Source organism: Mobilibacterium timonense, assembly GCF_900155555.1.
Classification (GTDB): domain Bacteria; phylum Bacillota; class Clostridia; order Peptostreptococcales; family Anaerovoracaceae; genus Allobaileyella; species Allobaileyella timonense.
The window spans coordinates 1-57,671 of sequence record NZ_FUHN01000008.1; the positions used below are offsets into that span (position 1 = coordinate 1).

Annotated in this window: 45 protein-coding genes, 1 tRNA gene, 1 pseudogene, 1 riboswitch and 1 other annotated feature (1 of these 49 running past the window's edge); of the genes and pseudogenes, 4 read left to right on the plus strand and 43 right to left on the minus strand. The window is 53.4% G+C overall.

Translation table 11 applies throughout. The features are described 5' to 3' along the window. Positions 1–316: 316 nt before the first annotated feature. The 4 genes from BQ7382_RS06155 to BQ7382_RS06170 all read right to left on the minus strand — a co-directional run bounded on the left by BQ7382_RS06155 (position 317) and on the right by BQ7382_RS06170 (position 3,882). A complete protein-coding gene (locus BQ7382_RS06155; protein ID WP_077391249.1) occupies positions 317–1,030 on the minus strand; it encodes a DUF308 domain-containing protein in 714 nt (237 codons plus the stop codon). 84 nt (positions 1,031–1,114) lie between these two features. Then, the gene (gene pgeF / locus BQ7382_RS06160; RefSeq protein ID WP_077391250.1) at positions 1,115–1,891 is read right to left on the minus strand and encodes a peptidoglycan editing factor PgeF; all 777 of its coding nucleotides are present in this window, start codon (positions 1,889–1,891) and stop codon (positions 1,115–1,117) included. A gap of 180 nt (positions 1,892–2,071) precedes the next feature. After that, positions 2,072–2,980, minus strand: coding sequence for a phosphate acyltransferase (locus BQ7382_RS06165; protein WP_077391251.1), 909 nt, complete (start codon positions 2,978–2,980; stop codon positions 2,072–2,074). A gap of 167 nt (positions 2,981–3,147) precedes the next feature. Next, positions 3,148–3,882, minus strand: a complete 735-nt coding sequence (locus BQ7382_RS06170; protein ID WP_159437244.1) for a pentapeptide repeat-containing protein — start codon at positions 3,880–3,882, stop codon at positions 3,148–3,150. A 128-nt stretch (positions 3,883–4,010) separates the two neighbouring features. Between BQ7382_RS06170 and BQ7382_RS06175 the strand changes: the two genes are divergently transcribed. Continuing rightward, positions 4,011–4,997 (plus strand): L,D-transpeptidase family protein, encoded by a 987-nt coding sequence (locus tag BQ7382_RS06175; protein WP_159437245.1) that lies wholly within the window; start codon positions 4,011–4,013, stop codon positions 4,995–4,997. 161 nt (positions 4,998–5,158) lie between these two features. Here BQ7382_RS06175 and BQ7382_RS06180 read toward each other — a convergent pair whose 3' ends face one another. Then, positions 5,159–6,811 (minus strand): Na+/H+ antiporter NhaC family protein, encoded by a 1,653-nt coding sequence (locus tag BQ7382_RS06180; RefSeq protein WP_077391254.1) that lies wholly within the window; start codon positions 6,809–6,811, stop codon positions 5,159–5,161. Between the two features lie 164 nt (positions 6,812–6,975). Continuing rightward, positions 6,976–7,170: riboswitch (Lysine riboswitch) on the minus strand. 253 nt (positions 7,171–7,423) lie between these two features. On the opposite strand from BQ7382_RS06180, the gene BQ7382_RS06190 reads away from it, so the two are divergent. Then, positions 7,424–7,999 carry a manganese efflux pump MntP gene (locus BQ7382_RS06190; RefSeq protein ID WP_077391256.1) on the plus strand — a complete coding sequence of 192 codons (576 nt, stop codon included), beginning with the start codon at positions 7,424–7,426 and terminating at the stop codon, positions 7,997–7,999. 77 nt (positions 8,000–8,076) lie between these two features. Here BQ7382_RS06190 and BQ7382_RS06195 read toward each other — a convergent pair whose 3' ends face one another. The 7 genes from BQ7382_RS06195 to BQ7382_RS06225 form a co-directional block, all read right to left on the minus strand. After that, positions 8,077–9,417 carry a penicillin-binding transpeptidase domain-containing protein gene (locus tag BQ7382_RS06195; RefSeq protein ID WP_077391257.1) on the minus strand — a complete coding sequence of 447 codons (1,341 nt, stop codon included), beginning with the start codon at positions 9,415–9,417 and terminating at the stop codon, positions 8,077–8,079. A 1-nt stretch (position 9,418) separates the two neighbouring features. Further along, positions 9,419–11,077, minus strand: coding sequence for an FtsW/RodA/SpoVE family cell cycle protein (locus tag BQ7382_RS06200; protein WP_235847969.1), 1,659 nt, complete (start codon positions 11,075–11,077; stop codon positions 9,419–9,421). A gap of 109 nt (positions 11,078–11,186) precedes the next feature. Further along, positions 11,187–12,839 (minus strand): glutamine--tRNA ligase/YqeY domain fusion protein, encoded by a 1,653-nt coding sequence (locus BQ7382_RS06205; protein ID WP_077391259.1) that lies wholly within the window; start codon positions 12,837–12,839, stop codon positions 11,187–11,189. Between the two features lie 93 nt (positions 12,840–12,932). Next, positions 12,933–14,453 (minus strand): UDP-N-acetylmuramoyl-L-alanyl-D-glutamate--2,6-diaminopimelate ligase, encoded by a 1,521-nt coding sequence (locus tag BQ7382_RS06210; protein ID WP_077391260.1) that lies wholly within the window; start codon positions 14,451–14,453, stop codon positions 12,933–12,935. A 187-nt stretch (positions 14,454–14,640) separates the two neighbouring features. After that, on the minus strand, positions 14,641–17,124 hold the full coding sequence (locus tag BQ7382_RS06215; RefSeq protein ID WP_077391261.1) for an ABC transporter ATP-binding protein/permease: 2,484 nt from the start codon (positions 17,122–17,124) through the stop codon (positions 14,641–14,643). A 2-nt stretch (positions 17,125–17,126) separates the two neighbouring features. Further along, complete coding sequence (locus BQ7382_RS06220; protein WP_077391262.1) at positions 17,127–19,511, minus strand: ABC transporter ATP-binding protein/permease; 2,385 nt, start codon at positions 19,509–19,511, stop codon at positions 17,127–17,129. 45 nt (positions 19,512–19,556) lie between these two features. Next, a complete protein-coding gene (locus BQ7382_RS06225) occupies positions 19,557–21,104 on the minus strand; it encodes a hypothetical protein (protein ID WP_144082100.1) in 1,548 nt (515 codons plus the stop codon). Between the two features lie 78 nt (positions 21,105–21,182). Between BQ7382_RS06225 and BQ7382_RS06230 the strand changes: the two genes are divergently transcribed. Then, positions 21,183–21,256: transfer RNA gene (locus BQ7382_RS06230), tRNA-Gly, on the plus strand. A gap of 1,461 nt (positions 21,257–22,717) precedes the next feature. On the opposite strand, the gene trmB is transcribed toward BQ7382_RS06230, so the two are convergent. The 5 genes from trmB to BQ7382_RS06255 form a co-directional block, all read right to left on the minus strand. Next, entirely contained in the window at positions 22,718–24,640 is a 1,923-nt protein-coding gene (gene trmB / locus BQ7382_RS06235; RefSeq protein WP_077391264.1) for a tRNA (guanosine(46)-N7)-methyltransferase TrmB, read from the minus strand. 61 nt (positions 24,641–24,701) lie between these two features. Beyond that, positions 24,702–25,502 (minus strand): energy-coupling factor transporter transmembrane component T family protein, encoded by an 801-nt coding sequence (locus BQ7382_RS06240; RefSeq protein ID WP_077391265.1) that lies wholly within the window; start codon positions 25,500–25,502, stop codon positions 24,702–24,704. A 12-nt stretch (positions 25,503–25,514) separates the two neighbouring features. Continuing rightward, entirely contained in the window at positions 25,515–27,374 is a 1,860-nt protein-coding gene (locus BQ7382_RS09725; protein ID WP_077391266.1) for an energy-coupling factor transporter ATPase, read from the minus strand. Between the two features lie 234 nt (positions 27,375–27,608). Further along, the gene (locus tag BQ7382_RS06250; RefSeq protein WP_077391267.1) at positions 27,609–27,833 is read right to left on the minus strand and encodes a tautomerase family protein; all 225 of its coding nucleotides are present in this window, start codon (positions 27,831–27,833) and stop codon (positions 27,609–27,611) included. A 77-nt stretch (positions 27,834–27,910) separates the two neighbouring features. After that, the gene (locus BQ7382_RS06255) at positions 27,911–28,900 is read right to left on the minus strand and encodes an ornithine cyclodeaminase family protein (RefSeq protein ID WP_077391268.1); all 990 of its coding nucleotides are present in this window, start codon (positions 28,898–28,900) and stop codon (positions 27,911–27,913) included. A 148-nt stretch (positions 28,901–29,048) separates the two neighbouring features. On the opposite strand from BQ7382_RS06255, the gene trxA reads away from it, so the two are divergent. Then, positions 29,049–29,354, plus strand: coding sequence for a thioredoxin (gene trxA / locus BQ7382_RS06260; protein WP_077391269.1), 306 nt, complete (start codon positions 29,049–29,051; stop codon positions 29,352–29,354). A 231-nt stretch (positions 29,355–29,585) separates the two neighbouring features. On the opposite strand, the gene tuf is transcribed toward trxA, so the two are convergent. From tuf to BQ7382_RS06385, 26 genes and pseudogenes are all read right to left on the minus strand, one after another. After that, positions 29,586–30,779, minus strand: a complete 1,194-nt coding sequence (gene tuf, locus BQ7382_RS06265; protein ID WP_077391270.1) for an elongation factor Tu — start codon at positions 30,777–30,779, stop codon at positions 29,586–29,588. A gap of 78 nt (positions 30,780–30,857) precedes the next feature. Further along, positions 30,858–32,921, minus strand: coding sequence for an elongation factor G (gene fusA / locus BQ7382_RS06270; RefSeq protein ID WP_077391271.1), 2,064 nt, complete (start codon positions 32,919–32,921; stop codon positions 30,858–30,860). Between the two features lie 43 nt (positions 32,922–32,964). Continuing rightward, positions 32,965–33,435 (minus strand): 30S ribosomal protein S7, encoded by a 471-nt coding sequence (rpsG, locus tag BQ7382_RS06275; protein ID WP_077391272.1) that lies wholly within the window; start codon positions 33,433–33,435, stop codon positions 32,965–32,967. Positions 33,436–33,540: 105 nt separating this feature from the next. Further along, entirely contained in the window at positions 33,541–33,954 is a 414-nt protein-coding gene (rpsL, locus tag BQ7382_RS06280) for a 30S ribosomal protein S12 (protein WP_077391273.1), read from the minus strand. A gap of 222 nt (positions 33,955–34,176) precedes the next feature. Further along, positions 34,177–38,211 (minus strand): DNA-directed RNA polymerase subunit beta', encoded by a 4,035-nt coding sequence (locus BQ7382_RS09675; RefSeq protein WP_077391274.1) that lies wholly within the window; start codon positions 38,209–38,211, stop codon positions 34,177–34,179. Positions 38,212–38,226: 15 nt separating this feature from the next. Further along, a complete protein-coding gene (gene rpoB / locus BQ7382_RS06290; RefSeq protein ID WP_077391275.1) occupies positions 38,227–42,078 on the minus strand; it encodes a DNA-directed RNA polymerase subunit beta in 3,852 nt (1,283 codons plus the stop codon). Positions 42,079–42,359: 281 nt separating this feature from the next. Continuing rightward, on the minus strand, positions 42,360–42,728 hold the full coding sequence (gene rplL / locus BQ7382_RS06295) for a 50S ribosomal protein L7/L12 (protein WP_077391276.1): 369 nt from the start codon (positions 42,726–42,728) through the stop codon (positions 42,360–42,362). Positions 42,729–42,820: 92 nt separating this feature from the next. After that, positions 42,821–43,357, minus strand: a complete 537-nt coding sequence (rplJ, locus tag BQ7382_RS06300; RefSeq protein WP_077391277.1) for a 50S ribosomal protein L10 — start codon at positions 43,355–43,357, stop codon at positions 42,821–42,823. Positions 43,358–43,424: 67 nt separating this feature from the next. Beyond that, positions 43,425–43,534, minus strand: a sequence feature (ribosomal protein L10 leader region). A 6-nt stretch (positions 43,535–43,540) separates the two neighbouring features. Further along, positions 43,541–44,236 (minus strand): 50S ribosomal protein L1, encoded by a 696-nt coding sequence (rplA, locus tag BQ7382_RS06305; RefSeq protein WP_077391278.1) that lies wholly within the window; start codon positions 44,234–44,236, stop codon positions 43,541–43,543. Between the two features lie 51 nt (positions 44,237–44,287). Next, positions 44,288–44,716 (minus strand): 50S ribosomal protein L11, encoded by a 429-nt coding sequence (rplK, locus tag BQ7382_RS06310; RefSeq protein ID WP_077391279.1) that lies wholly within the window; start codon positions 44,714–44,716, stop codon positions 44,288–44,290. 16 nt (positions 44,717–44,732) lie between these two features. Continuing rightward, on the minus strand, positions 44,733–45,323 hold the full coding sequence (nusG, locus tag BQ7382_RS06315; protein WP_077391280.1) for a transcription termination/antitermination protein NusG: 591 nt from the start codon (positions 45,321–45,323) through the stop codon (positions 44,733–44,735). 24 nt (positions 45,324–45,347) lie between these two features. Further along, on the minus strand, positions 45,348–45,656 hold the full coding sequence (gene secE / locus BQ7382_RS06320; protein ID WP_077391281.1) for a preprotein translocase subunit SecE: 309 nt from the start codon (positions 45,654–45,656) through the stop codon (positions 45,348–45,350). Positions 45,657–45,680: 24 nt separating this feature from the next. Beyond that, positions 45,681–45,830 carry a 50S ribosomal protein L33 gene (gene rpmG / locus BQ7382_RS06325; RefSeq protein ID WP_077391282.1) on the minus strand — a complete coding sequence of 50 codons (150 nt, stop codon included), beginning with the start codon at positions 45,828–45,830 and terminating at the stop codon, positions 45,681–45,683. Positions 45,831–46,016: 186 nt separating this feature from the next. Next, on the minus strand, positions 46,017–46,982 hold the full coding sequence (gene rlmB / locus BQ7382_RS06330; RefSeq protein WP_077391283.1) for a 23S rRNA (guanosine(2251)-2'-O)-methyltransferase RlmB: 966 nt from the start codon (positions 46,980–46,982) through the stop codon (positions 46,017–46,019). A gap of 72 nt (positions 46,983–47,054) precedes the next feature. Next, positions 47,055–47,549 carry a dihydrofolate reductase gene (locus BQ7382_RS06335; RefSeq protein WP_077391284.1) on the minus strand — a complete coding sequence of 165 codons (495 nt, stop codon included), beginning with the start codon at positions 47,547–47,549 and terminating at the stop codon, positions 47,055–47,057. A gap of 12 nt (positions 47,550–47,561) precedes the next feature. Next, entirely contained in the window at positions 47,562–48,392 is an 831-nt protein-coding gene (thyA, locus tag BQ7382_RS06340; protein ID WP_077391285.1) for a thymidylate synthase, read from the minus strand. After that, complete coding sequence (locus BQ7382_RS06345) at positions 48,389–48,862, minus strand: Mini-ribonuclease 3 (protein ID WP_159437246.1); 474 nt, start codon at positions 48,860–48,862, stop codon at positions 48,389–48,391. The genes thyA and BQ7382_RS06345 overlap by 4 nt, the downstream gene beginning before the upstream one ends. Before the next feature lie 33 nt (positions 48,863–48,895). After that, a complete protein-coding gene (gene cysS / locus BQ7382_RS06350) occupies positions 48,896–50,296 on the minus strand; it encodes a cysteine--tRNA ligase (protein ID WP_077391287.1) in 1,401 nt (466 codons plus the stop codon). A 111-nt stretch (positions 50,297–50,407) separates the two neighbouring features. Beyond that, positions 50,408–50,986, minus strand: a complete 579-nt coding sequence (locus BQ7382_RS06355) for a chromate transporter (protein WP_077391288.1) — start codon at positions 50,984–50,986, stop codon at positions 50,408–50,410. Next, positions 50,983–51,594 (minus strand): chromate transporter, encoded by a 612-nt coding sequence (locus tag BQ7382_RS06360; RefSeq protein ID WP_077391289.1) that lies wholly within the window; start codon positions 51,592–51,594, stop codon positions 50,983–50,985. Before BQ7382_RS06360 ends, BQ7382_RS06355 begins: the two co-directional genes overlap by 4 nt. Positions 51,595–51,739: 145 nt before the next feature. Then, a complete protein-coding gene (locus tag BQ7382_RS06365; RefSeq protein ID WP_077391290.1) occupies positions 51,740–53,527 on the minus strand; it encodes a proline--tRNA ligase in 1,788 nt (595 codons plus the stop codon). 2 nt (positions 53,528–53,529) lie between these two features. Further along, complete coding sequence (ispF, locus tag BQ7382_RS09835; RefSeq protein ID WP_334292957.1) at positions 53,530–54,006, minus strand: 2-C-methyl-D-erythritol 2,4-cyclodiphosphate synthase; 477 nt, start codon at positions 54,004–54,006, stop codon at positions 53,530–53,532. A gap of 15 nt (positions 54,007–54,021) precedes the next feature. After that, positions 54,022–54,753: pseudogene (locus tag BQ7382_RS09840) on the minus strand (IspD/TarI family cytidylyltransferase); the annotation flags it as partial. Positions 54,754–54,771: 18 nt separating this feature from the next. Continuing rightward, entirely contained in the window at positions 54,772–55,884 is a 1,113-nt protein-coding gene (locus BQ7382_RS06375; RefSeq protein ID WP_144082101.1) for a PIN/TRAM domain-containing protein, read from the minus strand. A gap of 140 nt (positions 55,885–56,024) precedes the next feature. Then, on the minus strand, positions 56,025–56,498 hold the full coding sequence (locus BQ7382_RS06380; protein ID WP_077391293.1) for a CarD family transcriptional regulator: 474 nt from the start codon (positions 56,496–56,498) through the stop codon (positions 56,025–56,027). Positions 56,499–56,729: 231 nt separating this feature from the next. Continuing rightward, positions 56,730–57,671: the 3' portion of a sensor histidine kinase gene (locus BQ7382_RS06385; RefSeq protein ID WP_077391294.1), read on the minus strand. The gene runs 531 nt beyond the window's last position; only the last 942 of its 1,473 coding nucleotides appear in the window; the start codon falls outside the window, past its right edge — the gene reads right to left on this strand; it ends in the stop codon at positions 56,730–56,732.

Below are 57,671 nucleotides of genomic sequence, written 5' to 3' on the forward strand. Positions count from 1 at the left end.
ATCGTATTGCTACAAGTTCCTTTGACTGGTATTCTTTGTACTATTTAGTTTTCAAGGTGCTGCGCCGCTTTCGTGCGACAGCTTGTTTATTATACGGCGCTGAACCAGGCTTGTCAAGAACTTTTTTTATTTCTTTCTGAGCTTTCGCTCGGCTCCGCATAAGTGCCGCTCAAGGCGACTTCAATAATTTAACACATCGTTAACTTCTCTGCAAGGATTTTTTTCAATTCGTCAAAAAGAATAATGTATTTATTAACGACGTGTTGGTTTGCAACAAAAACAGGACAGATACATGACTGTTTTCCCTCTGTCGGATCTACTGACGTGTCCTGCGGGATCTCCGCCTTTCACTATCGTCTACAGTGAGTTCTTTTGCCTTTTCTGCTTCCTTCGTGAGGCGGGCTATCTTTCTCCTCGCCACATTGGTCTCTCTGATCGCTTCCTTTGCCTTGGCCATAGCCCTTTTTTCCTCGGCCTTCGCCTCCTCCAGACGCTCGTGAGACCCCGTGAGGAACTCCGGCTTGTTGTACTGGATGTTTATCGCAAATATGAACCGGTTCATACCGATCAGGAATACGACGATGCCCACCATCATGAGGACAGGATAGTTGAGCAGTGCGATATTGAAGAACATGTATATACCGAATGCGGTGGTGACCACTCCGAGGAGCTGCGTGGCGTTTTCTGCCCTGGAGTTGTCTCTGAGGTTGAACCTGTTTCCGGACATGGTCCTCAGCCCCTCTACTACAGACCAGAGAGCGAACACTCCGCTCACTGCCACGTCTTCTGTCAGCATTCCCGTGAGGATCACGATACCAAGGACCACATACGTGAATCCCTCCACGTCCAGCTCGTTGCTGTTGTGCCGGATCGCATAGAGCCTGTCCACCACCAGCTCGCAGGCCCCCAGGAAAAGGAGTACTATCCCCACCACGAAGGCCGCTCCGGTGAACGGTACTGTGGAGTTGGCTATGCAAAACGTGCCTGCACCTACCGTGGCGATGCTGGCGAATATCATCAATGTTCTCATTGATCATTCCTTTCTGTTAACACAGTTTTGCGAAAAAACTGGTGTAATGATACCATCAGCCGATTTTCCTTTCAACTTGACCGATCACTTCATCATGAGAAGTGCCGCCTGGCCCCCTCTTTCCTTTCCCATTCTCCGGTGGGAAAAGTAGAGCTCATCGTTGTCGTATGTGCAGGCGTCGTTCATGTCGATGTTCTCCACAGGTATGCCGGCGCTCACCAGGACCTTGCGGTTCAACCCTGCCAGGGACACGTGAAACTTCCCTTCAGCTTCATCGAAATAATACTGGTCACTGCCATCGATGCTCATCTGATCCACGCGATCCACAACATCTCTGTCGCATTGGAAGCGCTTCTGGGAGATGCATGGGCCGATCATGGCGATTATGTCCTCCGGCCTTGATCCGTACTTTTCCTTCATCAGTTCTATTGCGTGTGCGGGGATCTCTCCAACAGTGCCCTTCCAGCCGGCGTGTACCATGGCTATGGCATGCGACACTGGATCGTAGATGTAAACAGGCGTGCAATCGGCGTGAGAGGTCACGAGAGCCACGCCCTTTTCATCGGTAACCATGCCGTCAAAATCGCTGCGGGCCGGTCTGTATAATCCCTCTCCACAGAAGCTGTGATCCACCGCTAGTACATTTGCCGTGTGCGTCTGCTTCAGCAGCACCATCTGGCTTGTGTCCACCCCCAGTGCTTCACCCCAGAGCCTGTAGTTCTCTCTCACCTTTTCCGGGTCATCTCCCGTGGAAAAGCTGAGGTTCATGGATGCGTACTTTCCGCTGCTCACCCCGCCGTGCCGCGTGCTGTAGCTCCAGACGATGTCTTCTTTATATTTGTCGAAATTATCTGTGCTCATTTTGTTATTTCCTCTGTTGCGAATTCGAGTCTCTCTCGGCCCTGCCCTGCATTATATCACGGTGCCGGGACTTTCCACACACCTCACGACCCGTTCCACGAAAAATGCCGGGCGCGATGGCCCGGCTGCATCCCGCTCCCTTCGCGGGACGAAAGTTCTTTTTTCCAGGAAAAAAGGTTTTTACATTGTCGCTGCTGCAGCGAATGCGATGGAATAGTACTTCTCGTCAGCGCCCGCGCCTCTGGATACCAGAACGACAGGAGCCTTTGCTCCAACGATGATGCCTGCCATCCTGCCGTTTCCTGTCACGGTCCATGCCTTTCCTACCATGTTTCCGCACGCCATGTTAGGTACGAGCAGCACGTCTGCATCTCCTGCTACAGGGGACTCAAAGCCCTTGAAGTCGGCGATTTCCTTGTTCAGAGCGATGTCGAAGGAGATAGGTCCCTCAACGATGCAGTTCTTGATCTCGCCTCTCTCGTTCATCGCCTTGAGCTCGGCAGCGTCAACGGACTCAGGAGCCTTTTTGTTCAGCTTCTCAGCAGCGCAGAGGCAGGCTACCTTAGGCTGGTCATAGCCCATTGCTCTCAGTGTGTCTACAGCGTTGTCGATCACGTCTACCTTCTGCTCCAGTGTAGGGTGAAGGAGCATTCCACCGTCCGTGAGGACTGCTACCTTATGGTATGTAGGTACCTCGAAGAGACCAACGTGGGACATAGTCTTGCCCATGTTCAGTCCTGTCTCCTTGTTTACCACCTGCTTCAGCAGGTCGGCTGTCTGCATGCGGCCCTTCATGAGGAAGTCTCCCTCTCCCTCTCTGATCAGGCTTACAGCCTTCTTTGCTGCCTCTACGTCGTCCTCCTCGTTGTAGATCTTAGCATCGGCGATGGCGTCGTATCCGCCCTCTGCGATGAGCTTCTTGATCTCGTCTTCTTTTCCAACGAGAACGGCCTTGATCATGCCATCCTTAACTGCTGCGTTTACAGCCTCCAGTGAGTGAGGATCGTGTGCGCAGCACAGTACCAGCCTCTTTGTTACTGGATGAGCCTTTACAGCAGCTGCCATTTCTTCGAAGTTTTTGAAAGCCATGTTGTCATTCTCCTTTTACCATGATAATTTGAGGATTTCGGAGACAGGACCAGAGGCACAGAAAGCACCGTCCTGCAGGCCAGAGTCCCCGAGCTTGTTTGATTATATCATATTTATATTATTGGGTTAACAGCAGTGTATGTATAATTCGGAGCACCTGCGGCGATTCACCTGGTCTGGTAATCCACGCACTCCTGTCTCTCCATGAAAAAGTGTATCCCCGGGGAAGAATCCATCCACCGGTCCTCCTGGAAGCCGCTCGGGATCGCCCATTTGCCCACTTCGTAGTAAAAATCCGAGTCCACCGTCGACTGTGCCCAGGTGTAGGACACGGTCTCATCGATGCTCTTTATGGAAAGGACCTTCGCCTTGCTGCAGCGGCAGGTGTTTGCGGTGGCCGAGACCCTCTTGGCGTCGGCCGGTATGAGCAGCTGCACAACGCGCCACTCGGTGCAGCACTTCCAGCCTATAAAAGGTCCGGTCTCCGGACACCGCAGCTTGTAGTACTGCGTCCGGTCATCGTATTTGAGCCCGTCCAGTTTCGCATATTCAAGCAGTGAGCAGAAGATGTTCGTACCTGAAATGTCTCCGTCGGTCAGGTCGATCCATCTGAAAGTGGCCTCTGTGGCATCACAGTTGGTCAGTTTTACCGCATGCATCGGACAATCCTTGAACCACACCTTGTGGACGTTGTCCCCGTCCATGTCCGCACCTGTGAGATCCACTTTTTCAAGAGTAGAACCGGCAAAATCGATATTGCGAAGGTCATATCCCGACAGGTCGGCATCCTTGATGTAGCGCTCCCTGAGATCCAGCCGCTCACCCGGTTTCCTGGACTGAAGGATCTTTTTCATTTTTTTGTCATCGATGACCTCAATACCCTCTGTTTCTCTTCCGTCCATCTTCATCACCTCTTATTCAGCTTTCCAATACATATAATGTATTATATAATCATCTGACCTCAGGTGCGACCTGAATTTGAACGTACACGGGAACTGAAAGGAAAAACATGACCGACCGGAAGAGAACTATGAAACGCAGGCTGCTGAAGCTGACCGTGATCGGAACAGCTGCTGCGATGATGATGGCGGCCTGCACGTCCTGCAGCCCTGCCCTGAAGCTCAAGGCGAAATACGCGTATACAGATCTGAGCGTGGAATACGGAACTCCTGTGTCCACCGACGTGGATGAGTACGCGGATCTGTCCGGCCTGAGCAAGGAAGACAGGGAATACGTCAGAAGGAACACGGCCATCGAATACAACGGTGTAAAGGAACCCGGCAGCGATCACGACGCCCCTGGTGAATACAAGCTCACCATCAGCTACAAGGGGCAGCACTACCGGACTTACAACGTAAAAGTCACGGACAGCAAGCCTCCTGTTTTTACAAAGGCAAACGACATGACCATAATAGCCGGGATGTCGAAGAGCACGCTGGCGCGCTTCAGCAACAGTCCTGACTATATGTCCATGTTCGCGGCAGAGGACAATTCACCTGGCATGAAGCTGGATGTGGATCACAGCCAGGTCAACGAAGCCCATCCCGGAACGTATACGGTGACGGCCACGGCGACCGATATTTCCGGGAATGCCACCCACGCAAAGGCAAAGGTCCACGTCCTTAAACCGGGATACGGGCTGAATACCACCTACGTATACGTATCAATAGGCGACCAGTACCTGACCTATTTCAAGGATGGAAAGGTGGCACTTTCCTGCCCTGTGGTCACCGGGAACGTGGCGGAGGGCCACAGCACACCGGTTGGGGTGTTCATGGTCAACTGGAAGTGCATGAACATCACCCTTAAGGGCGAGGACTACGAGAGCCCTGTGACATACTGGATGCCTTTTATCGGCGGGCAGATCGGGTTCCACGACGCTCCGTGGAGAGGCGCCTTCGGCGGGAGCATCTACAGATACAGCGGATCCCACGGATGTATCAACATGCCGGTCTCCTATGCCGCGCGGCTGTACAGCATGCTGGAGGTGCGTACGCCGGTGGTGATAGAAGCGTAACGTGAATGTGTCGAAGGAAATGTGTCAATGAGAAACGTTCCCGGTGACACCGATTACACGCGGGCTGACGACATGCCCGGAATATTAGGAAAAAGGCCTCTCGCGATGTGCGGGAGGCCTTTTTCACAGGGTTTTGGTTATTGGTTGCTGTCTTGTTTCTGTTACGCCTGTGCGTTCTCTGCTTCCATCGTGCTCTTGTCCACGAGGTAAGCTGTCTGTGTTCTTCTCTTGATCACGAAGAGCGTTCCGATCAACAGAATGATGCCTACCGGCAGAGATATGAGAGCGCTTCTCGTGAATCCTGCCACGAGATATGTGACCGCGGATACGCACATCACTGTCATTGCGTATGGCATCTGAGTCTCTACGTGGCTGATGTGGTTGCACCCAGCTCCGGCTGAAGACATGATCGTTGTATCAGAGATCGGTGAGCAGTGGTCTCCGCAGACACCGCCTGCCAGGCAGGCTGAGATAACGATGATGGTCATGTCAGGATATGCCTCTGTTATGGCCAGGGCGATCGGGATCAGGATGCCGAATGTGCCCCAGGATGTTCCGGAGGCTATGCCCAGTCCGCAGGCGATCAGGAAGATGAGGGCCGGGAACAGGGATACCAGGATGCCACCGCTTACCAGGTTGCTGATGAATGCTGCCAGTCCCAGTCCGTCGGTCATGACCTTCAGGGACCACGCCAGCGTCAGCACCAGTATAGGGGATACCATGGACTTGAAGCCCTCAGGGATGCATCCCATGCAGTCTCTGAAGGAGATCGTCCCCCTTACTGTGTAGAATATAACGGAGATCAGAAGTGCGACCATGCTGCCCATGGACAGAGAAGCGGCTGCGTCGCAGTTTGCAAATGCGTGTACGAAGCTCGTTCCGCCGAAGAATCCGCCGGTGTAGATCATTGCGATAACACAGCAGATGATCAGCACGATCACCGGGAACACCAGGTCGATGACCTTTCCGTGAGTTCCGGAGACCTTCTCTGCCTTCTCAGCGTTTATTGCATTTTCATCTCTGACGGTGAACAGATCGCCGGTCTCGACAGCGTTCCTCTCATACACGGCCATCTTGCTGTAGTCGAAGTTCATGATGACCAGTGCGAACATCATCACGATGGTGAGGATGGCGTAGAAGTTGAAAGGAATGGCCTGAATGAATACGGTCAGTCCGTTCTCTCCCTTTACGAATCCGGATACTGCCGCTGCCCAGGATGAGATAGGTGCGAGGATGCACACCGGAGCTGCTGTGGCGTCGATGAGATATGCCAGCTTGGCTCTCGATATCCTGTACTCGTCTGTGAGAGGCTTCATTACAGAGCCTACTGTAAGGCAGTTAAAGTAATCGTCCACGAATATGAGAATGCCCAGGAGAATGGTAGCCGCCTCGGCACCCTGTCTTGTCTTGATCTTGGTGCGTGCCCACTGTCCGAACGCCTTTGAGCCTCCCGACAGGTTCATCATGGCTACCATCATCCCCAGGACTACCAGGAATACCAGGATGCCCATGTTATAGGAATCCGACAGAGAAGCCACGATGCCGTCTCTCACCAGCCTGTTCACTATGCCGGAAAAGTTCGCACCGGCATATGCGACGGCTCCTGTGAGAACACCCAGGAAAAGGGAACTGTATACTTCCTTGGTGATAAGCGCCAGTGCAATGGCCACCACCGGCGGAAGCACGGACACCCATGTTGCGTAAAGTGTGGGCTTGCTGTCAGCGGCCATGGTGAATGCCGTGAATCCGCCGACCATGAGCAGTGCCAGTCCTATGGTGAAGACCACCCTGCTCCTGTTAAATCGAATGCTCATTTTCTTACCTCCTGATCGATCGCCGAAAAGCGTTTACTGTCGTCTTTTTTCCGTTCTTGCCGGGGACCCTTACCCCGGCACTGTGAAAAAAAGAAATGCCATGAATAACGTCTGAAACGTATCCATGGCAAGTAAACAATCACGGTTTTCCGCAATCACCTCAGACCATTGATAGCGCTCCACATAGACGGTGCTCTGCACGTCCTGATGTGACAGTTCGCCATATATTATATGGCGGCCCAGAATTCCATACTGAAGGGATATGGTCATCTTCGGCGGCTCTCCCTTTCGTTTCCTGCAGTCCCCCTCAGGACTCTGGCCGAAAACTACTCTTGATCGCCGCAACCTCTATCGTGTCAGGTATTATTCAAATGGCACCCTCATTAAACAATTTTTCTTGTGTATTGTCAACACGAATTTTATATTTTTTGTGGTATTTCTAAAAATACAATGTGCGATCAATGAACTTTCCTGGCATTTTAAACCGATCCGCAATCGTTGATTTTTTTCTGTTTTGAACCACTGATATTTGTGCTAGAATTGAGGGCGTTATTTTTTCCTGAAATAACGGCAGCAGAAGAAAAGTCATCATTAATATATGGAGATAATCATATGACAGTTGCAGAATTGATATTGCTCGGCGTGGGCCTGGCCATGGACGCCTTTGCCGTCTCGATCACGAAGGGACTGCAGATCAGGAAGACGCCCGTCAAAGAAGGCTTCATCATCGCCCTGTTCTTCGGAGGCTTCCAGGCGCTGATGCCGGCCATAGGATATTTTCTCGGGCAGCAGTTCATCGATCTGATCGCGGACTACGACCACTGGATAGCATTCATACTCCTTGCAGCCATAGGTGGTAAAAACATCGTCGACGTCCTGCGTGACAAGGACGAGGGTCCGGAGGAATGTCCTGAATACACGACAAACTACTGGGAGCTCTTCCTGCTCGCGGTGGCCACCAGCATCGACGCACTTGCTGTAGGGATCACCCTTGCCCTCGTCTCCGGAGTAAACCTCGGCGAGTCTGTCACCATTATCGGTGTCACGACCTTCCTGATCTCATATGCAGGAGTCTTCATCGGCCACTTTTTCGGAGCCAGATTCCAGAAACAGGCCACTCTCGCCGGAGGAGTCATCCTGATAATTCTGGGGCTGAGGATCCTCATTCAGGGGCTCGGAGGGATGTAACAACAATAGAACATGAAACGGCACGAGTCATAAAAAAACTGCTGCGGGGATCATTTCCTCTGCAGCAGTTTTTATTTCTAGTTGTTCTGGATCAGCGTGTTAAGCACAGTTCTGATGATCGGTCCTCCGACCTGATATCCGGTGCCTCCGCCTTCTACCCAGACGACAAAGGCATATGGGTGATCCGGATCATCGATGAATCCAACGAACCATCCGTTGTTATCGGCGGTGCCCACCTCGGCAGTACCGGACTTGGCGTAGATATCCAGTCCCGGGAAATTGCTCTCGCCGTACGTCACCTTGACGTCGTTTTTCATCATTGACTTCAGCTGGCTGGCCGTATCCTCTGAAAGATAGTTACCAAGTGACTTACCGCCGGACAGCTTTTTAATGATGTTCGAGCTCTTGATCATGGAAGGCTGTACCGCCTTGCCGCCGTTGGCGATGGAACCAACGAACACCATCATGGACGCAGGGTTCACCTGGTCCTTAGCCTGCCCGATGCCGGCCCAGGAGAGCTTCACATCGTTGTCTGTCGGGAATTCGAATGTTCCAGGAGTCGTCTTTATCCCGTCGATGTTGATGGAAGAGGTCAGACCGCAGTCCTCGGTCTCCTTCTTGAGATTCTCTGCGCCCACCTCCCGGCTTATGGCTCCGAAGGCTCCATTGCAGGACACAGCCAGCGCCCTCTCAAAGTCAGAGGTACCGTGGGCGTGGGTGCAGGCGATCTTCTCACCTCTATAGTAATTCACTCCGTCGCATGTGAAGGAAAAGGAGCTTATCTCCGGATCGTAGTCGATGGCGGCCGCGCTTGTCACCAGTTTGAATGTGGATCCCGGTGTCATCTTTCCCTGAAGGAAGGAGTTAAAGTAGATCGATGAGTTAGGATCCGCCGGCAGCGATCCGAGTGGATCGAAGCTCGGCTTGTTCACCATGCACATGATCTCTCCGGTCTTGTAGTTGAACACTCCCACCACCCCGTTGTGAGATCCGAGGGCGTTGTACGCCGCCACGTTGGCGCTGGAGTCGATGTTGAGGGTTATCTTCTTTCCGTCCTTCGTCGTATCGTAGGTCCCGTTCAGAAAGTCGTATCCTATGAGGCCGCCCTTCCACATGTTGATGGCGCCCGTGGACATGTTCCCCTTAGGGTCTCCCACGGCGTGGACGGTGGCCATTCTGAGCGTGCTGCTCTCAGGGTACACCACTCCGTTTGTGGTACACTGCATGAGCATCACGCCGTTCCTGTCGTAGACAGTGCCCCGGTTTATCATTCCGTTGGTGTAGATCTGGGTGTTTCCGTAAAAGGTAGCCCACTCCGCTCCATGGGTCACCAGGCGCCAGGTGAATACCACTATTCCAAGGAAGAGCACAGCAGCCAGGAGCAGACATATTCGCGCCCTGTTTTCAAGCTTCTGCATTCTACACCTTCTTTCTTATGGCGATGCTGGCATCCTTACGCATGTCCGCCGCCTTGAAATACGACAGCAATGCCCAGGAAGTTATCATACTGGTGCCTCCTGCGGAGACGAACGGAAATGTCACTCCCGTGAGAGGGAACAGATCCACAGCTCCGAAGACGTTAAGCATCGTCTGAAAAATGAACATCGTGGCAGCGCCGCAGGCACCGATCGTATAGAAGGTGGACCTGCCCGCCATAATGGAATTCACGGCGAAGAGCGACAGCGTGATTATGCACAGAACCAGGAGAACGGCGATTATGTATCCCCATTCCTCCATCACCATTCCGAACACCAGGTCGGTATTCGCCGCGCCGACGTTCTTGAGGGATCCGTTTCCGGCTCCCAGTCCGAGAAGACCTCCACCTGCTCCGAAGGACATGGTCCTCGTCTGCTGGAATCCCGCTCCGTCAGCGTAGTCCCACACGTGGCCCCAGGCCTTGAACCTGGCCGCTACGTACGGTTTGAACCGCAGGACCATAAGTCCTAACAGAAATGCTCCCACAAACGTCAGTATGAGCCTCGAAAAGTCTCCGCTCCTGAGGAACGACACCACCAGGAACGTGACGAAGAATATCAGCGCCGTTCCGAAGTCTCCCATCAGAGCCAGGCACCCCAGGCAGAAGAAGGAGAACACCACGAATACCATGAGGTTCTTCTTGTCGAACAGCTCCTCCATGGTTGCGGACCCGATGCATATGAAGGCTATCTTCACCAGCTCTGACGGCTGGAGCGAGAGTCCGCCGATGGACACCCAGTTTGCGGCTCCGTATTTTATCTGCCCGAACACCAGGTTGAACAGCAGGAGTCCCACCGAGAGCCATATGAGTATCGGCCTCAGCTGCTTCGTCCTGTTCAGGTCTCTCAGGTATATGCACATGAAAAGGAAAAGTGCTATTCCTATGACGATGGCGGCCAGCTGCTTGATGGTGGTGTCAGGAGATGACGACGCGGTCACGGCCATCGATATCGTGGACATGAAAAACGCGATGAGCTCCATCTCGAAGCCCCTGGCCCCGAAGGATCTGGACGCTATTACGTACACCCACATGATCACAGACAGCAGGAGCATCGAGAACACGGCCATCGGCGTGATCTTCGTGCCCATGCCGATTATCAGCTGCAGTATGGCCAGGATCTGGAAGATCGTGATGGCCACCATGGTCTTCCACGGCGACATAGGTTCCTTGTCCAGCTTTCTCAGCTCGTCGTTGTTGTTAGACTCCTCCACGCTTATGGCGGCAAGAGTGCTCTTCACTCCGCCCATCCTGATCTCGTCACCAGGGTTGATGATGTACCTCTTGCTCGGGATGAGCTGCGTGCCGTTGACCATAGTGCCGTTCTTGGAGTTAAGATCCTTGATCATCCACCTGCCGTCGTTGCGGCGCACAAGGATGCAGTGGTTCTTGGATACCGTAGGCGACTGCAGGCGTATGTCCACGGATTTGGACCTGCCCACAACGTTCTCCCAGTGTGTCACCGGGATCCCGACTCCGTCCTCCACGTAGAGATATCCCCACACCTCTGGTGTGGCTCTCGTGGACAGCAGCGACAGTATGCACTTCAGCAGTATGTATACTGCAAGCACCACAAATACCCATCTCAGCGTGGTGGTTATCACCTTCGCGAAGACAGGCTGTGTGTTGGCAAAATTGACTATTGTATAGAAAAGATCGTTAATGACGCCCCTCCTTCAGATCACTTTCCCCGAAAGGGTACCTGGAACGGAACTACTTTTTCCAGGAGCTCTTCAGGCTCACGATGCTGTTGAACACCTTCTCATCATCGGTGGTAAGCTTTGAATCGGCGATGTAATAACCTTTTCTGAAGAACTGGAACCTCTCTCCAGGCTGAGCTTCTGCCACGGACGGCTCAGCGTAGCCCCACGTCTCTCTGACCGAGTCCTCGTTGAACTCCATGTTCCCGTCCTCGTCGGTCTTCATCATGTGTCCGTACTCCCTGATCCTGATCTTTACGGCAGAATCGGCCTCCACGAAGTGGATGGTCCCCTTGACCTTGCGGTTGGCGTTGACCCCTCCACCGGCGGTCTCGGGATCGTAGGTGCAGTGGAGTTCTTTTATAGTGCCGTCGTCATTCTTTACGACCTCATTACACTTGATGAAATACGCCCCCTTGAAGCGCACCTCGTTTCCCGGGAAGAGACGGAAGTACTTTTTTACAGGCACTTCCATGAAATCGTCCCCGTCGATCCACAGCTCGCGGCCGAACGGCACCTGACGCTCTCCCATCTCGGGAACGTTGCGGTTGTTCTCTACGGTGACCATCTCCTTCCTGCCCTCAGGGTAATTGGTGATGATGACCTTGATCGGATCCGTGACCACGTTCCTGGCAGGAACCTTGTTCTGCAGATCGTCTCTGACGGCGGCCTCCAGCTGAGCTGCGTCGACGGTGGAGTTTGCCTTGGCGACTCCGATCTCCTCGCAGAAGTTCCTTATGGCCTCCGGTGTGTATCCTCTCCTCCTGATGCCTGCGATGGTAGGCATGCGCGGATCGTCCCAGCCGTCTACATAACCTTCGTCCACCATTCTCTTGAGATAGCGCTTGCTCATGAGCATGTCGGTAATGTTCAGGCGGGCGAACTCTATCTGGCGCGGAGGGTTAGGCCAGAACCCGACCTCTCTCAGGACCCAGTCGTAGAGCGGCCTGTGGTCCTCGAACTCCAGCGTGCATATGGAGTGGGTTATTCCTTCTATCGCGTCTTCTATAGGGTGGGCAAAATCGTACATCGGGTAGATGCACCACTTGTCCCCGGTGTTGTGGTGAGGCGTGTGGGAGACTCTGTAGATGACTGGATCTCTCATGTTAATGTTAGGGCTTGCCATGTCGATCTTAGCCCTGAGCACGGCCTCTCCGTCCTTGTATTTTCCGTCCTTCATGTCCTGGAAGAGCTTCAGGTTCTCCTCCACGGACCGGTCTCTGTATGGGCTGTTCTTTCCAGGTTCCGTCAGCGTGCCCCGGTACTCCTTTATCTCTTCAGGGGAGAGGTTGCACACGAAGGCCTTTCCCTTCCTGATCAGCTCGAGCGCCGCCTCGTACATCTGGTCGAAGTAGTCGGAGGCCCAGAGCCTCTTGTCCCACTGGAATCCGAGCCACTTCACGTCCTCCTCGATGGCGTCCACGTACTCCGTGTCCTCTTTGACCGGGTTTGTGTCATCGTATCTGAGGTTGCATGTGCCGCCGTACTTCAGGGCTGTGCCGAAGTTCAGGCAGATGGATTTCGCGTGTCCGATGTGCAGGTATCCGTTCGGTTCCGGAGGGAACCTGGTGGCCACCGTCGTCCTCTTTCCTGAAGCCAGCTCCTCATCTATGATGTCGTGGATGAAGTTGCTTCTCATCTCTGGGTTGGTATTGTTATCGCTCATATATCGTCCTCCGGTCGTCTTGTACATTAACGGGAAAATTATAGCACTTTGGTACAGTGCTATCAAAGCCGGTCGCAATAATGCAACTGTTTGTCAACGTTTATCCTTTTCGCTCTTCCACTCTTTCACGACCTGCAGGCAGTACTCTCCGTCGTTGTACGGAATGTTGACTCCGTTTATCTGCTGGTAGTGCTCGTGGCCGAATCCAGCCACTGCGATGAGGTCTCCGGGCTGGGAGTCCATTATGGCCATTCGTATGGCCTCCTTGCGGTCCTCGATAACGGTGTATTTCCCGTTCACGCTCTCGAGGCCCCGTATCACCTTTTCCGCCACATCCTGGAAAGACTCAAAACGATTGTGTCCGGTGGTGACGATGGTGAAGTCGGCGTATTTCCCCGCGGCCTCTCCCATCTCCACTCCACGGTCTGGATCTCTGTGGCCGTCGAAGCCGAACACTGCTACGATCCGGCGCGGCCTGTACTCCCTCAAGGCCGTGAGCAGGCTCCTCATGCTGAAGCCGTTGTGGGCGAAGTCCACGCATACTGAAAGCTCCTCCGACCGGTATACCATATCCAGGCGTCCAGGGACGTGTATCGAGGAAAGGGCATCCTGCTGTGCCTTTACCGGGATGCCAAGACGGTCTGCGCAGGCGATCGCCGCAGAAGCATTGGAGGCGCTGAACAGTCCGGGAGTGTCGACATAGAAGCTCCCGTTCAGCTTTCCTTTCATCTTGAAGGAGATGCCCGGCCATCCGTCGCGGTATTCCACTTTCTCTTCGCACAGCTGGTAATCAGGAATGTGCGTATCGTCATCGGGATCCTGAGGCACGTGACCGAATCCCGTCACAGGAACACCGAGTCCCTCCAGTATCTGTTCAAGGTGGCCGTCGTCGAAGTTCACAACCGCCTCCTGGCTCTGGCGCAGGAGCTGTTTTTTGCAGTCAAGATACTCGGCGAAGGAGCTGTGCTCGTTCGGACCGATGTGGTCTCCCGTCTCGATGTTCATGAAAACTCCCAGGCGGAACCTTATACCCTCTACCCTGTGCAGGAGCACGGCCTGAGACGAGACCTCCAGGATAACGTACTCACAACCGGCATCGGCCATCTTCCTGAAATACTTCTGGATCACCTCAGAGTCAGGGGTGGTGTTTGCTACCTCAACCGACTGTCCGTCGTAGAAGATGCCGTTTGAACCTATGAGGCCGGCTTTTTTCCCTGCCTTTCCAAGCATCTGATAAAGCATGTGAGTGGTGGTGGTCTTTCCCTTAGAACCCGTCACGCCGATGACCGTCAGCTCATCAGCGGGGTGTCCATAATATGCCCCGGCAATCAGGGCTTTTGCTCTCCTGGTGTCGTGAACAGCTACGATGTTTCCCCGGATGCCTGACAGGTCGTGGGCCTCCGTCCATGAGCTGTCCACCACTATCACAGATGGTTCCTTTTCGGCTATCTGATCTATCACGCTGTGGGCATCGAAATACACTCCCCGTATGCACACAAAACAGTCGCCCTTTTCCACGGAGCGGCTGTCGATGGAGAGCCCCCGGACCTCCTGGTCCAGGTCCCCCTTCACCACCTTGTATTCCAGTCTTTCAAGAATCTCTCTGGCCTTCAATCCTCTTTCTCCCGTTTCCTGTTCTGTCTTACGATATTATGTCACGGCCCGGCGCGCGGCAAAGGGCCTGCGGATGCGTTTTGTTTTATCGTAATAGTATACCATTTTATCTCCCCGACTTGTGAAATAAATAAAAGCCCGGACAGCACTGGCCGCCCGAGCTCACGATAACCGCAATTTTCTTTTTTTATATATCCGTCCTGCTGAGGATCTGCGCCGGCCTCTTGCTCAGCGTCCTCCACACCGGGATGAGTCCCACGATGATGTTGAATACCAGCATCAGCGCGAATGACAGGGCGCAAACTCCCGGAGTCACCATGTAGATGCTGCTGAGGAAGCTGGTGATCTTGATCACATTTTTCATTATGTAGTAGATCAATATCAGCCCCGGCACTCCTGTTATGGTGGTGATCACGATGATCTCGCCCAGGAACATGGAATAGATGTCCCGCTTTTTCAGACCGATGGCCCTGAGGGTGCCGACCTCCTTGATCCTCGACAGGAAGGAAGACCTGAGCATGAGATACATCTCTATCAGTGCGATGGCCATGATCACTCCAGCAAGTATCAGGGAGTTTCTGGTCATGCTTTTCTGAGAGTCCTTGAACTCCGCCTTGTCCCTGTCGTAGTTCACCTTTCCGGTTATGCCCTGAGATCCCAGCGCCTTCACGAGGGCCTGCGGATGGTCGGCGTAGACGGTCATGACCTTCTGCTTGCTCACGTAATTCAGGTAGATGGTATTGCCCGTCACGTAGATATTATCATCCGGCGTGTCTGAAAGGTAGTATCCTACCACCTTGAGAGGCGTCCCGTTCATCTTCTTGCTTATGGTCTTGTTCAGCGGGAACTCTGCAGCATGTGAATAGTTCACCAGAGCCTCGTAATCCGCCGATGGTGCCCTGCCCTGCTTTATCTTCAGAGCCGCAGGCCTGAGGTCGTAGTCCAGAACAGATGATGCCACCTCTTCTCCCGACTGGCTCTCGGCATCATTGGCGCTCGCCACACTGCCGTCGAAATTGTCGTCGCTCCCCATGGTCTGATCCTGGCCCTTCTGCAGGTTGGTGATGTAATAGAGCATCTGCCCTGCCGGGACATATGCATCAGGAGAACCCGTGTCAGAGATCCCCACGATGGTCCTGTCCCCAACATTCGGTATATTCACCGTCCTGTTGAGGAACTGTTTCGCGTTGGTGATCCCTGCGGTCTTGCCCGCCTTGGACTTCAGGTATCTCTTCACCAGCATGTTGTCCACCACGAGCTCACCGTCGTTTTCAGGCATCCTTCCGTATTTTATGTCGGAGGAGTCGATGGTGTCCGCGCTCACGATGGATGCGGTCAGGGCCGCAGAAGCCTTTGCCGTCTGGAAAAAGTCGTTCAGCGGCACCACGAGCGTCACGGTCGAGTCGCCAGGAAGGACGTACCGGCTCTCGTCCATCTGGTCCACGCGGTTTATCAGCTCCGTGTTCCTGGAAGGATTGGAGACCGTGACATAATGACTGTCGGTCTGCATGAAGTCGTTATCGTCTATCTGGAGCACTCCGAGAACGTTGCTCACCGCCACGAAGGTGAACATGGCCGCGAACACGAAGCCGAAGAGAAGAAGCTTTTTCAGCCTCTTGAAGCCCTTCACAGTCTTGAAGCCCTTGCCCAGCATGTTAAGCGGAGAGTATATGGAAGTATACTTCGCCTTGAAGCCCTCCGGCATGTACTTGTCGTACTTGAAGGCGTTTTCCTCGTACACGCTCTCGTCCATGGCCGAGTAGTGGTCGTTGATCAGCTCTATATTGCTGGACTCGTCGATGACGTTATATTTTCCATTCGTGTCGATGAACAGGTTGCCGCCACGGAACACCATGGTGATCTTGCCGCTCTCCCACGGCCTGTCGCTGTACATCACCACCTTGGTGTCGTCCTTTTTGAACTTTCCTGCATACGGCATATCCTTCAGGTAGATCCTGTTCTCCAGCTGGTAATCCAGATACCTGGAGGAATCGTTCACCCTGTCGGCCAGGATCTTGCCGTCACTCATCTCGAGGATCCGGTCCGAATAGAACTCGGCGATCTCCTTCTCGTGGGTGACCAGTATGACAAGCCTCTCCCTGGATATCGCCTTGATGATGTTCATGACCTGGATGGTGTTCATGCTGTCCAGATTTCCCGTAGGTTCATCGGCGATGATTATCCTCGGGTTCTTGACGATGGCTCTGGCGATGGCCACCCTCTGACGCTGTCCTCCTGACAGTGCACCGGCGTCTTTGTTCCTGAACGGATAGATGCCCACGGAGTCCAGGCAGTAGTTTACCCTCTCCTCGATGACCTTCTTATCCTTTATTCCGACCATCCTGAGGGCGATGGCGACGTTCTCGAACACGCTCTCCTCGTCGATGAGGTTGAAGTTCTGGAAAATATAGCCTATCTTGGCGTTTCGTATGTTGTCGATCTTTCCGGCGCTCCGACCGGTGATCTGCTCGTCATCGATGTATATGTTCCCCGAATTCACGCTGTCCAGACCGCCTATGGCGTTCAACAGCGTGGTCTTGCCGCAGCCCGAAGGCCCGAGGAGGGTGACGATGCCCTTGTCCGGCAGCTCCACGGAGGTGTTATCGATGACGTGTATCTCGTTCTGCTTCCTCCGGTTGTAGTACTTGTTGACGTTGGATAGCTTTATCATCCCTACTCCTCCTCTCTGTAAACGCTCATGGCACTCTTCTTAAACAGCTTTCTCGAATATCTTGCCGCTATGAGAAGTGACATGACGAGGAGTCCGGCAAACAGCACTACATAGTCTCCGGTGCTGAGGAAGTCCGCCAGGTTTTTAATGGCCCTGGAGTGGATCACGTCCATGGTCACGAGCTTAAGCCCAAAGAGATCCAGGACGTAGGCTATCACCATTATGAGGAGCAGCTCGATCCGCAGGATCATGGCCGTGTCCTCCCTTGTGGCTCCCAGTATCCTGAGGGTCGAGTAGTAGGAATTTCTCGACCTCATTATCAGTCTTATCACTGCAAAGAGAATGAAAAACAGAACTAACATCTCTATCACGAACCCGCCCATGGAAAGCAGCTTGAGCACGAATCCGAAGCCGCCGGTATAGTCTGCTCTCGCATCCTTGAGCACCAGGGTCTTGAATCCGGCACTCTTTGCAGCCGCAGCCACAGAGTCAGCGTCCATCTCGTTTTTCACCATCAGGCTCGCCTGATAGTTGCCGTTGTTGAACAGAGCAGCGTAGTCTTCCCTGTTCACGAAAACGCTCTGTGTATATGTAGGGTAGTCCTCCTTGTTCAGCCCCAGCACCGATTTGATGGTGCTCTCCGTGTAGACCTTTCCTACGGTCAGATTCAGGCTCTTCTGGAAAAACATGTTCTTCGCGGTGATGTTCAGCGGCTTACCCACGGCAGCGGCTGCCGAAGGAGGCTCTGCTCCGGTGTTTCTTCCATAGTACTGGAGCTGGTCCTCGCTGATGTAGACCTTGCCCTGAGGAACGCTGTCTGATACGTACACAGGGGTCCCCTGTCCCGCCTTGGTCTCCACCTTCATTCCGTTGTAGTCCAGTGTGACATCGGATGAAAGGGCGATCATGTTTGTGTTCAGCTGGCTGCTCACGGCGTCACTAACATAGATCCTGGACTTTCCGACCTCCTGATTTGTGTAGGATGAGCTGGAATTACCAGAACTGCTCTTGGTGAAAATAACTCCTGTCACCTTCAGTTTCTGAGGTATCACCCTCGAGCCGTCGTCTGAGTTCGTCCTGTAGCAGTAGTACTCCTGTCCGATGATCTTCGACGGGTCGTCCTTCAGCTCGCTGCCCGAATAAGAAAAGTCGGTGTCGATCATGCACACGACCTCGTTGTCGGACTGAGGCAGGGTACCTGCGTCCAGATCCTTTTCCTTGAGATTCGAATCACTTAAATTGTAGACCGCTCCACGAAGGTCGTACTGGTCTGTTTCCAGCCCGATGCTGTTGTCCAGGCCTATGTCATTTGTTACGACCCTGCTGACTCCGTCGATCTTTGCCAGCTTGTCAAGGTCAGCCTGATCGATCGGCGAATGGTCTTCCTTAGCGACCACGATCCTCTTTGGCGAGGCATAGCTGAAATACTGGTTGTATCCCAGCATGTCGACCTCGTGGAGGCTGCTCTTTGTGGATGAATATCCTCCCAGCACGGCGGCGACCGCAAAAATATATACCAGAAGCAGCAGGATGAACTTGGTCGGCAGGTTGAAGGTATTTCTCACCCCCAGCATCAGACGGGTGCCGCCAGTCATGTCACCAGGTGTCCCGGATACATCTGCACCCGAAAACTCCGCCACAGGCGCCTTCGCGCTGTGATCCTCTTTTCCATGACTGTTGTCGATCTTCCTGTCCTCGATGATGCGGCCGTCATGCATGGTTATCTTGCGGGTAACGTACTGCTCCACCTGCTCGTAATTGTGGGTCACAATGACAACGAGCTTTTCCCGGGAGATGCGATGGAGAGTCTCCATGACGATTGCTGCCGACTTGCTGTCCAGGTTCCCCGTAGGCTCGTCCGCCACGATTATCGGCGCGTCCTTGGCCAGTGCCCTTGCGATGGCGACCCTCTGCTTCTGGCCGCCGGAAAGCTTGGAGGCTCTGGTGCGCGTGTATTCAGTCAGTCCCACGAGCTCCAGGAGTTCAGGTACTCTCTTTCGGCAGGTCTCCCTGTCGATGCCGCAGAGGAGCATGGACAGCTCAACGTTCTGGTAGACCGTGTAGCTGTTGACCAGGTTGAAGTCCTGGAAAATATTTCCGATGTACTGCTTGCGGTAGCGCTCGTAGTCTACCGGGCGGAAGCCACTCGTATCCTCCCCGCCCACGAACATCTCTCCTTCCTCGTAGGTGTCGAGGCCTGAGATGACATTCAGAAGCGTGGATTTTCCGCTGCCGCTCTCTCCCGTTATTGCTACGAACTCTCCCATGTCAAGATCGAGGTCGAGCTTGGAAAAGCCCGTGCTCACCGTGTCACGATTCGAGTAGAACTTGGATACCTTCCTGAGCTCTATCATGTGATGGTGCTGTTCTGTGCTTTTGTCTGGCATTAATATCCTCCTGTGTTCTTTCCAGCGGCCCCGATCTCCGTTTCGCTACCAGGTGGTGGCGATGTCCAGCTGCTGTGGATTGGATGAGGCGAACCCTCCCGTGTCCACGACCATGGCCAGGCCAACACTAGATCTTACGATTGACCCCTTCGGGTGAAGGCTGAGGTTGGCCGCTACCATGACGTAGTTGCCGAACATCTTCACGCCGTCGCTCCTCACCCAGTAGGTGCCGCTGTATCCGGCGCTGTGCATGATGCTCACAACTCCGGACATATTCAGGTTGTAATAGGTCTCCCGTCCGTTAGGACCGGTGACCGCCCCCCGGCTGCTGCTGATGTGAGGGCCGTTGTAGTAGTATGCGCTCTTGACGACCTGATACGTCTCAGAGTTTTCAATGTCCGTACTCCTCTCCTCAGGGATGAATTCCATTGCCGCAGCCTTCTTCCTGAGGTTCTCGACTCTGGCCTTGTCGATCTCTGAATCCACGCTGACCGTGAGAAGATTGTACGCGGAGTCGATCGAGGTCGCCTCCGGAGACACGAGGGCAGCTGCTGTCTTCTTTCCGTCGGCAGCCAGCCAGTCACTGTGCTCCTTTGCAAGCACGGCCTGATATATGGCCAGTCCGAGAAGGGCGACCACCCCAACTTCGATGATGATCATCAGCACCAGATTCTTCTTGTGAAGGTGGATGATCTTATGCTTTACCCGGTGGAAGCGGGATACCTTCTTCTGAGCGCCTTCTTCGGCTTCGGAGAACGCCTCTTCGGCGCTGGCCTCCGCGGCGGACTCTGCTTTTTCCAGTCTCTCGGCCTCGCTGTCTATCTCAGACTCAGCCTCTTCCTCAGCTTCAGGGATCTCTTCGGCTTCCTCGGCCTCAGCTTCACGGACCTCGATAGCTTCGGCAGATACAGTACCATCTTCCGGAGTCTCGACGGGTTCCTCGGCCCCCACAGCGGACTTAACGACATCTGCCGATTCCTCCGCAGGTTCTGCGAGTTCTTGTGATCCAATGGTCACAGGCTCTTCAATGGGCTCTGCCGTTTCCTCTGCAGGCTCTACAGGCTCATGTGACTCTTCGGTAGTCTCTACCGATTCCTCCGGGGTCTCGGCGGCCTCTGCAGGTTCGGCAGGCTCCGCCGCTTTCTCGGGAGCTTCATCCCCCTCCGGGACCCTGCCCATGAGACTCATGAAGGATCTGGCCAGACGGTCTGCTTCCTCCCGGTCCTCCCGGGTCATGGCGGCCTCTTCAGCGTCGTAATCTGAGTCGGCAAAAAGATCCCCCAGCTGGAAATCCTCTCCGATCTCGGCTTCTGCCTCCTGTGCCAGCTGGATCCGCCGCTTTCTGTCCTCCAATCTCTTGCTGGAGATCGCGGCCAGACCAGTCCGGGACAGGATGAACTCCAGCTCGTACTCCTTCTGCTGATCCTTGAGCGCAGCGGCGATCTTCTTCATCGCCTCAGGATCGTTCAGGATGCGGATGACCTTTTCTCTGGCCTCCGGATCCTCCGGGAGCATGAATCCATCTTCGATCTTTTCTTCCTGCAACTGCTCGTCAGTACGGTCTTCCTTAGTCATCTTCTCGTTTTGCATCATCTTCGGCTGCTCCATCATCTGCAGAAATCCTTGCGATATGTGATCATTTAGGTTATAATCACGTTGTCGCATTTCCGCGCGGGTGTAGTTTAATGGCAAAATTCGAGCTTCCCAAGCTTGCGTCGAGGGTTCGATTCCCTTCACCCGCTCCAGGCAGGCACCTCTTCGGGGGTGCTTTTTTTATGCCCCGGGAGGTGGCTGCTTCGCAGGCGGGCAAGGGAATGGAACCCGAGACGCAACGTCAGAGAGGGTTCGTATCCGGGTGTACCATCATTGGGACACCCGGAAAACCGCTGTCAAGGACGCCGTCAGGCGCCGCGCAGCGGGCACCGCTCCTTGACGGCGGGATCTTCCCTTCACCCGCTCCAGGCAGGCACCTCCCACCGGGAGGTGTTTTTTTATGCCCAGACCTCCCGGGAGGTGGCTGCTTCGCAGGCGGGCAAGGGAATGGAACCCGAGACGCAACGTCAGAGAGGGTTCGTATCCGGGTGTACCATCATTGGGACACCCGGAAAACCGCTGTCAAGGACGCCGTCAGGCGCCGCGCAGCGGGCACCGCTCCTTGACGGCGGGATCTTCCCTTCACCCGCTCCAGGCAGGCACCTCCCACCGGGAGGTGTTTTTTTATGCCCAGACCTCCCGGGGGGAGGTTGCTGTTTAGCAGGCGGGCAAGGGAATGGAACCCGAGACGCAACGTCGTACGCGCTTGGAGCCACCTGTTATTTGCAGGCGGCTTTTAATGACTCGAATTATTGTATTTTCGGAGTCGAGTCTGGTCAATGGCCCGAACCCCGGTTTTGACAATCTTATAATAATCTTAATAAGCTGTTTTGGCAAAATTAAGATTTCTTGCGGCAAGCGGGCTAATGCCAAATTTTGCTGCACTTCAGATATAGTAGCATCACCCCATGGTGGGATAATTGATATCAGAAGCGTCGGATATTACCCCGGGATTCGTGATACCTAATATGGCTTACCACTAGATCTCAAATATCAAAAAAATCGTTGAGGTGTACAAGATTTTTCTGCGTGCTGTTACGGCGGAAAATGGAGTTTCCGAATCCCCGGGGTGATCCGTGGTAGTCAGCGCTGTGATGCCTGCATAATACATAAAACTGTTCACCATAAATGCAATAAAAATCGTCAAAACAAGATATACAGAAACAGCGATCACAGTAATCATGCTTGTGATCTACCACGGGATCCAATAAAAAAGGATATCCCGCCGTAAAAAACTCATGTTTTTTTGATCGGCTACGGCGGGATATCAATGTTCTCAGATCCCGGGGCAACCTTAAAATCGTATCTTCCTGATTATCTATTCCTCAGTAATAAACAGCTACCATACATCTTGAAATTCCAACCATTAACCAACATTTATGACACGCTTTTGTCCTATGAACATCCGATCGATATACCAGAACACTTCAAAAAAACAATGGGCTGTCGCATTTGATCAAATGTGGCAACCCATGTTTTTTATCCCATGTTAACGATCTGTTCTGGTCTGCGCTATTCAGGCAAAACCGTCAGGGCAGCATTATTTTCAGGAACGCGTTTTGTACTGCTCGTCAAGCCTCCTGTACCGCTGTCTCCGCGTGGCTTTTCCGTTCCTATTTTCCCAGCGCATCCAGCACTTCCTTTATCGCTGCCGGCACCTTCCTGCACTTCTCTTCTGAGATCGAAGCCACGGATACCCGCACGCCCTTGGCGAACGGTACCACGAAGATCTTCTTTTCCTCGAGGGCTCTGCTCACCGCGTCCGGATCATCGCAAGGCACGGAGGTGAAGAAACCGCCCCTGAAAGGCACTATCTCCAGGCCCACTTTCGCGGCCTCTGCCTCAAATGCTCTGCCTCTCGAGAGCAGCATATCCCTGAAATTCTTGCGCTCCTCGTCGACCTTCGCAAGCAATGCCGGATCGCTGTAGATCTTCGCGATGACCTCCTGAGGCCCTCTAGGGGAGTTGGACCAGCTGTTTCTGGAGGAGAAGCTCACGACCCTCTCGAATTCGTCTCTTACCTCCTGGCTGTCCGCAAGGCACATGAGAACGGCGCACCTGCAGCCGTAGAAAGTAAAGGTCTTTGAGGCACTGTAAGCCAGGAGCGGAAGTACGTTGGAGTTCAGCTTCTCCAGCTCAGGCAGGAAAACTCTGGTCTCGTCCGTCTCCCCGGCGAAGTCGATGTATGCCACGTCTGCGCAGACCGCCACGAGCTTATCCTCTCCGGACTCGTTGAGGATCTCCACCACCTTGTGCCACTCCTCCTGAGACAGGCTGTATCCCGTCGGGTTGTTGGCCGGAGTGTTGAGAATGATCAGGAGCCTGTCCTGGATCCTGAGGAGCTTTTTCACCTTGTATTCAAAATCCTCCAGGTCGAATCCTCCCTCGTCGTTGAACATCTGAAAGGTCTCGACAGAGCGCCCCTGCTCCGCGGCTATTGTGTCATATGTGGTCCAGTGCCAGTCGTGTGTCAGGATCTTGTCTCCCGGGCATGTGTAGTTGGCCACGGCGTTTCTCAGTGAACCCGTGCCTCCCGGAGATGCCACGACGCCGACGTATCTGTTCGTCCTGAAGTTGCCGAGTGCCGCCTTCGTTATTGCCTCCTTGAAGGCCGGGATCCCGGCGATCGGCGCATAAGAAGCATACTGGGCCGGTGTCAGAGACTTCATCGCCTGATCCACAGAATCCAGGACCACGAGATCTCCGTCGTCGTCCAGCAGTGTACCTATCGTGGCATTGATAACTTCATCTTTTCCGTACTTATCTATCGCAGCCTTTGCCCTGCCGCTGATGCCGAAGATCTTGTCCTCCTTCGGGATAGTCCTGCCATTATAGGCAGCCATGCTCTTGATCTCACCCATACCTGTTTCTCCTCCATCCTTTTTCACAAGGCACATCCAGTTGATATTCACTCCGTCAGGTCCTCCAAACTTTCTCTCGTATTCAGTCTCGGGACTGTCCTCTGCGTATTCAGAGCTGTGGAGATCCCGGGTGATCCCCTTGATCTCCAGATCCGCGGCCTGGGCCTCCTGGACCGAAAATTCGAACAGATCCTTGTTGTCCGTCTTGAAGGTCACCTGCCCGTCGGGCCCCATGGTATCGAAGTATTGTAAAAGCTTTTTACGATATGTCAGACGGTGACGGTAGTAGCCTGGCTTCTGCCACGGGTCGCTGAAGTTCAGGTATATAGCCTTCACCTCTCCCGGTGCGAACCATGTCCGGAGATCGTCCACAAAGGACGGGATAACCACAACGTTCCGGAGACCGTTGCTCTCTATCTTTTCGAGAGCCCTGAGAAGCACGCTCCGGTTGCCTTCCACCGCAACGAAAAACCTGTCGCTGTGCTTCGCAGCCATGGCGGCGATGAAGGCTCCTTTTCCACATCCTATCTCCACATACGGCCCCGCATCACCGGAAAAGCCCCGCTTTTCCATCACCTGTGACCACTGCCCTCTCCGCTCTTCCGGGCGGTACTCCAGGCAGTATTCGTATCGCTTGTATTTCTCAGTGAGATTCTTTACCTTTCGCTGCCTCACTTCTCCTCCTTATCAACATATCCGGGATCAGACCGATCGTAGCTTGCCGATCGCACAGATCCTAGAAATACATTCTCATCCATATCATCACACCCATGAAAAGCACCATGAGTACTGCGCACGCTCCGTCCCTGGCCGAGAACCGGCTCTCGTTCATCCTGGTCCTGCCCTTGCCGCCATGGTAGCACCTGGCCTCCATGGCCAGCGCCAGATCCTGGGCGATCCTGAAGGAGCTGATGAACAGCGGTATCAGGATGGGGATCAGGGCCTTCGCCCTCTGGATCAGGTTCCCGGACTCGAAGTCCGCACCTCTGGCCTGCTGAGCCTTCATTATCTTGTCAGTCTCATCCAGCAGAGTCGGGATGAACCGCAGGGCAATGGTCATCATGAGGGCTATCTCATGGGCGGATATTCCGAAGACCTTCAGTGGACGCATGAGCTTTTCCAGCCCGTCTGTCAGCTCCACCGGCCTGGTGCAGAACGTCATCAGGGACGTACCGATCACCAGGAGCACCAGCCTTATCGCCATGAAGCAGGCCCTGTAAAAGCCTTCATCGGTTATCGTCAGGAACTTCCACTGCCATATCACCTTGCCGTCGATCATGAACATGTTGAGGACAAAGGTGAATAGCAGTATAAAAAAGATCACCTTAAGCCCCCGGAAAATGAACCTGAACGGCACGCGAGAGATCAGGATGATTCCCAGCAGAACGCCGCCGGCGACCGCGAACCCCTGGAATGAGTCCACGACAAACAGGGACACTATGTATATGAGTGTCCAGATTATCTTGGTCCTGGCATCCAGCCTGTGAATGGCTGAATTGCCGGGGTAGTACTGTCCCAGTGTTATATCGCGTATCATTTGCTGTTGTATTTATCCTTCCAGGTATCTGACTATTTCTCTTTCGGCCTCATCAAAGGTGAAGCATCTGTCGTCCACGGCACAGTCTCTGTCCCTGAGCTCCATCATGATGTCGGTCGCCGGAGGCACTCCGAGGCCGATCTCTTTCAGCTCCCTTCCGTGGCTGAATATATCTTCTGGTGTGCCCATGGCCTTCAGACGGCCCTTGTCTATTACCATGACCTGATCCGCAAGCTGCTGGATGTCCGCCATGTTGTGGGAGACGAAAAGCATGGTGTTCCCGCGCTTTCTGTGGATCGAATCCACCATCTCCAGGATCTCCCTGTGAGCCTGTGGATCCAGCCCCGCTGTCGGCTCGTCCAGGATCAGGACCTCCGGCTCCATGGCCAGGACCCCTGCGATGGCCACACGGCGCTTCTGGCCGCCGGACAGCTCAAAAGGCGACTTATTCCTCACCTTTTCGTAGTCCAGTCCCACAAGCTCTATGGCCTTTCTGACGCTCTCCTCCAGTTCATCCCCGGTGAGGCCTAGGTTCTCCGGGCCGAAGGCCACATCCTTCGCCACGGTCTCCTCAAAAAGCTGGTACTCTGGATACTGGAAAACCAGCCCCACCCTCTTTCTGATATCCGTCATCACGGCACTGCCGTCGGTTATGCACGTGCCCCTGATCCAGATATTTCCGGATGTCGGCTTGAGAAGGCCGTTCATGTGCTGCAGCAGCGTGGATTTTCCGCTGCCGGTGTGACCGATGATCCCCACGAATGACCCTTCCGGGATCCTGAAGCTCATATCTTCCAGGGCCACCGTCTCGTCGGGAAGCCCCGGGGCGTAAACATATCTGACGTCCTCTGCCACTATCTCATCCTCTACGGATGTTGCGGAGCTGGATGACTCACCGTCGTTGCCGAGTTCGTCACTGACCACGTTATGCTCCGCGGAACGGCCGCTGTTTTTCCTGGAAAAGCCCTCCGGGCTTGTTTTTTCTTCGTGGCTCAGACGGCTCTCCGCCACGGCACCAGCCCTGCGGGCGCTGACGATCCATTCGACCAGCTCCTTTTCCCCCGTCATCTTCGGATCTATCTGAAACCCTCTCGATACGAGACGGTCTCTCATCTCTATCGCCGCTGGCTTTTCCAGCCCTGCTTCCTTCAGGAGAGCTTCATCTGAAAAGAGCTCATACGGCTTGGAATCGCCCAGCTTGCGGCCGTCCTTCATGACTATGATCCTGTCTGAGAGAGCCGCCTCCTCCATGAAGTGGGTTATCAGGACGATGGTTATGGATCTCCTGTTGAGTTCTCTGATGATCTCCATCACCTTCACACGGCCCTGTGGATCCAGCATCGCCGTCGGCTCGTCGAAGACAATGCAGTCCGGCCTCATGGCGACTGCGCCCGCGATGGCGACTCTCTGCTTCTGGCCGCCGGAGAGCTGATGTGCGCCCTTGCGCCTCTGGTCGTACATCCCGACCGCGTTCAGGGCTTCGTCCACCCTCTCCCGGATCTCCTCCGGAGGCACTCCAAGATTCTCCGGACCGAAGGCCACATCGTCCTCCACCAGGGATGAAACGATCTGATTGTCCGGGTTCTGGAACACCATGGCGATGCTGGACCTCAGATCCCAGATGGTATCGTCGTCACGGGTATTGTACCCTGCGACAAAAACATCTCCAGACGCCGGGAGAAGCAGGCCGTTCAGGCATCTTGCCAAAGTGGATTTCCCTGAACCGTTCATCCCCACTACGGAAACGAATTCACCCTTCTGGATCTGGAAGGACACACCGTCTATCGCACGGCTGACGGTCTCCTCCCCGGTCTCCTCGTTTCTGCTCACATATTCATATGTCAGGTCTTCCACCTTTATTATCGGAGACATACACATACTCTCATCCGGACCCGAAGGCCCACTTCTTCAGCAAACTAATCGTTTTATTATATAACAGCGGCATGGCAATTCCAACGAACAAAAACACGAACAAGAGTCCGGCCCGAAAGGATACTCCGGATCACCTTCCCTGTCGTTCAGAATTCCTGACACTAAAAACGAGGTCGACGCATTTTATCATCTTAAATGCGACGGCCTCGCCCTCTTTTACTCTGTCTCAACAGGCTACTTCTCTGTCCTGTACATCTTGCCTGTTACTATAGACTTCTCGTCCACCTTGTCTGCAATGTCTGCGTTCCAGTCCTCCGGAGCGACCTCGTGCATGGCTACAGACAGGGCCTCTCTTGGGGCTCCCAGTATCTCCATAGCATCCTCGACTATTTTCTCAGCAAGTTTCTGCTTCTGTTCCTGCGTCCTTCCAGGAAAAAGATTCACATCGATATGAGGCATTTTTCTCTCCTTTCAGCGTAAAAGCTATGTCCCTATGTGCAGGCATTTCGCCCGCGCGCTTATTATAACCCATCTGGCTATTCGTTCCACCTGGTCCCGACTCTGTTTTCTCTGGCCTTTCTGTAAATGGTCTCCGCAGCCACCAGATCAAGGATCCCGATGCCTACGTTCTTGTAGATGATGATCTCGTCTTCGCTTTCTCTCCCCGGGATCCGCCCAAGGATGACCTGTCCCAGCTCGCCCGTAAAATCCTTCTCCGTTATTATCTTCTGCTCCAGCGGCCTGTGCACGTCTCCCGATTCCTCAAGGCAGGCCTCTGTGGAGTCGAAGTATATCTTGTCCGCCATGCCGAAGAGCGCAGGATCGAGCTCGTTCATATCATCCCTGTAAGAACCCACGCCGCTGATGGTGGCTCCTTTCTTGACCTTGTCCGCACTGAATACCGGCGTCGGGGAAGGTGTCACCGTTATGATGAGATCCGCTTCATCGACGGCCTGGTCACCAGTCTCACAAGGTATGATCTCTCCGTCGAAGTCTCTGAAGATCTTCTTCATTTCCTTCACGAATCTCTTAGTTTTTTCAAAGTCCCTGGCAGCGACTCTCACCTCCTCCAGGTCCGCTGCAGCGAGCATGGCTTCCAGCTGGCAGCGGGCCTGGCCGCCGGTGCCGATCAGCGCACCGGTTTTTGCATTTTTACATCCGAGAATGTCAAAGGCCGCACCGCTGGCCGCACCCGTGCGGAACTCCGTGACAAAGGTACCATCCATCACGGACAGGAACTCCCCGGTATCTCCGTCGATCAGCATCACCTGTCCCTGTGTCACCGGCAGGCCCTTCTCCGCGTTTCCCGGAAAAGTCGTCACGATCTTGATACCTGCGGCGTTCAGATCCGCGGCGTAAGCCGGCATGAAGATGAAGTCAGTGTTCTTCGTATCGTCGTGGATCACCGGCCTCAGGGGAGACTGTGTCCTCCCCTCTGAAAACATCTTGTAGGCCCTCTCATCGGCCCCTATCATATCCTTCATCGAGCACACTTTGCGGATATCCTTCTCAGTCAGTAAAAGCATGTCTCCTCCTTGTGATCAATAGCATTTTTCCTGCGGTCTATTGTCTTATTTTGTGAGGAAATAATCAATTGTTGACAACCAATTAACCGCTGATATAATCGACTTGACTGGTTGAGAAAGGCTAAACAGTTTACGGAGGTAGATAATTATGGCTATCACAATGCTTACAGAAGAAAACTTCGACACAGAAGTTATGAATTCCGATAAAACAGTACTCGTTGATTTCTACGCGGATTGGTGCGGTCCTTGCAAAATGCAGTCCCCGATCGTAGACGAGATCGACTCAGAGAGAGATGACGTAAAGGTCTGCAAGATCAACATCGACCAGCAGCCTGGTCTTGCAATGCGCTTCGGTGTGATGAGCATTCCTACCATCATGGTAGTAAAGAACGGCGAGACCACATTCAAGGAACCTGGACTCATGCAGAAGAGAGACCTGGTAAAGCTGCTGTAGTTCAACAGTCAAATCTCTTTGGCATATCTTACAAATATCGGACACATCAGGCTGCCGCATTTCGTTCAATTGCGACAGCCGCTTTTTTGTGCGTCATTTCACCGTGTCCCCAGGTGTGTCAGTGAGGAACGTCCCCCGTGATACTCAGTGACTCACGACGCAAAAAACAGGACCGCCCCTTTCGGGACAGCCCTGCTGTAGTTCCTTATTGAGTTCTGTATGTTGAACAGATTACTCCAGGATCTCTGTTACTACTCCGGATCCTACTGTTCTTCCGCCCTCTCTGATGGCGAATCTCAGTCCTTCCTCGATAGCGATAGGTGTGATCAGGCTGATCTCCATCACTACGTTATCTCCAGGCATGCACATCTCTGTGCCCTCTGGAAGCTGCAGATCTCCTGTTACGTCTGTCGTTCTGAAGTAGAACTGCGGTCTGTATCCGTTGAAGAACGGTGTGTGACGACCACCCTCTTCCTTCTTCAGTACGTATACCTGACCCTTGAACTTTGTGTGAGGGTGGATAGTACCCGGCTTTGCCAGTACCTGTCCTCTCTCGATCTCGTCTCTCTGAACACCTCTCAGCAGTGCTCCGATGTTGTCGCCGGTCTCTGCCAGGTCCAGAGTCTTCTTGAACATCTCTACACCTGTTACTACGACCTTGCGCTTCTCATCTGTCAGTCCTACGATCTCTACCTCGTCGCCGACCTTCAGTGTTCCACGCTCTACTCTTCCTGTTGCTACTGTTCCACGTCCTGTGATGGAGAATACGTCCTCTACAGGCATGATGAACGGCTGGTCATTTGCTCTCTGTGGCTCAGGAATGTAGCTGTCTACTGCCTCCATCAGCTCTACGATCTTGTCTCCCCATGGGCCTGCAGGATCCTCAAGAGCCTTCAGAGCAGATCCTCTGATGATAGGTGTGTCATCGCCAGGGAAGTCGTACTCGTCCAGCAGCTCTCTTACTTCCATCTCTACCAGATCCAGCAGCTCCTCGTCATCTACCATGTCGCACTTGTTCAGGAACACGATGATGTAAGGTACGCCTACCTGACGGGACAGAAGGATGTGCTCTCTTGTCTGAGGCATTGGTCCGTCTGTTGCTGCTACTACCAGGATAGCTCCATCCATCTGAGCTGCTCCTGTGATCATGTTCTTTACGTAGTCAGCGTGTCCTGGGCAGTCTACGTGAGCGTAGTGTCTGTTCGGTGTCTCGTACTCTACGTGTGCGGAAGAAATGGTGATTCCTCTTGCCTTCTCTTCCGGCGCCTTATCGATCTGGTCGAATGCTACGTCTGTTCCCAGTCCGTATCTCTGGTGCAGCACCTTTGTGATAGCTGCTGTCAGAGTTGTCTTGCCGTGGTCAACGTGGCCGATAGTTCCGATGTTGATATGCGGCTTAGTTCTCTCGTACTTCTGCTTTGCCATATCATTTCCTCCATATGGTTTACGTATCAAGAATAATAGTCAGGGGCAGATGACTCTGCCCCGAAAAATTTCACATCACTACTTTGCGATCTTCTCCTGAAGGCTTTCAGGCAGCTTTGCAAAGTGGTCGAACTGCATTACGTACACACCTCTGCCCTGAGTCTTGGATCTCAGGTTCGTGGCGTATCCGAACATCTCGGACAGCGGAACGAATCCTCTTACGATGGCAGCTCCGTTGTTGATGTCAGATCCCTCGATCTTACCTCTCTTGGAGCTGATGTCTCCGATGATGTCTCCCATGTAGTTCTCAGGAACGGTGACCTCTACCTTGAAGATAGGCTCCAGCAGGACAGGAGCAGCCTTTCTGCAGGCCTCCTTGAATCCCATCGTAGCTGCGATCTTGAAGGCCATCTCGGAGGAGTCCACCTCGTGGTAGGAACCATCGTACAGGTCGATGCCGATGTCCACCATCTGGTATCCGGCAACAGGTCCGTTCTCCATGGCCTCTCTGAAGCCTTCCTCGATCTTAGGTATGTATTCCTTAGGAATGTTACCACCCGTAACGGAGTTCTTGAATTCGAAACCGGATCCAGCCTCTCTCGGGTACATTCTGAACTTGACATGTCCGTACTGACCGGAACCACCGGACTGCTTCTTGTGCTTGTAGTCCTCGTCCACTTCCTGAGTGATGGTCTCCTTGTAGGATACCTGTGGCTTACCTACGTTGGCCTCTACCTTGAACTCTCTCATCAGTCTGTCGACGATGATCTCCAGGTGGAGCTCGCCCATTCCGGCGATGATGGTCTGTCCTGTGTCAGGGTTCGTGTATGTCTTGAATGTAGGGTCCTCCTCTGCCAGCTTGGCAAGAGCGATGCCCATCTTCTCCTGACCGGCCTTGGTCTTAGGCTCGATGGCGATCTCGATAACAGGATCAGGGAACTCCATGGACTCCAGTACGATAGGATGATCCTCATCGCACAGCGTGTCTCCTGTTGTGGTGTTCTTCAGACCTACTGCGGCAGCGATGTCACCGGCATAGACCTTGTCGATCTCTTTTCTGTGGTTTGCGTGCATCTGCAGGATACGGCCGATACGCTCTCTCTTGTCCTTTACGGAGTTGTAGACGTAGGAACCAGTATCCAGTGTTCCTGAATAAACTCTGAAGAACGCCAGCTTACCTACATAAGGGTCTGTGACGATCTTGAAAGCCAGTGCTGAGAAAGGCTCCTTGTCGCTAGGATGTCTCTCGTCAGGCTCCTCAGTATCAGGGTTTACACCCTTGATAGCAGGAATGTCCAGAGGAGATGGCATGTAGTCCACGATGCCGTCCAGCATCATCTGCACACCCTTGTTTCTGTACGCGGATCCGCAGAATACCGGGAACATCTCGTTGGCGATAGTAGCCTTTCTGATGACCTTCTTCAGCTCCTCAACGGTGATCTCCTCACCCTCAAGGTACTTCATCATCAGGTCCTCATCCTTGTCAGCTACGGCCTCTACCATCTTCTCACGCCATGCCTTGGCTTCATCCAGCATGTTTGCCGGAATGTCCTCGATGACGATCTCCTTACCCAGCTGATCCTTGTAAACCTCTGCCTTCATAGTCATAAGATCTATGATTCCAGCGAACTCGTTCTCTGCACCGATAGGGATCTGTACAGCAACGGCATTCGCTCTCAGTCTGTCCTGAACCATCTCGACAACGTGGAAGAAGTCTGCTCCGATGATGTCCATCTTGTTGACGAAGATCATTCTTGGAACCTCGTACTTCTCAGCCTGTCTCCATACAGTTTCTGACTGAGGCTCTACACCCTCTTTGGCACTCAGCACCATTACGGCACCATCCAGTACACGCAGGGATCTCTCTACCTCGACGGTAAAGTCCACGTGTCCAGGAGTGTCGATGATGTTGATTCTTGTATCTTTCCACTGAGCTGTAGTAGCAGCAGAGGTAATAGTAATGCCGCGCTCCTGCTCCTGCTCCATGTAGTCCATGGTGGCGGCTCCATCATGAGTCTCACCGATCTTGTGAGTCTTTCCCGTATAGAACAGGATCCTCTCAGTGGTAGTAGTCTTACCAGCATCGATGTGAGCCATGATTCCGATGTTTCTCGTATCTTCAAGCGAAAAACTTCTTGGCATTATTTCCTCCCTTCTACTTTATTGTTGTCAGGTATCTCATCAATTAATACCTGAAGTGTGCAAACGCCTTGTTAGCCTCAGCCATCTTGTGGGTGTCTTCCTTCCTCTTTACGGAAGCACCTGTGTTATTGGCTGCATCCATGATCTCATTCGCGAGTCTCTCGGACATGGTCCTCTCACTTCTGAGCCTTGTGAACTTAGTCAGCCATCTCAGAGCCAGAGTCTGCCTTCTGGCAGGTCTCACCTCGATCGGGACCTGGTAGTTTGCACCACCGATTCTTCTTGCTTTAACTTCCAGCACTGGCATGATGTTTGCCATCGCCTTTTCGAAAACTTCCAGAGGCTCCTCGCCGGTTTTCTCTTTGATCTGATCAAACGCATCGTAGACGATCCCCTGGGCTACGCCCTTCTTGCCGTCAAGCATAATGCTGTTTATCAGCTTGGCAACTACTACGCTGCCGTACACTGGATCTGGAAGTACTTCTCTCTTTGGCGTATTACCTTTTCTAGGCACTTCTCTTCCCTCCTTGCAACGCGGGGTACTCGGCGCGGCTTCCGACGCCGGCCGTGGCGCCTTAATATCTATATATTAAATATTAAGACAATATCCCGAAATCAACTACTTCTTTGGTCTCTTGGCTCCGTACTTGGAACGTCCCTGACCACGATTTGCAACACCGGCTGTATCCAGCGTTCCTCTTACGATATGGTATCTTACACCAGGGAGGTCCTTAACTCTTCCGCCCCTGATCAGTACGACGCTGTGCTCCTGGAGGTTGTGACCGATTCCAGGGATGTAAGCGGATACTTCCATACCGTTTGTCAGACGTACTCTTGCAATCTTTCTCAGAGCTGAGTTCGGCTTCTTAGGAGTTACAGTTCTTACTGCCACGCACACGCCTCTCTTCTGAGGGGAATTCACGTTGGTAAGAGTCTTCTTCAGAGTGTTCATGTTCTTACCAAGCGCAGGTGCTGTAGACTTCTTTACCGAGCTTGTTCTGCCCTGACGTACTAATTGATTGATAGTAGGCATTATTGTCTCCTTTCTTCAAAGATTTTTTATCAAGAAAACTCACGGGCCTCCTGGCCCGCAAGCTGTCTCGAACCGTTAAATTATAACAAGGCACACGACGGCCTGTCAATAAGGAAAAACCAGGCCCCGGCGATTTTTCTGCCGGCATAGCCTGGTCTCTTCTTGTCAAAGTAAAGCTTTATTGGAAAAGCCTTTTTCGTCTGTCACCAGCTTCGGCAATGCCTACTCCTGGTCCGGCGTCACCTCTGAAAGGCCCGTTGTATCGATGTGCCCGGATGTGAGGCCCTCGGTGATCTCCGCCAGTCCCTCGGAGGTCGTGCCCTCTTCAGACTTGACAGCATCGTCCTTGCTGTCGTACTGGCGCATCAGCGCTTCGTTTTCACCGTAGTCGACCTGGATGTTCCTGTAGCGCTTCATTCCGGTGCCCGCAGGGATCAGCTTTCCTATCATTACGTTCTCCTTGAGTCCGTTCAGATGGTCGGTCTTTCCCTTGATGGCAGCGTCTGTCAGCACTCTTGTGGTCTCCTGGAAGGAAGCCGCAGACAGGAATGAGCTCGTGGCGAGAGCCGCCTTGGTGATACCGAGAAGCACTCTCTCGTATGTCGCAGGCTCACCGCCGTTCTTCACAGCTCTTTCGTTGGCGCCCATCACCTCGAATCTGCTGTACATGCTTCCAGGCAGAAGTCCGGTGTCACCGGCCTTCTCGATCTTGTACTTGGAGAGCATCTGGCTGACGATGACCTCGATATGCTTGTCGTTGATATCTACACCCTGGCTCTTGTATACTCTCTGCACTTCCTTGAGCAGATAGTCATAAACTCCAGGCACTCCCAGGATCCTCATGATGTCGTGAGGATTGAGAGGTCCTCTCGTGAGAGGTGTTCCGGCGCGGACCTGGCTGCCCACACCAGGAATTATCCTGGCCCCGTAAGGGATCACATATGTCCTGCTGCCATCCTTCTCCTCGACTGTAAGGTCGGTCTTGTTGTCGTCTCTCGTCTCGATGGACGTAACCACACCGTCGGCCTCGCAGATCTCGGCGATACCCTTTGGCTTTCTGGCCTCGAACAGCTCCTCTACTCTCGGAAGACCCTGAGTGATGTCTCCTCCGGCAACTCCTCCTGTATGGAACGTTCTCATGGTCAGCTGTGTACCAGGCTCTCCGATGGACTGAGCGGCGATGATTCCGATGGCTTCACCCGGGAGCACCAGCTTGCCGGTAGCCATGTTCTTGCCGTAGCACTTGGCGCATACGCCTCTTCTGCTGTGGCAGGTCATGATGGACCTGATCTTGACAGACTCCACACCTGCTTTTTCTATTGCCTCGGCCTTATCATCATCGATGTATTCATTGACGTGTACAAGAACATTTCCGCTGGCGTCCGTGACGTCTTCCATGGCGAATCTGCCGGCGATCCTCTGAGAAAGCGGCTCGATCTTTTCATTGCCATCTGCAAAGGCGCGGATCTCGATACCCTCGTCAGTTCCGCAGTCGTCTTCCGTTACGATGACGCTGTGGGATACATCGACCAGCCTTCTGGTCAGATATCCTGAGTCGGCTGTACGGAGGGCTGTATCTGCCAGACCCTTTCTGGCTCCGTTTGACGAAATGAAGTAGTCCAGAATGGACAGACCCTCACGGAAGTTAGAAGTGATAGGTACCTCTACAGTGTGTCCTGTAGCGTTGGCCATCAGTCCTCTCATTCCTCCGATCTGACTGATCTGGCTCTTGTTACCTCTGGCTCCCGAGTTGGCCATGATGTACAGGTTGTTCGTCTCGCTGAGGGAGCTCATGAGGATGTCTGCGACCTTCTCGGTCGTCTCTCCCCAGATCTTGATGATCCTGTCGTATCTCTCGTCGGCGGTCATGAGGCCCTTGTCGTAGTAGCTCTGGTATAGCTCCTGTCTCTTGTTGGCCTCTGCGATGATAGGATACTTCTCCTGCGGGATCTCCATGTCGGAAACTCCGATGGTGACCGCCGCCTTTGTGGAATAGTGATATCCCATGGATTTGATGTAGTCCAGCATCAGGACCGTCTCGGTGTTCCCGTGGGTCTTGAAGCACTTGTCGATGATAGTGCCCAGGTTTTTCTTGCTGACCAGGAAATCGACCTCCAGGCCGAAGTTGTCCTTGCTCCTGTCCACAAAACCGATGTCCTGAGGAAGTCCCCTGTTGTAGATGAATCTTCCTACTGTAGACTCAACCAGGCGACCGTTGGTGTGATCGTCTGATCCGACTCCGAACATCCTCACCTTTACCTTGGCGTGAATGTCCAGGACTCCCGCCTGATAAGCCATCATCATCTCGTTGATGTCGGTAAAGCACTTTCCGTCTCCCTTTTCCGGGATCCTCTCGTAGGTGGTGGTGCTCACAACGGTGCCGTCCTCGATCACCTCGCCGTTCTTCATCTCTGATCTCAGCCTGGTGATGGTGACCACTTCGTTGGTGTTCGTCATCTCGCCGTCCACGGCGTCAACAGGCCACAGGTCGTATTTTACCTCAAATACTTCTTCGCCTGTCTTGTTCAGCTTGTTCTTGCCTTCCTTGATGTCTTTTCTGAACTCGCCGATCTCGATCTTGTGCTTGTTGTCAGTGTATTTTACGTCCTTGATGCGAGCGCCTTCTTTTCTCCTGTAGGCCTTTCTGTCCTCCTCTGTGAAGGTATCCATGGCATCCAGGACCGTCTCGTTGCCATCTGCGTCAACGATGGTCTTCTTGCTCCTGCCAGGATATGTCAGGTAGTAAGCTCCAAGGATCATGTCCTGAGTAGGTATCGTGATAGGCGATCCGTCCTTTGGCGCCAGGATGTTGTTCACGGAGAGCATGAGGAACCTCGCCTCGGCCTGTGCCTCCACGGAAAGAGGTACGTGAACGGCCATCTGGTCTCCGTCGAAGTCGGCGTTGAAGGCGGTACAAGCCAGCGGGTGCAGCTTGATGGCCTTGCCCTCTACCAGGACAGGTTCGAATGCCTGGATGCCCAGCCTGTGCAGTGTAGGGGCACGGTTCAGCAGAACAGGATGATCCTTGATCACGTAATCCAGAACGTCCCAGACCTCAGGCTTCACCTTCTCCACCATGGTCTTTGCGCTCTTGATGTTGTGAGCGAGGCCTCTCTCCACCAGGACCTTCATGATGAACGGCTTGAAAAGCTCGAGAGCCATGGTCTTAGGCAGTCCGCACTGGTAGAACTTCAGCTCCGGTCCTACTACGATTACCGAACGGCCGGAATAATCTACACGCTTGCCCAGCAGGTTCTGACGGAAACGTCCCTGCTTACCTTTCAGCATGTCGGACAGCGATTTAAGCTGTCTTCCTGCAGCGCCTGTTACCGCTCTTCCTCTTCTGCCGTTATCGATGAGGGAATCTACAGATTCCTGGAGCATCCTCTTCTCGTTCCTGATGATGATGTCAGGAGCTCCGAGCTCGAGGAGCTTCTTCAGACGGTTGTTTCTGTTGATGACCCTTCTGTACAGGTCATTCAGGTCGGATGTTGCGAATCTGCCTCCATCCAGCTGTACCATCGGACGGAGATCCGGCGGGATCACAGGGACCACGTCGAGTATCATCCACTCAGGCCTGTTTCCAGACTTGTTGAAGGCCTCGATGACCTCCAGCCTTCTCACAAGCTTGATCCTCTTCTGTCCGGAAGCCTTTTCCAGCTGCTCTCTCAGCTCTCCGGCGAGCTTCTCCGTGTCAACGTCTGAGAGCAGCTTCTTGATAGCCTCTGCTCCCATAGCTGCCTGGAAGTTCTTGCCGTAGATCTCGCGAGCTTCGTTGTACTGATTTTCCTCGATGATCTCCTTGTATTCAAAAGGAGTGTCACCAGGATCAGTTACTATATATGATGCAAAATAGAGAACTCTCTCCAGGTTCTTAGGCGTGATGTCCAGCACCAGTCCGATCCTTGAAGGGATCCCCTTGAAATACCAGATATGAGAAACAGGAGCCACCAGGCTGATGTGGCCCATTCTCTCTCTTCTAACCTTGGACTTGGTCACTTCGACGCCGCAGTAAGGGCATACGAGTCCCTTGTAGCGTATCTTATTGTACTTGCCGCAGGCGCAGGTCCAGTCTTTTGTAGGTCCGAATATCTTCTCGCAGAAAAGTCCGTCCCTTTCAGGTTTGAGGGTTCTGTAGTTGATGGTCTCCGGCTTCGTCACCTCTCCGTGGGACCACTCCAGCATTTTCTCAGTCGATGCCAATTTGATCTGCAGAGACTCGAAATTCCTCAGATCGTAATTGTTATCTTTGTTCATGCTTCCTCCCTTTTGTTAGTTGTCAATATCGGACTCGTTTCCGCCGATGTACTTGTCTATATCCTCGATGGATCCCGTTACATCTTCGTCATCGATATCATCCAGATCGTCTGCATCGTCGTCGGCCTCGAGACCTGCCTGAGCCTTCTCGTCGAACTGCTTTTCCAGTTCGCTGTCGTCCGGCTCGCGATCCTCGTCGTCGTCCTCGTCAGACTGTGCTGCCAGGGCTTCTGCGGCAGCTTCCTTTCTGGCGCGCTCTTCCTCTCTGGCCTCTTCTCTGGCTTTCTTCGCCTCTGCCTGCCTGTCGGCTTCCTTCAGCATGCGGTCAACAGTTGCGGCATCGTCGTATTCGGAGGTCTCTCTCAGCTTGATCTCCTTGTTGTCTCCGGACATTACTCTGACGTCCAGAGCCAGCGCCTGGAGTTCCTTGATCAGTACCTTGAAGGACTCAGGAATGCCTGGTTCAGGGATGTTCTCGCCCTTGACGATAGCCTCATATGTCTTTACACGACCGATGATGTCGTCAGACTTTACCGTGAGGATCTCCTGCAGGGTAGATGCGGCACCGTAAGCTTCCAGTGCCCACACCTCCATCTCTCCGAATCTCTGGCCGCCGAACTGGGCTTTTCCTCCCAGAGGCTGCTGAGTTACCAGAGAATATGGACCTGTGGATCTGGCGTGGATCTTGTCGTCTACCAGGTGGTGCAGCTTGAGCATGTACATGTATCCGACTGTTACAGGATGGTCGAAATACTCTCCCGTCCTGCCGTCTCTCAACCACAGCTTTCCGGATCTGTCATATCCGGTCTCCTCCAGGAGATCCTGGATGTCGCTCTCCTTGGCTCCATCGAATACCGGCGTGGAGATGTACCAGCCCTTTGCCTTTGCGGCGAGACCAAGGTGGACCTCCAGTACCTGTCCGATGTTCATTCGTGAAGGCACGCCCAGAGGATTCAGCATTACCTGCAATGACTCGCCGTCGTCCTTGAATGGCATATCCTCCTCAGGAAGGATCCTGGAAATAACGCCCTTGTTTCCGTGACGGCCTGACATCTTGTCTCCGACTCTTATCTTCCTCTTTGTAATGATGTAGACCCTTACGATCTTGTTCACGCCCGGCGGCAGCTCGCTCGCCCCGTCCTCTCTGGAGAATGTTTTTACATCGACTACGATGCCCTCTTCTCCGTGAGGAACTTTCAGGGACGTATCTCTCACTTCCTTAGACTTCTCTCCGAAGATAGCTCTCAGTATCCTGATCTCGGCGGAGAGATCTGTTTCACTCTTAGGTGTCAGCTTTCCTACCAGGATGTCGGATGACTTCACCTCGGCTCCGACTCTGATGATACCGTTCTCGTCCAAGTCCTTCAGAGCGTCCTCGCTGATGTTAGGGATATCTCTTGTGATCTCCTCTGCACCCAGCTTGGTGTCTCTGGCCTCGCACTCGTATCTCTCAACGTGCAGGGATGTGAGCACGTCGTCCATGAGCAGACGCTCATTCAGGACGATAGCATCCTCGTAGTTGTAGCCTTCCCAGGTCATGTAACCAACAAGGAGGTTCTTTCCCAGGGAGATCTCTCCCAGGTTTGTGGAAGGACCGTCTGCGATGACCTCGTTTTCCTCTATGTGCTCTCCGTAGGATACGATAGGCCTCTGGTTGATGCAGGTGCCCTGGTTGGACCTCTTGAACTTCAGCATCTTATACTGATCAACCGTCCCGTCGTCGTCTCTTCTGATCTTGATGAACTGTGCATCAACGAACTCGACAACACCTGCGTGTTTTGACAGTACCACGGCTCCCGAGTCGCAGGCAGCTTTGTACTCGATACCTGTTCCTACGTAAGGCGCCTCTGTCATGAGGAGCGGCACTGCCTGCCTCTGCATGTTGGAACCCATCAGGGCACGGTTGGCGTCGTCGTTCTCCAGGAACGGGATCATGGCTGTAGCCACGGATACTACCTGCTTAGGAGAAACGTCCATGTAGTCGACTTCAGAGCGCGGCACCATGGTGATCTCGCCGCTTACGCCTCTCACCGCCACCTTCTGGTTCACGAATCTGTCGTTTTCGTCCAGAGGCTCGTTGGCCTGTGCTACGATCATCAGCTCCTCGTCGTCAGCAGACAGGTAATCCACCTGCTTGGTTACGATGCCGGTCTCCTTGTCTACCTTTCTGTAAGGCGTCTCGATGAACCCGTATTCATTGATCACTCCGTATGTGGTCAGAGATCCGATCAGTCCGATGTTAGGACCTTCCGGCGTCTCTACCGGACACATTCTTCCGTAGTGAGAATAGTGTACGTCTCGAACCTCGAATCCGGCTCTCTCTCTCGACAGACCGCCAGGTCCAAGTGCGGACAGTCTCCTCTTGTGAGTCAGCTCCGCCAGAGGATTGTTCTGGTCCATGAACTGAGACAGCTGAGAGCTTCCGAAGAACTCTCTCACTGCGGCAGTGATCGGCCTGATGTTGATGACCTGCTGAGGCGTTGCATTCTCGGTGGTCATCCTCTCTCTTACGGCCTTCTCCATCCTGGCAAAGCCGATGCGGAACTGGTTCTGGAGCAGCTCTCCCACAGTTCTCAGTCTTCTGTTGCCCAGGTGGTCGATGTCATCTGTCTTGCCCAGGCCGAAGTTCAGGTTCAGCATGTAGCTGACAGATGCGATGATGTCCTCGATGATGATGTGCTTTGGAGAAAGCTCGTGCTTTCTCGCAGCCATAGCCGCCCTGATGTCCTCGTCGTTATCGTTCTCGTCAAGGATCTCCTTGAGCACCGGATAGAAGACTTTTTCGGACAGCTTAAGAGGCTTGAGGTCAAAATCCACGTACTTGCCAGGATCAACGAAGTTGTTTCCTATCACCTTCGTGGTCTCGTGCTCGTGCTGCTTGCTCTTTACCTCAACGGATTCAACACCGGCATCCTCTATGATCATCGCCATCTCACGGCTGATCACCTGGCCTTCTTCCACCAGGACCTCACCGCTGTTAGGGTCTATGACATCCTGTGCGGCGATGGCGTCTACGAGACGGTCGTGGATGCCCAGCTTCTTGTTGTATTTGTATCTGCCCACCTTGGCAAGGTCATACCTTTTAGGATCGAAAAGGAGGGCGTTGAGCATGGACTTCGCATTCTCAACTGTCGGCGGTTCTCCAGGTCTCAGCCTTCTGTAGATCTCCTTCAGACCGTCATCTGTGTCCTTCGCGCTGTCCTTCTCAAAGGTGCTCATCAGTCTCGGGTCATCACCGAACACATCCAGGATGTCCTTGTTCGTGCTCAGGCCAAGGGCTCTCAGGAATGTGGTGATAGGCAGCTTCCTCTGCCTGTCCACTCTGGCGTAAAGGATACCGTTGGAGTCTGTCTCGTACTCGAGCCAGGCACCCCTGTTAGGGATGATCTGGGCGGAGAACAGGCTCTGGTTGGACTTGTCCACCTCAACGTCAAAATAAGGTCCCGGGGAGCGGACCAGCTGTGTGACGATGGCTCTCTCGGCACCGTTATAGATGAACGTGCCTTTCTCTGTCATCAAAGGGAACTCTCCCATGAATACATCCTGCTCCATTATGGCGCCCGTATCCATGTTCTTGAGTCTTACCTTTACAGTTAAGGAAGTGGCGTAAGTAGCCTCTCTGTCCTTGCATTCTTCCTGACTGTACTTTGGTGTATCAGAAAAGGAATAATCTGTGAAAGAGAGGCGGAGCGTGTTCGTCGTATCCCATATAGGAGAAACGTCCTCCAGCACCTCGGCAAGGCCTTCCTTGACGAACCACTCGTAGGATTTCGTCTGGATATCAATGAGGTTCGGCATCTCGCAAACTTCATTGATCTTGGCGAAGGTCATGCGCTCTTTCCTTCCGACTTTTACAGGTTTTGGCATGTTATTACTCCTTGTTGAATTATAACTTTTCGACTCTATAGCGACTTACAATTATATTGAAATCAGTTCTATTATTCAACAGAATTTTCACGGAAAATGATGTTTATTTTATCGCACATATGCATTTTCCCCGAACCCCCCGGCCTTCAAAAATCACGTCAGTCCCGGGGCCGTGCCCGGTGATTGCGGGGAATGTGAGGAAAGTGCATATATATACGAATATACGAAAAAATTGAACCCTGTAAAAACAGGGTTCAATTCGTTCCTTGTTTTTATCCGAACTACTTCAGCTCTACAGTAGCACCAACCTCTTCCAGGGATGCCTTCAGAGCCTCAGCCTCAGCCTTCTCGATGTTCTCCTTGATGTTGGATGGAGCCTCATCTACCAGAGCCTTAGCCTCCTTCAGACCAAGGCCGGTAGCCTCTCTTACAGCCTTGATGACCTTGATCTTGTTGTCGCCGATCTCCTTCAGAACGACAGTGAACTCTGTCTGCTCCTCAGCGCCGCCGTCTGCTGCTCCACCTGCTGCAGGTGCTACTGCTACTGCTGCAGCGGATACGCCGAACTCTTCCTCACAAGCCTTAACCAGCTCGTTGATCTCAAGCAGTGTCATACCCTTCAGGGCTTCAATGATCTGATCCTTATCCATTGTAAATTTCCTTTCTTTATAAAATTTATGTGGCCGCACTCACATGTGCGGTACTTATGAAACGCATTCTGTTAAATGGACAGAACGCCGGCCTATGCCTCTGCTGCCTCCGCTGTCTCCGGAGCATCGGCGCTTCCTTCCTCGCCGTTGTCCACAACAGCCTGGAGTGTTCTGACGAACTTGGAAATAGGTGCCTTGACACTTCCCATGAAGCGGGCGATGAGCTCCTCTCTTGATGGGATCTCTGCCAGAGCCTGTACCTGTGCTGCGTCCAGAACTGCTCCGTCCAGAACGCCGCCCTTGAATGCCATCTTCTTGTACTTCTTGATGGCCTTGTCCAGGATCCTTGCAGATGCTGTCGGGTCATCAGAGCAGAATGCCAGAGCACTGGAGCCCTTCAGGCAGTCGCCCAGAGCCTCGTATTCTGTTCCCTCAATAGCGCGCTTAACAAGTGTGTTCTTATATACAGTAAACTGTACGCCGGCCTCTCTGAGTTCTTTTCTCAGAGCGTCTGCCTCAGCTACCGTGATACCCAGGTAATCAACTACGACTACGGAAGACGCATTGCTGAATCTTTCCTTGATCTCGTCGATGATAACCTGCTTAGCTGCTTTTGCTTCTACAGACATTTTATCTCCTTTCCTGAACGGAGATCTCCGTCCAAATTTTGATTGTCGACCTTGTCACCATACCTGGTGTGGGGTACAAAAAACCTCGCAAGGATAACTGCGAGGCGATCTATATTGTACCTCGGCGGGAAATTAAGCGTTCGCACCCGCTGTCTACAGTTGGTATTCCGTTGTCATCACTGATTAGCCCAGTGAAGCTGTGTTGATCTTTACTCCAGGTCCCATGGTGGAAGCTACGGTCACGCTCCTGAAATACTGACCCTTGGCTGTTGAAGGCTTAGCCTTAGCGATAGCCGAGATCAGTGCGTTTGCGTTCTCCGTGAGCTGCTCCTCTGTGAAAGAAGCCTTTCCGATGATAACGTGGATGATGTTGGCCTTGTCGAGACGATACTCCACCTTACCGGCTTTGATATCCTCGAGAGCCTTTGTCAGGTCCATCGTAACTGTGCCGGACTTAGGGTTTGGCATCAGTCCCTTAGGTCCCAGCACTCTACCAAGACGTCCAACAACTCCCATCATGTCAGGAGTAGCAACTACTGCATCGAAGTCGAACCAGTTCTCTTTCTGGATCTTCTCCGCCATGTCCTCAGCACCTACGTAATCAGCGCCTGCAGCCTCGGCCTCCTCAGCCTTAGGTCCCTTAGCAAACACCAGGACCTTCTTGGACTTACCTGTTCCGTGAGGAAGAACTGTAGCACCTCTTACCTGCTGATCTGCGTGTCTTCCGTCTACACCCAGACGGATGTGGAGCTCAACGGTCTCGTCGAACTTCGCGCTGCTGGTCTTTTTTGCAAGACTTACAGCCTCTGCAACGCTGTAGGTCTGTGTCTTGTCGAAAGACTCCAGAGCAGCGTTGAATCTTTTACTTCTCTTTGGCATTATTTCCTCCTTGTGGTACTGTCGGCAGCTCTTCGTCTGCCTCCCACTGAATTAGCCCTCTACTACTTCTACTCCCATGCTGCGGGCAGTTCCCTTGATCATGTCTGTAGCCGCCTCAAGTGAAGCTGCGTTCAGGTCAGGCATCTTTGTCTGAGCGATCTCCTGAGCCTGTGCAAGTGTGATCTTTGCGACCTTTGTCTTGTTAGGCTCTCCGGAAGCTGTCTCGATACCAGCTGCCTTCTTGATGAGCACTGCTGCCGGCGGAGTCTTGCACACGAATGTGAAGGACCTGTCTGTGTAGACCGTGATAACTACTGGAATGATCATTCCAGACTGGTTTGCTGTCTGAGCGTTGAACTGCTTGCAGAAGTCCATGATGTTGACGCTCTTCTGTCCCAGTGCCGGGCCTACTGGCGGTGCCGGAGTTGCTCCTCCTGCAGGGATCTGAAGCTTGATATAGCCGTCGATCTTCTTAGCCATTTTCTACTCCTTTCTTTTATAGTTTATCCACCTGCGAGAACTCGAGTTCCACAGATGTATCTCGACCGAACATCGATGCCTTCGCTTTTACGATCTGCTTTTCAGTGTTGATGTCCTCAACGATGGCCATGTGGCCCTCGAATGGACCGCTGACTATGCGGACCGTATCACCGACCTCGATATCCAGTTCGATGCGCATTTTCTCCATCCCCATTCTGACCACTTCTTCCTTGGTCAGAGGGATAGGATCGGATCCGTGTCCCACAAAACCAGTAACGCCCTCGGTGTTCCTCACCAGGTACCAGGTCTCGTTGGTCACGATCATCTTGATAACAACATAGCCCGGATACAGCTTCTTCTGCCTTACCTTCCTCTGGCCGTTCTTGATCTCCACCCTGTTCTCGGTAGGGATCGCGACCTCCAGGATCAGGTCCTGCATTCCGCGATACTCAACCATCCGCTCGATGCTGTCCTTGACCTTGTTCTCATATCCGGAGTATGTGTGTACGACATACCACTTGGCCGTGCCGTCACCACGCAGGCCTTCTCCTTCCAGCGGGGAAAGAGACGGTCTTACTTCCGTGCTGTTTTCGTTCAAATCTGCCATATAAAACTCCCGTTTCCTCTTCTATTAAGACATAGAAATACCCAGAACAGACCTGAGTAATGCAAGGAATCCGGTATCGATGAGCCAGAAGGCGACTGCAAAGACAGCGCACACGACGATAACTACCACGGTGCTCGTTCCCAGTTCCTCTCTGGTAGGCCATACGACCTTCATGAATTCCTGGCGCACTCCTCTGAAATAGCCACGCAGCCCACGCCCTTCTCTCTTCGTCTGGGCACGGCCTGCCGACGAGCCGTAGCTTGCCGCCCTGCTCACTGCCGACTTGCTGCTTCCGGACTTCTTTTTGCTGCCGTTGCTCTTGTTATTAGCCATAAAACCGCTCCGTTCCGAAATGAACTACTTTGTTTCCTTGTGAAGAGTCTCCTTACCGCAGAACTTGCAGTACTTCATGAGCTCGATCCTGTCCGGGTCGTTCTTCTTGTTCTTGGTTGTGTTGTAGTTTCTCTGCTTGCACTCTGTGCATGCGAGTGTGATCTTATTCCTCACGGTGATCTCCTCCTTAAATATGATTACCAGTGTTTTTCTATCTATTCTCGGTCAACTTAAAACACAGAGCGAATTTCAACTCGCTCCGCACCAGTATACATAAAGACGCTCAATAATGTTACTCTGACCGGAATTCAAAGTCAAGTTAATTTATTTCATTTTCAGTTTTTTCTGCGAGTCAGGTCCTCACATGTCCAGGAGGTCTCTCCTCCTGCGGATCTCATACATTATCACCGCGGCGGCATTTGACGCATTGAGAGAGTTGACCTTGCCGCAGAGAGGCATGGATACAGTAAAGTCGCACTTTTCCTTCACAAGTCTGCTGATGCCCTCGCCCTCGCTGCCGATGACGACGGCTATAGGCCCTGACAGGTCCGCCTTGTAGTAGAGCTGTCCTCCCATGTCGCAGGCCGCGATCCAAAGTCCCAGCTCCTTCAGATCCTCCAGTGTCTTGCTGATATTTGTGACCTTGACCACCGGCATGGTCTCGATGGCTCCGGCGGAGCTCTTAGCCGCGGTCCCGGTGAGGCCGCAGGCCCTTCTCTTCGGAATGATCACTCCGTGGGCACCTGCGCACTCCGCCGTTCTGATAATGGCACCAAGATTGTGGGGATCGTTGATCTCGTCCAGGACGATGAGAAAAGGATCCTCTCCTGACTCTTCCGCCCTGGTGAACACATCCTGTATCGTGGAATAACTGTACTGGGAGACTCTCGCCGCCACGCCCTGGTGCTTTTCGCCCCTGGCCATAATGTTTATGATCTCTCTGTCCACGAAGTCCACAGGGACACCGTTGTCTTTGGCCAGTCCGGCTATCTGCCTCACAGAGCCCTCGGTCCCCTTCGCGATGTATATGTGCTCGACCTCTCTGGATCCTCTGAGGGCCGCCAGGACCGGGTTCCTTCCGAACACTTTTTCCACGCCGTCATCGGCTATGGCCTCCCTGTCTCTCTGCAGATCGTCAGGGGCGTAGCCTCTGAGGTTTTCTCTGTCTCTGGATCCATCTCTGGATCCATCGCAGTAACGGGACCTGTCGCCGGCACTGCGATCTCTCCTGCGGCTGCCGGGATCCTGATTCTTTCCTTTTCTGACAGAACCGGCCAACTGCCGCTCCTGTCTTTCCTGTCTGTATTTGTTCTGTCCTTTACTCATTAAATTTCTCCGTGATCCGCGAATCTGTATATATCCGCATTGAAGCGATCCGTTCTGTTATTGCTAAGTCAGCTATTTTTTGATTTTTTCATAGGTACAGAACGTGTACTTTATGCCGTTTTCCTCGTGTACCGGGCTTTCTTCTGTGAGTCTGAAATCCGGATCCTCGTCCAGGTCCACCATGAAGGTGTCTGCGTTCAGATCCTCCTGGAGCCTTGTGACGTAGCACCTCTGGCAATCCTTGTAAAACTCTCTGTAGACGGAACCTCCGCCGATGATGAAGACTTTTTTCCCGCCGCACTCCTTCAGGGCTTCCGCCAGCTCCTCCCTGTCGTGGACCACGACGGCTCCCGGGGCATCATAGCCCGGCTGCCTGGTGATGACTATGTTGACGCGCTTTGGAAGGGGTCTTCCTCCAGGCATGCTCTCCAGGGTCTTGCGCCCCATCACCACCACTCCACCAGTGGTGGTCTCACGGAAGAACTTCATGTCCCCAGGCACCGATGCCAGGAGCCCGTTGTCTCTTCCTATGCCCCATCTGCTGTCCACTGCTACGATGAGATCCATTGATATACTCCTTTATATGGCGACTGGTATGTTCTTGATCTGAGGGTTTTTCTGGTAGTCCTCGATGATCAGGTCGTCCGTCGTAAAGCTGTAGAAATCCGTGACCTCAGGATCCAGACGCACCTTTGGTGCCGGGTACTGAGGCCTGGTTATAAGTTCTTTTACTATGTCCACGTGCCTGTCGTATATGTGAGCATCAGCGATGACGTGCACCAGCTCTCCGGCCTTGAGGCCGCTGACCTGCGCCATCATCATGAGGAGCAGGGAGTACTGGACCACGTTCCAGTTGTTCGCGGTGAGCACGTCCTGGGACCTCTGGTTCAGGATGGCGTTCAGTGTGTCCCCCTTCACGTTGAATGTCATGCTGTATGCGCACGGTTCCAGGTTCATCTCGCTCAAGTCCGCGAAATTGTACATATTGGTCATGATGCGCCTGGAGTACCTGTCGTTCTTGAGGAGCCACAGCACGTTGTCCACCTGATCCATCTCACCCTGCTTGAACTTGTATGGCACCTGGAGCTGATAGCCGTAGGCTTTGCCGATGCTGCCGCTCTCGTCGGCCCACTGATCCCAGATGTGGGAATTGAGGTCGTGGACGTTGTTGGACTTCTTCTGCCATATCCACAGCAGCTCGTCGAAGGCCAGTCTGATGGCAGTAGGTCTCAGCGTCAGAGCGGGGAACTCCTCCTGCAGGTCATACCTGTTCACCACACCGAAGTTCTTGATCGTATGTGCCGGAGTCCCGTCGGCCCACCTCGGCCTCACCGGGTACCCCTCGGTGCTGAACCCGTTGTCCAGAATGTCCTGGCACATGGCAACAAATTTTTCATCAGCCTTGCTCATTCCTGTCCTCTCCTGCTCTGTGAGTCCTCTCCACCTGCCGTCTCCTGCGTCTCAGCACCGCTGATGGCCTGCACGCCCTGGCGGTTCCTCCTGCCGTTTATCACGTGGATGGCCTCTGTTATCACCTGATCGAGCCTCTCGCGATCACCGCTCAGTTCCAGATACCCAAGAAGCGCTTCAAATCCCGTGGCCTGTTTGTATTTCCTCGGATCCACGTTCCTCGGATGGGAAGTGGTCCTGTGGTTCCTTCCCCGCTTCACGAGTCTTATCTCCTCGGGTGTGAGAAAATCCCTGCTCAGCTCCTTCACCGCCCGGGACTGACCTTCCGCCGAAACGTATTTCACCGCGGCCCGGTGCAGCCTGTCGGCGTTGTTCATGCCGTTTTCCACCAGCATCCTCCTGATGGCCACCTCGTAGACTGCATCCCCCAGAAACGCCAGCGTCGACGTATTAACATTATCTAAATTCATCATCTGATCTAAATTTCAGCCTTCCTGTCTCCATCAGTCCTTGATCAGCTGTGCGCCCTGAGGAGTGTCCTTCACCGTGTATCCCATGGCCTTCAGCTGATCCCTGATCTCGTCGGCCCTCGCCCAGTTCTTTGCCTTCCTGGCCTCCTGGCGCTCATCCACCAGAGCCTGAACGTCGGCACCGATCTGATCCACGTCGTCCACGTGCTGCATGATCCCCAGGACGTCGGTAAGCTCCCTGATCTTCTTCTCAGCCTCTGCGGCGAACTCCCTGGAGGCGCCGTCTCTCACGAAGACATTGATGTCAGACACCATCTCGAAGATCGCAGAAATGCCGTCGGCGGTGTTCAGGTCGTCGTCCATGGCCTCGATGAACATATCCCTGTATTTTCCGAGGGACTCCAGCTCCTTCTTCTCCTCGTCGGTGAGGCCCTGCGAACCGTTCTTTTCCAGGTGCTCCAGGGTCTCCACACAGGTCACGATCCTGCCGAGCCCCTGTTTGGCCTGCTCCATCAGCACATCGCTGAAGTTGATCGGGCTCCTGTAGTGGCCGGACAGCAGAAAGAAGCGGATGACGTCGCCGCTGTAGTGCTTTCTGATGTCTCTCACGGTGAAAAAGTTGTTCAGAGATTTGGACATCTTCACTCCGTCGATGGTGATGTATCCGTTGTGCATCCAGTATTTCGCAAAAGGCACTCCGTTGCACGCCTCGGACTGGGCGATCTCGTTCTCGTGATGCGGGAACTTCAGGTCCTGCCCGCCGCCGTGGATGTCGATGGTCGACCCCAGGTGCTTTCTGGCCATGGTGGAGCACTCGATGTGCCAGCCCGGTCTTCCCATGCCCCAAGGTGACTTCCAGGCGATCTCGTCAGGCTCCTTCTGTGCCTTCCACAGAGCGAAGTCCAGCGGATCTTTCTTTACCTCGCCGATGGCGATCCTGGCCCCCGACTCGAGGTCGTCAATGTTCTGCCCGGAGAGCTTGCCGTACTCATCGAATTTTCTCGTGGAATAATACACGTCTCCGTCGGCCTCATAGGCATATCCCTTGTCGATGAGGGTCTGAATAAATGCGATAATGTCGTCTATATGCTCCGATACCTTCGGGTGCACGTCAGCAGGTATTACGTTCAGCGCTTTCGCATCCTCGAAATACTCTTTTATATACTTCTCGGAGACCTCCGGTGCCGTGATCCCCTCTTCTCTCGCCCTGTTGATGATCTTGTCATCTACGTCAGTAAAGTTCTGGACGTACTTGACCTCGTATCCTCTCCAGATGAAATACCTTCTCAGTGTATCAAAGACCACAAACGGCCTTGCGTTTCCGATGTGAAAAAAATTGTATACTGTAGGTCCGCACACATACATCTTTACCTTGCCTTCTTCCAGAGGGACGAATTCCTCCTTCTTGCCGGTAAGGGAATTGTATACCTTCATAAGACTGCCTCCTTGTGTCAGACGTTTCCCGCCTGTAAAAAAATCTCAACCTGCATTATATAGGTGAACGCCGGTTCGAACAATAGCCTGTGTTCCTTGCACATGTAAAAGTCACGCTCCAAGCACCGCTCCGACGATCGCCATGACCACCAGGATCTTGATGGGGTCTTTCTTTGAAAAAATGAGAAGGACCATAGTTACTGCTGCGAGGGCTATCGAGACAACGTCTACAGACTGCGGAAGCATGGCCGTCAGTTCGTGGAAGTTGCTCCCCAGGTGGGCATCATTGAACACAACCGGCTTGCTGACCGTGAGAAACGCCGATGCGATGAGTCCGACAGCCGCAGGCCGGATGCCCGAGAGGGCTCCTTTAATGATCCTGCTGTTCTTGAACTTCTCCATCACCCTGCTGACCATTGAGATGATGACAAAGGACGGGACAGCGACCCCCGTTGTCGCCACTGCCGCGCCCAGGACTCCTGCGCTCATGAACCCCACAAAGGTGGCGGTGTTTATGGCGACCGGGCCCGGGGTGACCTGTGCAATGGCCACTATCTCGGCGAAGAGATCCGGAGTTATTTTCGCGAATTGCTGAATGCTGTCGTAGATCAGCTGGATGATGGCCAGCCCTCCTCCAAAGCCGAAGAGTCCTATTTTCATGAATGCCAGGAAAAGATGCAGATATATCATTTCTCATCCCCTCCCTTCTCTTTATTTTTTGAACCCCCGGGTACTTTTGCCTTCGTCATGGCATCCGGATCTATGGCAGGCCTTCCCGGAAAGAGAAATTCCTTAGCCACACCGATGGCCAGGAAAAGTATTATCACGTACACCACGCTTATCTTGCAGAATACTATCAGAACAAAGGCGCCTGTCGCGCAAACGGCGGAGAACCAGTCGATGACGGCCGTCCTGCCCACCTGCCACACAGCCAGGAGGACCAGCGCTGCAGCCGCAGCCTTGAGTCCGCCCAGTGCTCCCTGAATGTACACGTTTTCCTCGAATTCCGACAGGAACCTGGCGATCACCAGGATTATCACAAAGGATGGTATGATCACGCCAAGCGTTGCCACAAAGGCACCCGGAAGCTTCTTTTTCTTGTATCCGACGAATGTTGCCATATTCACGGCCAGGACGCCCGGAAGCCCCTGGCATATTGCGATGATGTCCACCATCTCGTCATCGCCGAACCACTTCAGCTCCTCGACCATCTTTTTTCTGAGGATAGGCACCATGGCGATCCCTCCGCCTATGGTGAATATCCCAAGCTTGAAAAATATCACGAAAAGTTCCCACATAATTTCCGTCTCTCTACGGGAAGATGCCAGTCCCTGTCTCCCCTATACGACAGAGTGCAGCTCCGTCCACGACGTCGCTGCACTCCATAGTCACGTATTGCCATTATTTCACCGGCCGTCCAAGTGTCCGGACAGCTTCAGGAGCCTATTTGATCTTGCGCCCGTTGTGATACTTGAACTCCGGCATCCTGATGTGGTCCGTGCCGAAGCGCTCGGCCTCCACCAGCTCCTTGGCCGCCTTGACGGCCTCGTCGGCCGAGATAACAGACATCTCCTGCTCTCTCCTCAGCTTGTACTCGACCATTCCGTCTCCGGCCTTCTTGCCCACGGTGATCCTGATAGGGCAGCCGATGAGATCTGCATCCTTGAACTTCACTCCTGGTCTCTCGTCTCTGTCGTCCACGACCACTTCAACGTTCTGCTTCTCCAGCTCTGCCTCCAGCTTTGCGGCCAGGGCCATCTGAGTCTCGTTCGAAGCGTCGATGACGGTGATCCAAACGTGGTATGGAGCGACAGATACAGGCCAGATGATACCGTCCTTGTCGTGATGCTGCTCGATAACGGCAGACATGGTTCTGGTGACGCCGATCCCGTAGCATCCCATCTCGTACTCGTGATCCTCACCGTCTTCATCCTTATAAGTCGCATTCATGGAGTGTGAATACTTCTTGCCCAGCTTGAAGATCTGGCCTACTTCGATACCTCTTGTGTGCTTTATCGGAGCTCCGCAATGAGGGCATGGATCTCCTGCCTGCAGCACCTTTACGTCGGTCACGATATCTCCGGTATAATCCCTGCCGTAGCAAACGCCCATGAGATGGTGGTTTTCTTTGTTAGCACCTGCGCACATATTGACCGTGCCGACAAGCTCGCTATCCACTACGACCTTGCAGTTCTGCAGGCCTACAGGGCCGGTGAACCCTCCTACGATGCCGGTGGCCGGTCCCATCTCGTCTTCGTTAGCGAATTCGATGTTGTGCTCCGGAATGCCCAGTGCGTTCACCAGCTTGATCATGTTCAGCTCTCTGTCTCCTCTGATGAATACGCAGACGTACTCGTCAGGATTCAGATCTCTGTCGTAGGTCACGAACATGAGGGCCTTGATGGATCTCTTCTCATCGATGTTCAGGAAGTTGCACACATCAGCGATGGTCTTGGTGCCAGGCGTGTAGACCTCTCTCAGCTCCTCCGGCTCTTCCTTTACCGGAACGTCATCTCTGCACTCTGCTCTCTCGGTCGTGGCCGCCATTCCGCATTCGGTGCAGTAAGCGATCTCACTTTCACCTACGTCAGACAGAGCGGAGAACTCGTGAGAGTTGCTACCTCCGATAGGGCCGTTGTCAGCCTCGATGATCCTGTAGTCCAGGCCGCAACGGTCAAACACGTTCTCATATGCGTGGTAGTACAGGTCGTAGCTGTAGTCCAGCATCTCCTGGTCGGCATCGAAAGAATAAGCATCCTTCATGATGAACTCTCTGCCTCTCATGAGTCCGAATCTAGGACGGGCCTCATCTCTGTACTTGAACTGGATGTGGTACAGCTGAAGAGGCAGCTCCCTGTAGGAAGATACCTCGTTCTTTACGAAATCAGTGAAAGCCTCCTCACAGGTAGGAGCCAGGCAGAACTCCCTGCCGTTCCTGTCCTTGATCCTCCACAGCTCTGGCCCGTATGCGTACCATCTGCCGGATTCCTTCCAGAGCTCTGCAGGGTTGACATGAGGCATGTGGAACTCCTCTCCACCGATCCTGTCCATCTCTTCTCTTACGATCTGCTCGATCTTTCTAACTGTCCTCCAGCCCATAGGCAGATAGGAATAGATCCCGGAGGCCATCTTCTTGATCATGTTGGCCCTCACCATCAGCTGATGGCTCACTATCTCCGCCTCCTTAGGCGCCTCTCTAAGTGTCTTCAGATGCTTGTCTGACAGTCTCATTGCTAAAATCTCCCTTCTATGGTAGCAGCCGCTATGGCCGCTATGCCCTCTTTCGCTCCTGTGAATCCCAGGCCCTCTGTCGTGGTGGCCTTGACGTTTACCGCCTCTTCGGGGATCTCCAGGGCTTCAGCTATCCTCTCTCTCATCTCGTCCTTGTATGGCGAGAGCTTAGGTTCCTGGGCGATGATCGTGAGGTCGATGTTCACGATGTCCCAGTCTCCTATTATCTTCTTCGTCTCCAGTAAAAGCTGGATGCTGTCTGCGCCGAGATACCGGTCATCCGTATCTGGAAAATGCTCTCCGATGTCTCCTTTGCCAGCCGCTCCGAGGAGCGCGTCCATGATGGCATGTGTGGCAACATCGGCATCGGAATGACCTAGCAGCCCGACGCTGCTGGGCACAGGAGTACCGCAGAGGATAAGTGGACGGCCCTCTGCAAACCTGTGTACGTCGAATCCCGTTCCTGTCCGAACAGTCATTGGAATATCCTTTCTGGTAGTGACTTTGATATTGCCAGGATCCCCCTGGATCAGAACCACCGGAGATCCTGCGTGCTGGACCACCGACGCATCGTCGGTACCCGTATACCCGTCTTTCTCCGCCTTCCTGTACGCATCGAGAACGACCGACAGCCGGAAGCTCTGAGGAGTCTGAACATTGTATACACGGCTTCTGTCCAAAACTTTGCTTTCCATTATAAGCCATCCACTATCGCTGCGCAAGGCGGGCGGACTCTCTGAAAACCGCATAGAATCAACGGATGGAGTAACCGTGCACACCGCATTGTATACTTTGAGAGCATCGATATTTCTGTTGATGATCTCCTGTGTCACCTCCGGGCGGGCCCCGTCGTGGACGAGCACCCCGACCTCCTCGGGGGCGAGCCCCTGTCCGGCCGCAAGCTCCATCACCTTCAGAAGCCCCCAGAGCACCGAAGCGCCACGATGGGTCCCGCCCCTGACAAGAGCCGCCCCCCTGCCTGTGGCGGCTCTGAGCGCGCGGTCCATTTCCCGGTACGGCTCGTCGCTCCCCTCAGCGGGTATCACCACCACCGTACCGGAAATGTTCTCATTATTTAAGAAGGGCAGGACAGTGCTCTCCAGCACTGTCCTCCCTTTGTAATTCAGCAGCTGCTTAGGCACTGCCGCCCCCATTCTGGTGCCCTTTCCCCCTGCGGGGATCACTGCCCAGAACGACTTTATCTTTCCTGATGATTCCTCTTTCATGATGTCTCACTTCAGTTTTCAGCTTCTGCCAGCACCGCTCCTCATGCTAATGCGGCCGAATATCATCTTTCCCGCAGACGTCTGGATAACGCTGGTCACGGTGATATTCACCTTTTCTCCGATCCTCTTCCTGCCGTCCTCGACCACTATCATGGTGCCGTCGTCCATGTAGCCGATGCCCTGAGACTGTTCCTTGCCTGCCTTCACGATATCCACTTCCATGGTCTCGCCAGGTATCACAGGCTGCTTCACAGCGTTGGCCAGATCGTTGATGTTCAGCACCTGGATGCCGTTGATACCGGCCACTTTGTTCAGGTTGTAGTCCGTGGTAAGCAGCTTGCCTCCCAGGTTCTGGGTCAGCTTCAGCAGCTTCACGTCCACCTCCGGGATCTCGTCCAGGACGGCTATCTTGGACGTGTTATAGATCTGGACCCCGTACTCCTGCTGGATCTTGTCCAGCACGTCCAGGCCTCTTCTGCCCTTGGCCCTCTTGAGGCTGTCCGAGGAATCGGCGATGTGCCTCAGCTCCACCAGGACGAAATCTGGGACGGCCACCGGGCCCTCCAGGAATCCCGTTGCCATGATGTCGGCGATCCTTCCGTCGATGACCACGCTGGTGTCCACGATCTTAGGCACGTTGTCGTTCTTTTTTCCCCTGTGGCCTCCCACGAGGCTTCCGATGATCGGCGCCGGCCCGTCGCTGAGCTTGCTCACTCCAATGGAAAAGCCCAGATATCCGCAGAAGATGTAGAGGATCATGGTGATTATGGCGTACCAGCCGCTGGACAGCACGGATCTGTAGGTCATAGATATGAGCAATGCGAGAATAAGTCCGGTAATAATGCCTGCAGTCCCTGCTATCACCTTTCTGCTGGATACTTCTTCCAGGTCTCTCCCGATGTTCAGCGTCACCTTAGCCCCTCTTCTGCTGATGGCAGGCGCAAGGAAATAGAAGGTAAAGCCGAACACGAAGATGCTGAGGATGAACATGCTGTAGTCGGTATTGGTCTCGAGGAGATCTCCTCCGCCCTTGTACGAAGGGTCGAACCAGATCTTCATAAGGTAGTAGAAAACGCCTCCTGCGATGCATCCCAGTACCACCATGAACATTGAATAGATCTTCTTAAACATTTTCTCACCTCCTTTCTGTATCTGACGTTCTGTTATAAAAAATCCGCAACAGGTATACCAAAGGGCACTTGCCGGTGTCCATACCGCCGCGGTGAGAATTAACATATTTGAAACGTGCGGGAGCTGTGCGGCCCGCGCATCTAGATGTGGCCCATGACCATGGATTCAGCCTCCTCCAGGCTTACGTCAGCTGCAAGCACCAGCTCGCTCTCCAGGATCTGTTTAGCATTGTTAAGGAGTTTGTTCTCACCGGTACTGAGCTTCTTGTTCCTGTCGCTCCTGACCAGGTCTCTCACCACTCCTGCCACGATATAGATATCTCCCGTCTTGAGCTTCTCCGTATTCTCTCTGAACCGCCTGTTCCAGTTTGACGGCATAGGCTGGGTCTCTCCCCCGAGGACCTCCATGACCTTCTGGATGTCGTCCCTTGAAATTATGGGGCGGACTCCCACCTTGCCGGAATTCTCCACAGGGATCATTACGTTCATCTTGCTGAAGGGAAGACTGAGAATGTAATAGCTCTCAGTTTCTCCGCCAGACTCACGGTGCTGTATGTCTGTGATCGTTCCTGCGCCCTGCATTGGATAAGCAATATTATCACCTATCTGGTACATCTCATACCTCCATTCATTAAAACTACGGGTACATTATATCAAAAGCAGAGCGCAAAAAGCAATTCTCAAAAATATAGAATTTTACTACAGTCATATACTCTATGTCAACACGGCGTGTTTTCAAAATCCCGTTTCAAAGTTTTTTAATAAACGCAAAAGGCCGCAGCGCGTCACTGCGCCACAGCCCTGTCTTTTTCCTTTGTTCCGTAAAAAGCCGCCGAGCACCCATCTCTACTTCCTCACTGTGTCCATCTCGAACCAGAAATCGGAGCCGCTCCCCTCTTTGGAATCCACTCCGTAGTCCGCATTGTGCAGGGTGAGGATGCCCTTCACGATAGAAAGTCCAAGGCCTGAACCCTCGATGTTCCTGTCGTGGTTCGCGCTGGTCCTGTAGTATCTGTCCCACACGTGGGAGATCTCGTCAGCAGGAATGCCCACGCCGTGGTCCACCACGTCGAACCTCACCTTCCGTCCGACCCGCTTCAGTTCGATCTTGATGTATTTCTTTTCCCCGCCATACTTGATGGCGTTGGAAATGTAGTTGGACATCACCTGCTTGAGTCTCTCCGGGTCTCCGAAGACCCACGTGGCCTTGCAGATGCTCACGTCGACGGTGTATCCCTGCTCGGACATCACCTTATAGGTGTCAGCCACCTCGCTGGCGGCCTCGGCGATGTTGAATTTCTCCTTGTTCAGCTCGAGTGTGTTGGACTGTAGCCTGGACACGGAAAGCATGTCTGTCACGAGTTTGTTCAGCCTGTCCGCCTCCTGGATTATCACGTGGAGGTGCTGCTTCCTCTTCACGGGATCGTCTCCCGAGATGTCATCGATCATCTCCGCATAGGACTTGATCATGGTCAGCGGTGTCTTCAGGTCGTGGGACACGTTGGCTATCAGGTCCTTCTGGTACGAATCGGTCTTCTGCATCTCATAGGATGCCGTGTTCAGGGTCCTCGCCAGCTCCTTGGTCTCGGTGAACATGCCGCCGTTGAACTTCACGTTGTAGTCACCGTGGGAAAGCTCGATGGCGGAATCCGTGATCTTCTCGATAGGCGAAGCCAGCCTGATGGACATGAGATACGCGAGCACCATGGCTATGACCATTGCGATGAAGGAAATATACACCAGCTGCTGGCGAAGGATGGATATTGTGGACCTAACCGGATAGAGCGG

Excerpts from the sequence above, each read along its gene's own strand:
- BQ7382_RS06155 (WP_077391249.1), bottom strand. The coding sequence starts at position 1,030 with ATGAGAACATTGATGATATTCGCCAGCATCGCCACGGTAGGTGCAGGC.
- pgeF (WP_077391250.1), bottom strand. The coding sequence starts at position 1,891 with ATGAGCACAGATAATTTCGACAAATATAAAGAAGACATCGTCTGGAGC.
- BQ7382_RS06165 (WP_077391251.1), bottom strand. The coding sequence starts at position 2,980 with ATGGCTTTCAAAAACTTCGAAGAAATGGCAGCTGCTGTAAAGGCTCAT.
- BQ7382_RS06170 (WP_159437244.1), bottom strand. The coding sequence starts at position 3,882 with ATGGACGGAAGAGAAACAGAGGGTATTGAGGTCATCGATGACAAAAAA.
- BQ7382_RS06175 (WP_159437245.1), top strand. The coding sequence starts at position 4,011 with ATGAAACGCAGGCTGCTGAAGCTGACCGTGATCGGAACAGCTGCTGCG.
- BQ7382_RS06180 (WP_077391254.1), bottom strand. The coding sequence starts at position 6,811 with ATGAGCATTCGATTTAACAGGAGCAGGGTGGTCTTCACCATAGGACTG.
- BQ7382_RS06190 (WP_077391256.1), top strand. The coding sequence starts at position 7,424 with ATGACAGTTGCAGAATTGATATTGCTCGGCGTGGGCCTGGCCATGGAC.
- BQ7382_RS06195 (WP_077391257.1), bottom strand. The coding sequence starts at position 9,417 with ATGCAGAAGCTTGAAAACAGGGCGCGAATATGTCTGCTCCTGGCTGCT.
- BQ7382_RS06205 (WP_077391259.1), bottom strand. The coding sequence starts at position 12,839 with ATGAGCGATAACAATACCAACCCAGAGATGAGAAGCAACTTCATCCAC.
- BQ7382_RS06215 (WP_077391261.1), bottom strand. The coding sequence starts at position 17,124 with ATGATAAAGCTATCCAACGTCAACAAGTACTACAACCGGAGGAAGCAG.
- BQ7382_RS06220 (WP_077391262.1), bottom strand. The coding sequence starts at position 19,511 with ATGCCAGACAAAAGCACAGAACAGCACCATCACATGATAGAGCTCAGG.
- BQ7382_RS06225 (WP_144082100.1), bottom strand. The coding sequence starts at position 21,104 with ATGATGCAAAACGAGAAGATGACTAAGGAAGACCGTACTGACGAGCAG.
- BQ7382_RS06240 (WP_077391265.1), bottom strand. The coding sequence starts at position 25,502 with ATGATACGCGATATAACACTGGGACAGTACTACCCCGGCAATTCAGCC.
- BQ7382_RS09725 (WP_077391266.1), bottom strand. The coding sequence starts at position 27,374 with ATGTCTCCGATAATAAAGGTGGAAGACCTGACATATGAATATGTGAGC.
- BQ7382_RS06250 (WP_077391267.1), bottom strand. The coding sequence starts at position 27,833 with ATGCCTCATATCGATGTGAATCTTTTTCCTGGAAGGACGCAGGAACAG.
- BQ7382_RS06255 (WP_077391268.1), bottom strand. The coding sequence starts at position 28,900 with ATGCTTTTACTGACTGAGAAGGATATCCGCAAAGTGTGCTCGATGAAG.
- trxA (WP_077391269.1), top strand. The coding sequence starts at position 29,049 with ATGGCTATCACAATGCTTACAGAAGAAAACTTCGACACAGAAGTTATG.
- tuf (WP_077391270.1), bottom strand. The coding sequence starts at position 30,779 with ATGGCAAAGCAGAAGTACGAGAGAACTAAGCCGCATATCAACATCGGA.
- fusA (WP_077391271.1), bottom strand. The coding sequence starts at position 32,921 with ATGCCAAGAAGTTTTTCGCTTGAAGATACGAGAAACATCGGAATCATG.
- rpsL (WP_077391273.1), bottom strand. The coding sequence starts at position 33,954 with ATGCCTACTATCAATCAATTAGTACGTCAGGGCAGAACAAGCTCGGTA.
- BQ7382_RS09675 (WP_077391274.1), bottom strand. The coding sequence starts at position 38,211 with ATGAACAAAGATAACAATTACGATCTGAGGAATTTCGAGTCTCTGCAG.
- rpoB (WP_077391275.1), bottom strand. The coding sequence starts at position 42,078 with ATGCCAAAACCTGTAAAAGTCGGAAGGAAAGAGCGCATGACCTTCGCC.
- rplL (WP_077391276.1), bottom strand. The coding sequence starts at position 42,728 with ATGGATAAGGATCAGATCATTGAAGCCCTGAAGGGTATGACACTGCTT.
- rplJ (WP_077391277.1), bottom strand. The coding sequence starts at position 43,357 with ATGTCTGTAGAAGCAAAAGCAGCTAAGCAGGTTATCATCGACGAGATC.
- rplA (WP_077391278.1), bottom strand. The coding sequence starts at position 44,236 with ATGCCAAAGAGAAGTAAAAGATTCAACGCTGCTCTGGAGTCTTTCGAC.
- rplK (WP_077391279.1), bottom strand. The coding sequence starts at position 44,716 with ATGGCTAAGAAGATCGACGGCTATATCAAGCTTCAGATCCCTGCAGGA.
- nusG (WP_077391280.1), bottom strand. The coding sequence starts at position 45,323 with ATGGCAGATTTGAACGAAAACAGCACGGAAGTAAGACCGTCTCTTTCC.
- secE (WP_077391281.1), bottom strand. The coding sequence starts at position 45,656 with ATGGCTAATAACAAGAGCAACGGCAGCAAAAAGAAGTCCGGAAGCAGC.
- rlmB (WP_077391283.1), bottom strand. The coding sequence starts at position 46,982 with ATGAGTAAAGGACAGAACAAATACAGACAGGAAAGACAGGAGCGGCAG.
- BQ7382_RS06335 (WP_077391284.1), bottom strand. The coding sequence starts at position 47,549 with ATGGATCTCATCGTAGCAGTGGACAGCAGATGGGGCATAGGAAGAGAC.
- thyA (WP_077391285.1), bottom strand. The coding sequence starts at position 48,392 with ATGAGCAAGGCTGATGAAAAATTTGTTGCCATGTGCCAGGACATTCTG.
- BQ7382_RS06345 (WP_159437246.1), bottom strand. The coding sequence starts at position 48,862 with ATGAATTTAGATAATGTTAATACGTCGACGCTGGCGTTTCTGGGGGAT.
- cysS (WP_077391287.1), bottom strand. The coding sequence starts at position 50,296 with ATGAAGGTATACAATTCCCTTACCGGCAAGAAGGAGGAATTCGTCCCT.
- BQ7382_RS06355 (WP_077391288.1), bottom strand. The coding sequence starts at position 50,986 with ATGATATATCTGCATCTTTTCCTGGCATTCATGAAAATAGGACTCTTC.
- BQ7382_RS06360 (WP_077391289.1), bottom strand. The coding sequence starts at position 51,594 with ATGTGGGAACTTTTCGTGATATTTTTCAAGCTTGGGATATTCACCATA.
- BQ7382_RS06365 (WP_077391290.1), bottom strand. The coding sequence starts at position 53,527 with ATGAGACTGTCAGACAAGCATCTGAAGACACTTAGAGAGGCGCCTAAG.
- ispF (WP_334292957.1), bottom strand. The coding sequence starts at position 54,006 with ATGACTGTTCGGACAGGAACGGGATTCGACGTACACAGGTTTGCAGAG.
- BQ7382_RS06375 (WP_144082101.1), bottom strand. The coding sequence starts at position 55,884 with ATGTTTAAGAAGATCTATTCAATGTTCATGGTGGTACTGGGATGCATC.
- BQ7382_RS06380 (WP_077391293.1), bottom strand. The coding sequence starts at position 56,498 with ATGTACCAGATAGGTGATAATATTGCTTATCCAATGCAGGGCGCAGGA.